At 50.4% G+C, this 41271-nt stretch carries 35 protein-coding genes and 1 pseudogene; 14 read left to right on the top strand and 22 right to left on the bottom strand.

The features are described from left to right. Positions 1-695: 695 nt before the first annotated feature. The 3 genes from BUA24_RS07240 to BUA24_RS07230 form a co-directional block, all read right to left on the bottom strand. The gene (locus BUA24_RS07240) at positions 696-1889 is read right to left on the bottom strand and encodes a phosphodiester glycosidase family protein (protein ID WP_178138746.1); all 1194 of its coding nucleotides are present in this window, start codon (positions 1887-1889) and stop codon (positions 696-698) included. A gap of 18 nt (positions 1890-1907) precedes the next feature. Beyond that, positions 1908-3392 (bottom strand): sensor histidine kinase, encoded by a 1485-nt coding sequence (locus tag BUA24_RS07235; protein WP_143146449.1) that lies wholly within the window; start codon positions 3390-3392, stop codon positions 1908-1910. 162 nt (positions 3393-3554) lie between these two features. Continuing rightward, positions 3555-4268, bottom strand: coding sequence for a response regulator transcription factor (locus BUA24_RS07230; protein WP_072790584.1), 714 nt, complete (start codon positions 4266-4268; stop codon positions 3555-3557). Positions 4269-4399: 131 nt separating this feature from the next. Here BUA24_RS07230 and BUA24_RS07225 point away from each other — a divergent pair, with 131 nt between their 5' ends. Together BUA24_RS07225 and BUA24_RS07220 are read left to right on the top strand one after the other, a co-directional pair. After that, positions 4400-4588: a ferredoxin gene (locus BUA24_RS07225; RefSeq protein ID WP_072790581.1), complete on the top strand. Its 189-nt coding sequence runs from the start codon at positions 4400-4402 to the stop codon at positions 4586-4588. Between the two features lie 13 nt (positions 4589-4601). Then, positions 4602-5771: an NAD(P)/FAD-dependent oxidoreductase gene (locus BUA24_RS07220; RefSeq protein ID WP_072790578.1), complete on the top strand. Its 1170-nt coding sequence runs from the start codon at positions 4602-4604 to the stop codon at positions 5769-5771. A gap of 275 nt (positions 5772-6046) precedes the next feature. Here the strand turns inward: BUA24_RS07220 and sufC are convergent, their stop codons facing one another. The 3 genes from sufC to BUA24_RS07205 are packed head-to-tail and all read right to left on the bottom strand — an operon-like array spanning position 6047 to position 8402. After that, positions 6047-6826, bottom strand: coding sequence for a Fe-S cluster assembly ATPase SufC (gene sufC, locus BUA24_RS07215; RefSeq protein ID WP_218587436.1), 780 nt, complete (start codon positions 6824-6826; stop codon positions 6047-6049). After that, the gene (locus BUA24_RS07210; protein WP_245790350.1) at positions 6823-7167 is read right to left on the bottom strand and encodes a non-heme iron oxygenase ferredoxin subunit; all 345 of its coding nucleotides are present in this window, start codon (positions 7165-7167) and stop codon (positions 6823-6825) included. Before BUA24_RS07210 ends, sufC begins: the two co-directional genes overlap by 4 nt. After that, positions 7161-8402, bottom strand: a complete 1242-nt coding sequence (locus BUA24_RS07205) for a SufB/SufD family protein (protein WP_072790576.1) — start codon at positions 8400-8402, stop codon at positions 7161-7163. The genes BUA24_RS07210 and BUA24_RS07205 overlap by 7 nt, the downstream gene beginning before the upstream one ends. Positions 8403-8592: 190 nt before the next feature. On the opposite strand from BUA24_RS07205, the gene BUA24_RS07200 reads away from it, so the two are divergent. Beyond that, complete coding sequence (locus BUA24_RS07200) at positions 8593-9093, top strand: DUF1003 domain-containing protein (protein WP_072790573.1); 501 nt, start codon at positions 8593-8595, stop codon at positions 9091-9093. Between the two features lie 85 nt (positions 9094-9178). Then, complete coding sequence (locus BUA24_RS07195) at positions 9179-9973, top strand: enoyl-CoA hydratase-related protein (RefSeq protein WP_072790571.1); 795 nt, start codon at positions 9179-9181, stop codon at positions 9971-9973. On the opposite strand, the gene BUA24_RS07190 is transcribed toward BUA24_RS07195, so the two are convergent. After that, positions 9970-10296 carry a hypothetical protein gene (locus BUA24_RS07190; protein WP_072790568.1) on the bottom strand — a complete coding sequence of 109 codons (327 nt, stop codon included), beginning with the start codon at positions 10294-10296 and terminating at the stop codon, positions 9970-9972. The two genes, BUA24_RS07195 and BUA24_RS07190, sit on opposite strands and share 4 nt — an antisense overlap. A gap of 537 nt (positions 10297-10833) precedes the next feature. Between BUA24_RS07190 and BUA24_RS07185 the strand changes: the two genes are divergently transcribed. The 3 genes from BUA24_RS07185 to BUA24_RS07175 are packed head-to-tail and all read left to right on the top strand — an operon-like array spanning position 10834 to position 14623. After that, the gene (locus tag BUA24_RS07185; RefSeq protein WP_084660299.1) at positions 10834-12303 is read left to right on the top strand and encodes a S1C family serine protease; all 1470 of its coding nucleotides are present in this window, start codon (positions 10834-10836) and stop codon (positions 12301-12303) included. A 36-nt stretch (positions 12304-12339) separates the two neighbouring features. Next, positions 12340-13074, top strand: a complete 735-nt coding sequence (locus tag BUA24_RS07180; RefSeq protein WP_072790566.1) for a response regulator transcription factor — start codon at positions 12340-12342, stop codon at positions 13072-13074. After that, positions 13046-14623 carry a sensor histidine kinase gene (locus tag BUA24_RS07175; protein ID WP_143146447.1) on the top strand — a complete coding sequence of 526 codons (1578 nt, stop codon included), beginning with the start codon at positions 13046-13048 and terminating at the stop codon, positions 14621-14623. Before BUA24_RS07180 ends, BUA24_RS07175 begins: the two co-directional genes overlap by 29 nt. Before the next feature lie 296 nt (positions 14624-14919). On the opposite strand, the gene sufB is transcribed toward BUA24_RS07175, so the two are convergent. Continuing rightward, on the bottom strand, positions 14920-16317 hold the full coding sequence (gene sufB, locus BUA24_RS07170; RefSeq protein WP_072790560.1) for a Fe-S cluster assembly protein SufB: 1398 nt from the start codon (positions 16315-16317) through the stop codon (positions 14920-14922). A gap of 133 nt (positions 16318-16450) precedes the next feature. Here sufB and BUA24_RS07165 point away from each other — a divergent pair, with 133 nt between their 5' ends. After that, positions 16451-18535, top strand: coding sequence for a S9 family peptidase (locus tag BUA24_RS07165; RefSeq protein WP_084660298.1), 2085 nt, complete (start codon positions 16451-16453; stop codon positions 18533-18535). Positions 18536-18754: 219 nt separating this feature from the next. On the opposite strand, the gene BUA24_RS07160 is transcribed toward BUA24_RS07165, so the two are convergent. The 7 genes from BUA24_RS07160 to BUA24_RS07130 form a co-directional block, all read right to left on the bottom strand. Then, positions 18755-19834, bottom strand: coding sequence for a DUF4115 domain-containing protein (locus BUA24_RS07160; RefSeq protein ID WP_072790558.1), 1080 nt, complete (start codon positions 19832-19834; stop codon positions 18755-18757). 156 nt (positions 19835-19990) lie between these two features. Continuing rightward, entirely contained in the window at positions 19991-21757 is a 1767-nt protein-coding gene (locus BUA24_RS07155) for an AAA family ATPase (protein WP_072790555.1), read from the bottom strand. Positions 21758-21826: 69 nt separating this feature from the next. Beyond that, positions 21827-22378, bottom strand: coding sequence for a dTDP-4-dehydrorhamnose 3,5-epimerase family protein (locus tag BUA24_RS07150; protein WP_072790552.1), 552 nt, complete (start codon positions 22376-22378; stop codon positions 21827-21829). A gap of 307 nt (positions 22379-22685) precedes the next feature. After that, positions 22686-23564 (bottom strand): MBL fold metallo-hydrolase, encoded by an 879-nt coding sequence (locus BUA24_RS07145; protein WP_178138745.1) that lies wholly within the window; start codon positions 23562-23564, stop codon positions 22686-22688. 65 nt (positions 23565-23629) lie between these two features. Next, entirely contained in the window at positions 23630-24721 is a 1092-nt protein-coding gene (locus BUA24_RS07140; RefSeq protein ID WP_245790348.1) for a type IV pilus twitching motility protein PilT, read from the bottom strand. 233 nt (positions 24722-24954) lie between these two features. After that, positions 24955-25464, bottom strand: coding sequence for a MaoC family dehydratase (locus BUA24_RS07135; RefSeq protein WP_072790542.1), 510 nt, complete (start codon positions 25462-25464; stop codon positions 24955-24957). Further along, a complete protein-coding gene (locus tag BUA24_RS07130) occupies positions 25461-25907 on the bottom strand; it encodes a DUF6941 family protein (protein ID WP_072790539.1) in 447 nt (148 codons plus the stop codon). Before BUA24_RS07130 ends, BUA24_RS07135 begins: the two co-directional genes overlap by 4 nt. A 24-nt stretch (positions 25908-25931) precedes the next feature. Between BUA24_RS07130 and BUA24_RS07125 the strand changes: the two genes are divergently transcribed. The 3 genes from BUA24_RS07125 to BUA24_RS07115 all read left to right on the top strand — a co-directional run bounded on the left by BUA24_RS07125 (position 25932) and on the right by BUA24_RS07115 (position 29154). Next, positions 25932-26591 (top strand): class I SAM-dependent methyltransferase, encoded by a 660-nt coding sequence (locus tag BUA24_RS07125; protein WP_072790536.1) that lies wholly within the window; start codon positions 25932-25934, stop codon positions 26589-26591. Positions 26592-26643: 52 nt separating this feature from the next. Continuing rightward, entirely contained in the window at positions 26644-28242 is a 1599-nt protein-coding gene (locus tag BUA24_RS07120) for an acyl-CoA dehydrogenase family protein (RefSeq protein WP_072790534.1), read from the top strand. A 117-nt stretch (positions 28243-28359) separates the two neighbouring features. Then, a complete protein-coding gene (locus BUA24_RS07115; protein WP_072790531.1) occupies positions 28360-29154 on the top strand; it encodes a hypothetical protein in 795 nt (264 codons plus the stop codon). Positions 29155-30092: 938 nt separating this feature from the next. Here BUA24_RS07115 and BUA24_RS07110 read toward each other — a convergent pair. The 5 genes from BUA24_RS07110 to BUA24_RS07090 all read right to left on the bottom strand — a co-directional run bounded on the left by BUA24_RS07110 (position 30093) and on the right by BUA24_RS07090 (position 35391). Next, positions 30093-31037: an HpcH/HpaI aldolase/citrate lyase family protein gene (locus BUA24_RS07110; protein ID WP_072790528.1), complete on the bottom strand. Its 945-nt coding sequence runs from the start codon at positions 31035-31037 to the stop codon at positions 30093-30095. A 137-nt stretch (positions 31038-31174) separates the two neighbouring features. After that, positions 31175-31852 (bottom strand): dienelactone hydrolase family protein, encoded by a 678-nt coding sequence (locus tag BUA24_RS07105; protein WP_072790525.1) that lies wholly within the window; start codon positions 31850-31852, stop codon positions 31175-31177. A 37-nt stretch (positions 31853-31889) separates the two neighbouring features. Beyond that, positions 31890-32354: a pyridoxamine 5'-phosphate oxidase family protein gene (locus BUA24_RS07100; protein ID WP_072790522.1), complete on the bottom strand. Its 465-nt coding sequence runs from the start codon at positions 32352-32354 to the stop codon at positions 31890-31892. 74 nt (positions 32355-32428) lie between these two features. Then, complete coding sequence (locus BUA24_RS07095) at positions 32429-33847, bottom strand: class II fumarate hydratase (RefSeq protein WP_084660300.1); 1419 nt, start codon at positions 33845-33847, stop codon at positions 32429-32431. A 164-nt stretch (positions 33848-34011) separates the two neighbouring features. Beyond that, positions 34012-35391, bottom strand: coding sequence for a cellulose binding domain-containing protein (locus tag BUA24_RS07090; RefSeq protein WP_218587434.1), 1380 nt, complete (start codon positions 35389-35391; stop codon positions 34012-34014). Between the two features lie 629 nt (positions 35392-36020). Between BUA24_RS07090 and BUA24_RS07080 the strand changes: the two genes are divergently transcribed. After that, entirely contained in the window at positions 36021-36980 is a 960-nt protein-coding gene (locus BUA24_RS07080) for a zinc-binding dehydrogenase (protein WP_084660296.1), read from the top strand. Between the two features lie 386 nt (positions 36981-37366). On the opposite strand, the gene BUA24_RS07075 is transcribed toward BUA24_RS07080, so the two are convergent. Further along, positions 37367-38152 (bottom strand): SDR family NAD(P)-dependent oxidoreductase, encoded by a 786-nt coding sequence (locus tag BUA24_RS07075; protein WP_072790514.1) that lies wholly within the window; start codon positions 38150-38152, stop codon positions 37367-37369. Positions 38153-38365: 213 nt separating this feature from the next. Here BUA24_RS07075 and BUA24_RS07070 point away from each other — a divergent pair, with 213 nt between their 5' ends. Together BUA24_RS07070 and BUA24_RS07065 are read left to right on the top strand one after the other, a co-directional pair. Next, positions 38366-39178, top strand: a complete 813-nt coding sequence (locus tag BUA24_RS07070; protein WP_072790512.1) for a prolipoprotein diacylglyceryl transferase — start codon at positions 38366-38368, stop codon at positions 39176-39178. Between the two features lie 52 nt (positions 39179-39230). Continuing rightward, positions 39231-40529: a nicotinate phosphoribosyltransferase gene (locus tag BUA24_RS07065; protein ID WP_272867294.1), complete on the top strand. Its 1299-nt coding sequence runs from the start codon at positions 39231-39233 to the stop codon at positions 40527-40529. A 523-nt stretch (positions 40530-41052) separates the two neighbouring features. Here the strand turns inward: BUA24_RS07065 and BUA24_RS07060 are convergent. Continuing rightward, positions 41053-41271 (bottom strand): annotated as a pseudogene (locus BUA24_RS07060) (hypothetical protein); the annotation flags it as partial.

Raw genomic sequence — 41271 nt, 5'->3', positions numbered from 1 at the left:
CCAGATCCCGAACAACGCCAGATCTATGACTCACTCGGGATTAGTGACCCCTTACCCAGGAGAGCCAAGGTAGTAGCCAGTTTGTAGTGCCCTATCCACTGGGACTAAGCCGCTGAGCTGGGAGTTGTTGGGTGGGGATCGAAAGTTGGGTTAGGTCATCTGCCAAGGTGGAGTCTTTGAGATATTTTACATTCGTTAGTTTTGAGGAAGGGGCAATAGCTTAGGAGATGATCATTGCTAGAGTTATGTTTTTCTCTTTGGAGCTATTACCCATTGAGCCTATGAGATGTGAACTCTTTGCCAAAGCGTAAAGAAGTGCAGAAGCACCGTGTCTTTAGTGGAGGTAATCCCAAAGTCGCTTCCAGCATCAATGACTGTTTTTCTTCGCAAGAGCTAAGGTAAGCGCTTCTGTAGACGAAAGGGAAAGCTTTGAGACGTTAGCCACCGTGTTGTGGTTTACCCTACCGCCTTCTCTGCAGCTACTATGTACAAGATAGCTATGGTACTCCTTCTCACCACGCCTGCTTGCTTGCTATGTGAGATACATGCATTGAAGCGTTCTTTGGATCCACATGGCTATACCAACACAGGACATCTCATATACCAAGTAAATTACTGGCTACAACTTATAACCAAAACAAATCATGATCACTACTCAAAGTAAGAGAGCATGGATTTAGGTGGAGTAAGTTCGCTTAGGAACCGCTAGCTAGTGACACGGCCTTCGGGCGGGCGAAAACCCCTACAAAGTCACGATCAGTCACCCCAAAGTAGCGACTTACTGGCCGTAGCATGCCCCCAACAAGCTGCGACCCATTCGCCGGAGATGCCAGGGTTCCCGGGGTTTGATTGAAGTAGAAGAAGTTTACCCAGTCAGTATTTATATCAAATTCCATAGCTCTCACCGCTCCCGCTTTAACTAGCAGGTTAGCGAGCGATGGAACAGAGAGACCCGGACCAGCCACGTAAACGATAGCACCGTCCTTCGTCACGCCCACTCCAGAGCGCCAAACCAGGACAGTATTACCGACCGTCTGACCCCAGATCGTGTAGTTATTGTCGTAAACCGCTGGGTTAATCTTTCCGTGGTCTACCAAAAGGGTCAGGTTTTGCCTGACTACGGCCACGTCGCTAGGGATCTTCTGACCGTCGTGCCACGCCACTACGTTGGCTGATCCATTCTTGTAGATCACAAAGGACGCTGCATTGTCGACCAGAGGCACAGCGAACTTTCCGTAGGCGTAGTATCCACCTTGGGCGTCTTGCATCCTAAAGCCTGAGTTGAATGCAGCAACAAGATTACTTTGCATGGACGCCGGTATTGGGGATTTATAAGGCCAGGGGCCACCAGATGGGGGCTGTTGATACCCTGCAAACTGAGTGAAGTTGACCAAGTGTGGATCCATCCAAGCGATCCCTGCTATTAGCGAGGTATGGATAGGATCTGGTCGAAGAAGTGTCACATATAGACTTGGATATCCATTGATTGTCAAACCCTCAGGAGTCCACTTACCTTCGTTTGGTAAAGAGGGAAAGGCCAAAGGAGTGATAGGCGTGGGTGGCGGAAGGTGAGGAGTCGTGGAGAGCTCCGTGCTTGCACTAACCTTTGCCTTACCCTTCGGAATAAACGCCCCTTTGGGAGGCCGACCACCCACCTTAGGAGCATTGAGGGTATACCACATGTTCTCAAGAGTTCTCACAAGAGAAGCTCCTCCATGGCCTCGAACCCACTCTACAGTTGTAACACCAAAGCCAGCACCTCCCGGCGCCGTCAGAGCATTGACATAGGAGTAACCCGTAATCAAAATGAGCAGTGAGAAAACCCCTACGGCGCTACGGCGAATCAAAAAAGTTCGTTTAGACGGCCGACGTCTTCTTCGTGTTCGCAAAATTTCTCCCGCATTAGTCTAATGTGAGTTGTTAACGTTCAAAGGAGGAAACGGCAACGCATCCGACTCCAACACACTACATGAATCCGCCTCAAAAACTGCTGTGAACTGTGCTCCGTGGCCACAGCGATCGTTGTCTGAAACCGAAATTGTGCCTCCATGGGCAATCACAATTGACTTGACTATTGCGAGTCCGAGACCCGATCCTCCCCGATCCCGGCTCCGGGACTCGTCAAGACGCGTAAATCTATCAAAGATCTTCTCCCTGTCTTGCTCCCGGACACCCTTACCATCGTCCGCCACCTGGAAAACAACGTGTGAGTCCACCGCCTTAAGCGAGACCCACACCTGCGACGACGCGTGCCTCACCGCATTCTCTAAAAGGTTCCTAACCACGGAACGAATTCTCTCTGAATCTCCTTGGATGCGACCGGCAGACATATCAGAGAGATCGAAGCGCACATCGGTAAGAGCCCTCAACCTTTGGCACTCCTCAACAGCCAGTTCATCGATATCGACGCTTTGAAATGTTCCAAGAAGCTGACCAGCATCGGCCTTTGCGAGAAGCAGAAGGTCCTCGATAATATGTTGCATCCTCTGGCTCTCAGCGATACCGGTTCTGGCTGTTGCGACCCAGTCAACCTCATCTGGATGGCGGATCGCTATCTCTAGTGACGCTCTTAGAGCAGACAAAGGACTCTTTAGTTCGTGCGAAGCGTCAGCAACGAAGCGCTTCCTCTCTTCAGTGGAGATCTCCAGACGTTCAAGCATTTGGTTCATTGTGTGGGCGAGCCGCGAGATCTCATCTCCTTGACTGGGCTCATACACTCTTCGAGAAAGGTTAGTCTCGGAGATCTCATCCACATCAACACGAATTCGTTCCACAGCTTCAAAAGCTTTCTTGGATGTTAGCCAAGTCGCCACTACAACGACGGTAATCAACAAGGGAAAGCCCGCCAGCAGTATTAGCAACAGTGTCCTCACCGACTGGTCAACAGACTGAAGCGACGCCCAGACGTAGACGTAGTAGTTACCCGGAGCAGTACTGCCAGAAAAGATGACGTTCTTCGACTGCTTCTTGGACTGAAATACCTCGTAGGTCTTAGCAGCCTGAGTCTCTACAGGCACCGCAACATCGACACGGTTGGCCACCAGTATGTAGTTATGGTCATGATCGCCTACTTGGGCAATCGCATTGTTTGACTGCCTTACAACGGTTTGAGACGTACCTTTCATCTGTGGAAACTGGTACTGTGGTCTTTCTCCTTCGAGGTTTTGAGTAAAGGCAATCACTTTTCCATCGGGAGCTATTACTTGGGCCGCAAGATCACCCCTTGGAATCGGTATCGGGTTGGGGAGTTCACCTCCTTGAACCAGCGATACGATGTTGACCGACTCGTTCTTTGCGGTCTCAATCACATTTGCAGTGAGCTCGCTTCGCAGGAGCTCAACCATGATGATAGAACCAAGTAGTAACGCACTGCTTACTACGAGGGAGGCCACGAGCGTGGTTCGAGCACGAACAGACCAGCGCTTCTTCGCTCCTCTATCACGAGCTCTACGAGCTTTTGACCAATCACGCGAACCGTAAGTCACCGTTTCAGGTAAGCCTCCACAGCAACTCCTCAGTGAGTCTTCAAAGGAGATAAAATCAATTTCAAATCCTTAGCTTACCTTGGATACGACCGGATCCTCACTGTTGGCACCACCTGACTCATCGAGGAGATAACCAACTCCTCTCACGGTCTTAATCGACTTGGTGCCAAAAGGCAGATCGATCTTACGCCGAAGGTAACCTATGTAGACCTCAACTATGTTCGAGTCGCCTTCAAAGTCGTAATCCCACACGTGCTCTATTATCTCTCGCTTGGTCAAAACGCGACCCTTAGACCTAAGTAGCAACTCGAGGAAAGAAAACTCGCGTGACGTTAGGTCGATCTCAACATCACCTCGCTTTACGATGTGGCTGGCGGGATCGAGACTTAGCTCGCCAGCTGAGAGAACGGGAGGACGACTCTCAACCCCCCTTCGCAATAAAGCCCTCATGCGCGCCAACAAAACCGTAAAAGAGAAGGGCTTTTTCAAGAAGTCGTCTGCTCCGGTATCAAGAGCTTCTGCTTCGTCGAGCTCCCCGTCCTTCGCAGTGAGCATGAGGATAGGAGTCCAGATCTCTTCTTTCCTCAAGGTATCAGTCAACTTAAAGCCGTTCATTCCCGGCAACATTATGTCAAGTACAATAATGTCATACGCAGTCTCTTTAGCCATCCGAAGACCTTCGAGACCGTCTTTCGCCAGATCTACAGCAAATCCTTCGGCGCTTAGACCACGCTTAAGCGCCTCTCCCAAACTAACTTCGTCGTCAACTAATAGTACCCTCACGTAAAGAAACTCCTTACTATCTGGCTATAGTGCAACGATAACCGATTTTCCTGAGATGTTTCATAGTTGAAACTATGAGCATCGTATGAACTACGATAAAGCTATAGGCTAAGTTCAAAAAGGGGAGTTTTATGAAAATCGAAGTTGACTTTGACAAGTGTCAATCGAACGCAGTTTGCATGCAGATAGCACCTTCAATATTTGAGGTGCGCGAAGATGGGTTTCTGTATATCTTGAACGAATCTCCCGACAACTCCATGAGATCCATCGTGGAAAAAGCGGTCGCTAGTTGCCCCACCCAAGCCATCAAGATCGTCTAAAACCCGAGGAACAATGACCCAAAGTTCGATAGAGCGTTGCGTTATAGTTGGTGCTTCACTTGCGGGATTTCGTAGCGCTCGCGAGCTTCGCCGTCTTGGGTTCAAAGGGGAGATAGTCCTAATTGGAGAGGAGCACCATCACCCCTATCAAAGACCTCCTTTATCGAAACAGATCTTGAAAGGCACGACCAGCAAAGAGCGAGTTTATCTGAGGGGAACCGTAGAGGAGCCCTTCTCCCTTCGGCTAGGGGTCACAGCGACATCTATCGATCAGAACAACCGGGTTGTATTCACCTCGGACCATGAGGATCTCAGTTACGACGCTCTCATAGTAGCCACAGGCGCTACTCCTATAACGCCTCCGGGTCTTGCACCGTCAACACGAGTCATGTACTTTCGCACACTGGATGACGCTGTAAAGCTACGGGCGAGCATCTCTTCTTCTATGCGCATAGGGATACTAGGCGCAGGTTTTATCGGGTCTGAGATCGCCTCATCCCTCGTAGGTCAAGTAAGTGATGTAGTCCTATTTGACGCATCTCCTACTCCAATGGCACAGGCGCTTGGAACCCACCTAGCAAAAAAGCTCTCCGACCTTCATCGAAAGATGGGTGTGAAGACGTGTTTTGGAGAGCCTATAGGGGTAGTTGAAACAGATGCGGGTTCTACACTCATCGCTAATGGCTCGTCGAAAAGTTATGAGCTCGATCTTTTGGTAGTGGGAGTCGGTGTAAGGCCTGCCACCAACTGGCTCGGTCAAGACTCCGGGTTCCAGCTGGGCAGGGAGGGCGCTCTCTTAGCCGACAGCTGCGGACGTATAGACGAAGAAGGTGTCCATTTCGCAGTGGGAGACGTGGCTAGTTGGTACTCGCCACATTACAAGAAGAACCTCCACATTGAGCACTTTGAGTCTGCTGTCAACCAAGCTCTAAACGTTGCTCGGTACATCACCAATGCAGAGCAGGTAGTCCACGAGCTTCCTTTTGCCTGGACTGAACAGCACGGCCACCTCATCCAAACCATCGGAGTTCGAACTGAAGGGTCCGAAGAAGAGGTGATTACCAAGGACGCACAAACCGTTGTATACTTCCACGACGGTTTGCGACTCACAGGAGCGGCTCTCTTTGACGGGAGCGAACATCTTCCAGAGATAAAATCAAGGATTACCAACTCCCTAGAGTAATCCTGACGTTCCTGTATGTGCCAAGATAATCCGCTCGCATAGTTTCAGTTCTCACAGTCCCAAGATCCGATATACCAATCCCAAATCATTAGAAGTCACCGACGACTCTAGACCACGACGGCACCTGAGAAAAAAATGATTGGGGACTGATTTCACTCAGTCCCCAAAAACCCGGCTGACTCTGCAGCCTCCCCTCCGAAACCTTGGGCCAAGGCCTGTTACTACTGTAGCATACAAGTGACCAAAGTCACAACTTTAATCCATGAATTCGGTAATTAGAAGGGGAAAATGTCTTCAGTGGGTGTCCCTTTACCTGTGTAGTCCCTGTACCCAGTAGTCTCCAGCTCTTCAGCTAGCTCTGGACCTCCTTCAGTTACAAAGAGGCCGTGAGCCAGAACTAGAACCCTAGAGACGGTTAGGGTCTTGAGAAGACGGGAGTAGTGAGTAATAGCAACCACGGCCATCGAGTTCGAAGAGCTAAGATCTTCAATTCTCTGAGATACCTGCCGCAGAGCATCGATATCAAGTCCTGAGTCGAGCTCATCAAGTACAGCGAGCCTGGCGGGCACAAGAGACAGAAGCAGTGTCTCCAACCTCTTCTTCTCGCCTCCGGAGAGATCAACGTTTACCCATCGCCCCAGAAGAGACTCGGAGAAGCCAATCTTCCTAGCTTCATTAGCGACACGACTCTCGACACCATCTAGGTCTAGCCCTCGCGCTGATAGAGCGGCACCTACGAGATCCTTCAGATCGACTCCTTCTACCTCCTGAGGATACTGCGACACAAGGGAAAGTCCAAGCTGGGCACGCTCATGTGTGCTAAGAGAGGATAGGTCTTGACCCATAAACCTAATCGATCCCTGATCGATACGATATCCCGGCTTACCTAGCAACACATTAGAGAGGGTCGTCTTTCCAGAACCGTTTGGTCCCATTATGGCTACCTTCTCACCTTCCCCAACGGTCAAAGATACGCCCCGCAGAATCTCTTTTTCACCTACCGAAACATGAAGATCGGTAATCTCCAGCACTGGAACCATGGACGCTTGGCTCATGATCTCTCCATCGTTACAAAGACGTCATCGCCTTCAATGGCAACGCCAAAGACAGGCACTGGTTTTGTTGCTGGGAGGCACTGGGGCTTTCCATCGATCAAAGAGAAGGTGCTACCGTGCTTCCAGCACTCGATCTCCCTCTCCTCTTTGTACACCTCTCCCTCTGATAGGTAGTACTTTGCGTGAGAGCAGATATCACCTATTGCATAGAAGTCGTCATCGATTCTGACTATGGCAATTTTTACTCCCTTTACCTGGAACTGACGAGCCTCACCGCTTTTCAGATCTTCTCGTTTGCAGACAAAGTGCATGCCCTTACTTCTTTCTTTTCTCTCTACCACTTTCGCTCCAGTGACTCAAGTACCAAACTTGACAGATCTAACCCTTGCACAGACTCCGTGAGATCCCGAAAAAACCCACTCACAATCATCTTTTCGGCCACTTCGGTCGTTATACCCTTTGTCTCAAGGTAGAAGCGTTGGTCCGCATCTACGGGGCCCACGGCAGAAGCGTGAGAGCACCGAACGTCACTCTCTTGGATATCGAGATTTGGCACAGAGTCAGCGCGAGCGCTCTCACTGAGGACGATGTTACGATTGGTCTGAAATGCATTAGATCCTCTGGCGCCTTTTTCTATCGCAATTAGCCCTGAATAGATGGAGTGTGAGCTACCCGCAACCGCTCCTTTGTACAAGAGGTCGGAATGAGTTGCCGGAGCTAGGTGTCTCTGGAAGGTTCGGAACTCCATAGTCTGCGTACCTCCTGCAACGTAGCCTGCCTTTAGATAGGCCTGTGCCCCCCTACCGTGCAGACTCGACACGCTCCTAAGTCTTGAGTAGTCGCCACCCAGCGAGACGGTAAGAGACTTTAGTGTTCCCCCCTGGTCGATCTGAGAGTCATAGTAACTTAGGTCCCAGGCTCCATCACTGAGATTTTGCAGAACCACAACACTCAACTCCGCGTCCCTTCCAACCTCGACTGAGATACTGTCGAGGAAGAGACTGTCTCTGCTACCGCCTTCCCTAACGAGCGCCAATACACCTTTGGTATAGTTGGGAACCTTTATGTGCAGGTCTCGCGCAAAGACCGCTCCGTCAACATCTGGAGCTAAGAGCCCCAAGAACACAGAAGAATTCTCACTCGAATCGCCAACTACGATAGAGGTCTTCTTAGTCGACAACAGCTTACTCAGGTAGTGAAACGGCTCCTGCTGATCTAAGACTGCTTCAGCAGATGAAGCATCATTCTCGTTGGCTGTAAGTACTGTATCACTCGCTACGCCCTGGCAAACGGATTCAAAGTCCTCGACAACGATCTCTACGCCGAACGCGTCAGATCCAAGCTCGTGCCACCTTGAGATCCACTCAGATACGTAGCCGTTTGAGCTTCGAATATGTGGATTTACCACCTTATATTTCGATAAATCAAGCTCATCAACTCGCCCATAGCGCCAGTCTTCTAGGGAAGTATTAGGTGCTTCCATATCCCCGAGCACTCTCTCGATGCTCTCCAAGATTGCACCCTTGTTCAGCTCCTCAGGGAGCGACCAAGATAGATCTTCTCTAAATAATCGCAACTAAATCCATCCCTAACGACTCGATACCCAAATTGAATCCCATAATTACACTACCGCAATGTGATAAATTCCCCGACTGATGCGGATGGAAAACTAACGAGCAGCAATCCAACACAACCCCTACTGCCTGCAAGTATCCATTAGCATATGCTATCTGCAACGTCCTACTGAATAAAATAAAGGAGTACCCGTGTCCAACGTCTCTGTCGCGGAAGAGTCAAAGAGGCAACATCATCCTTGGGTGGAGCTACACAAGTCAGAGAAGCCCGTAAAGGTCTTCGACCAACTGCCGCGAGACAACGCCGTAAGTAGGTTTAACGCATGGCTCGCCGTCAAGATAACCAAGGCTGTTGGCTCCATGTGGTGCGCCTATCTCTTCGCCGCATTTGACATGCTGTCACTTCCGGCGGCTATTAGATCGGGAATACAAGCAATTGTGTCATGGGTTGCCCAAACCTTCCTCCAACTTGTTCTTCTTTCAATCATCATGGTAGGCCAAGATGTACAGGCCAAGGCCGCTGACAAACGAGCCGACCAAACGTACCAAGATGCAGAGGCGCTTTTACACGAGACCCAGATCATCGACAATCACCTTGCCGAACAGGACAAGAAGATCGATGATCTTGAGACCAAGGTTCTGCAACATCTTGCCGAGTTACAGAAACTGGTCGCATCAGCAAAGCAGGAGTGAAAATAAAAGAGTTGTTCAATGCCAGCGGGAGACCAGACTTTTTGATTGCTCCCTGTTACCTTTATGAGATAGCAAAGGAGGAGAGATGTCAGCAGTAGCAGTCGAACATGTTGGCAATATAGCTGTCGTAAGGCTTAGCAGATCACACAAGCTGAACGCTATGGGCAAAGAGTACTTCGACGAGATGCCCAAGGTGCTCAAAGAGCTGGACTCCAACGACCACATCAGGGCTGTAGTCATAACAGCCGATGGCCAACATTTTAGCTCCGGATTAGATCTTTCGGAGATGAGCACACTCTCCGGTAACCACCAAGACGGCAAGACCAATCTTCATAGCCATATCAAGTCACTGCAAAGTACTACTGAGCTGCTAGCGAACCTTAGGCACCCAACCATCGCAGCCGTCTCTGGGTACTGCATTGGAGGCGGGATCGATCTAATCTCAGCCTGTTCGATCAGATTCTGCTCCGCAGATTCGGTCTTTTCAATTAGAGAAACCAAGATCGCAATCGTTGCAGATCTAGGGACCTTACAACTCCTACCCTCAATCATACCAAAAGGTTTACTGTACGAACTTGCCCTTACTGGCCGCGACTTTGATGCCACCGAAGCCCTTCGCATTAACCTCGTAAACGAGGTGCTACCGGATAAGGAACTATGTGAAAGGCGTGCCTTGAACCTCGCAGCCGAGATCGCCGAAAACTCTTTAGCTGCGGTGCGAGGTACCAAGAAGATACTAGACGGTATCTACAACGAGGATCTTGCCAAAAACCTTGAGTACGTTGCTCTTTGGAACACAGCGTTTTTGAATCGAGAGGACCTGAGAGAAGTAGCTAGAGCGTTTGCTGAAAAACGGCCTCCTAGGTTCTCTGAGCCCTAGCTCTTCCGTCCCCTCCACTTTGACATGATGCCTCTGGGCTTTTCTTGCGCAACCTCCTGAGCCTCTTCCTCAACGACTTTTTCCGCATCCTGCAGCACCGCCTGGACATCTTCGCTATCTATATCGTTGGGTTCCGGGCCCAAAGCCTTTGGAATCAGAGAGCCATGAACCCAAGCTACATCTGCCAAGCGGGGCGCAAAGGATGGGCAGTTATCGGGACATCTCCAAGGAGCCTCTGGAGCAAGATCCAAAACACAAAATCTCGATGCCTCGCCAGAGTCGTAGGTCCTGCTTTGAAAGTGCTTACACTCTTCACGCATCATTTTTCTATGTCTATCTCCTATCGGCTGTGCTACGCACGTCCCCAGAGGTAACTCCGCTGGCACGAGACGAATCAACCCTCCAAAACATTACCACGCTTACATCCAAGTCACCTGTAGATGCTCTGTATCCTCTTTAGGAGCTACTCACAGAGGCTGACTGAGAATCTGCCCCACAGCCAGTGAAGTCGATAGCTCCTCTTAGAAAACCTTAGGTTTGAGTTCAGCGATGGCGTTATTTCAGCCTAATCGGCGATGCAAAGGGACTACCAGAACAAGGTCTTCCAAGTTGTAGGAGCCAAAGTTCTAAGTCTATTTCCTGGATCTTCAATGTTCACGTTGCTTTATATTTTTTACATAAGGGCTGGACGATAGGTGAAACCTGTGTCACTCTACAACTTAGCATCCAAGTCCCCTACCCTATCTCTAAGATCAGGCTCAGCAGGAAAATGTCCTAAATCCGTCTTATTTAACTCCCAGCTAAAACATAGCAACCAGCAGTTGTATGTATATGGAAAGTTTATGAGCTAGGAGAGAGAAGTGACAAGCGAAGAAAACTTTAATAAGGACCCAGACTCAACGGAGCAGGACTTAGCGGTAAACTCGCAAGGTTCTACAGAGCCAGACGGGGAGGAGACGATGAAAGAGTTCAACATCTTTTCCCACCTCGACCAGACCAAGGGAGCGAATCAGGACGGCCCTAATGACGGAGTTACCAATGCCGCTACGACGTCCGAGCCCTTCGCAGCGACAGCGGCGTACGCTGCTGGGGCATACTCCTACAGTAAGACAAACGATGGTGGTCAGCCTCATGCAGTAAAGAACAAAAACGGCAGAGGACTAAAGACTCTCGCTGGCATCACGCTTGTATCGACGCTCGTAGCTAGTGCCGTAGGTGCAGGAGTTGGTTACGAGGTAGCGAAGAACTCCACGAACAGTCAGGCACCAGTGATCAAGCAGGTTACAGCTACACCACTGGCGAGTGCAACTAGCTCATCGGGGACCATCGACGTCCCTCAGCTGCTAAGCCAGGTTGAGCCAGCGGTCGTGGACATCAACACAACGGGCTATATATCAACACCTTCAAACGGCTTCTTTGGCGGATACACCTCTAGCCAGTTCCAGGCAGCTGGGACCGGTATGATCATATCTCCTAATGGATATGTGCTCACTAACAATCACGTGATCGCAAACGCCAGCTCCATAACCGTAACTCTTTACAACTCAAAGAAGACGTACAAAGCTCGGGTTATAGGAGCCAACCCCACACATGACGTGGCGTTGATTCAGATACAAGGTGCCTCCAATCTCCCAACGGTTACACTGGGCAACTCTAACACCGTCAAGGTCGGTGATCCTGTTGTGGCCATAGGTAACGCTCTCGCCCTCCAGGGTACTCCTACCGTAACAGAGGGTATTGTATCCGCTTTAGGCCGCACGGTACAGGCACAGAACGAGACCGGAGCAACGGAGACGCTCTACAACATGATTCAAACCGATGCACCTATCAATCCCGGGAACTCAGGAGGACCTCTTCTAAACGCACAAGGGTACGTCATCGGCATGAATACAGCGGCCGCCACCGGTGCTGGCGGCTCACAGTCCGCCCAGGGTATCGGATTTGCGGAGCCAATTAACTCGGTCTTAGCAATCGTAAAGCAGATAGAAGCGCACCCAAATACCAACACTAGTGTTGCCTCTCATGGCTTCCTCGGAGTAGGCGTTCAAAATCTAACGGCATCTCTAGCGTCGCAACTTGGATACCCATCTAGTACAGAGGGCGTGTTAGTAGACAACGTTGTAGCCAACTCCCCTGCCATGGCGGCTGGCATCCAGTCCGGAGACGTGATCCAGTCCGTTGGGAGCACTAAGGTCACTGACATCAACCAACTGGTCGCTGCGATCGATTCAAAGTCGGCGGGGAGCACTGTGACAGTTACCTGGTTGGACCCAAATACCGGTCAAAACTCTGCTACAGTCACGTTAGCAGCCGCTCCCGCTGGAGCCTAAGCTGAACCTGAGAGTAGTCGAAAGGCAGGAACAACGATGAAAAATATAGCATCTCCAACACAGGGGTCTCGAGTGGGGAAGGATCCCCTTGGGATCAAGGTATTGGTCATCGACGACGAACCGCCTATAACGGAACTACTCAACATGTCTCTAAGCTTCGAAGGCTACGAGGTAGCCTCCGCCAACTCAGGTCGGGAAGGTCTCGAAAAGGCTCGGTCTTTCCGACCTGATCTGATCGTACTGGACATCATGATGCCGGATCTAGACGGCTTTCAGGTACTAAAGCGCCTCCGGGAAGAAGGTAACAAGACCCCCGTGCTGTTCCTCACTGCAAAGGATGCGGTGGAGGATCGAGTTACGGGTCTCACAGCAGGTGCCGATGACTACCTACCAAAACCTTTCTCCTTGGCCGAGCTCTCAGCGAGAGTGGGGGCTATCTTGAGGCGGTCAGGCAACTCCCCAGAGCGCCAAGCCCGCTTGGTGTTTGGCGACTTAGTCCTTGACGAAGATACTCATGAGGTGCGCCGGGGAGATGAACTGATCGAACTCACTGCCACTGAGTTCAAACTACTGAGATTCCTCATGATTAACGCAAACAAGGTGGTCTCGAAGGCTCAGATTCTTGACCATGTTTGGGAGTACGACTTTGGCGGGGATGCCAACATAGTTGAAACTTATATCTCGTACCTTAGGAAAAAGATCGATACAAACCAGCCACCACTTATAAAGACGATAAGAGGCGTTGGCTACAGCCTGCGCCTTCCATCGTAGATTAGCCTACATGTCGCTTAGGGCAAAGCTTCTTAGCATCATACTGGGCCTCTTGGCTCTCACAACCCTGATCTTGGACCTGGCTCTGTACTCGTCTCTAAACTCCTTTCTCTATCAGCGATTAGACGAACAGCTAGTCAGCTCCATGAGTTCAGCATCACACGTCCTTGTAAACGGTGATCTAAATGGAGGTCTTGTTCCCCAAAGTGCTCTAGGTCAATGGCCCGTTGGAACCTACATCGAGTTCATTGATCGTTCAGGAGTTGGGCTGACTTTGCCGATCAAAGCTGCTAACAATACGATTGGTCCACCGCCCAACTTGATAAGGTCTGCCGGCAAGTCGGTATCGTATACCTTCCAGGTGGGTCAGGTTACAACCGTTAAAGCTGTAGGGGAAAGCCAAGATCTCTCTTATAGGGTTCTTGCCATAGATGAAAGTCTGCCCATAGGGAGTGGACTTGTGGTGGTAGCTCTACCTGAAACTCAAGTGGACGCAACCTTGCACAGGCTACTGGTCGTGGAGCTGTTAGTATCAGTTGGCGTCCTGCTTCTTCTTTCATCGATTGGGAGCGCGTCGTTACGGTTCGGACTCCGACCAATTCAAGCTATGACTGACACGGCGTCCGCTATCGCAGATGGACAGCTCGATAGACGAGTAGAGGCAAAAGGAACCGGAACAGAGGTCCTACGTCTCGCAAACGCTCTAAACAAGATGCTCGAACGCATCCAGAGCGCTCTCGACCGATCGAAAAACTCAGAGGAGAGGCTTAGGGTCTTCATAGCTGATGTCAGCCACGAACTCCGCACGCCCCTAACATCAATTCAGGGATACGCTGAACTCTACAAGGCAGGCGCACTACAGAACGAGGCAGATCTAAAGAGGAGTATTGAAAGGATCGAGTCAGAGGCCAAGCGAATGAGTGCTTTGGTTGAAGACTTACTCCTGTTAGCAAGGATGGATCAAAACCGTCCTCTCATCCTTGAACCTATCGATCTGTCTCACCTAGTTGAACTGGCGGTAACCGACGCCTCTGTAGTACAGCCCGAGCGCAAGTTCGATGTCAACTTAGCTCAAAACTTATGGGTTCTCGGCGATAAAAACCAGATCACACAGGTTGTTGCAAACCTTATGTCGAACGTAAGGAGTCACACGCCGCCAGACTCGCCGGTGTGGGTGTCCACCCACAGAATTTCAAAACTGGAGCCCATACCGCCTGGAGCAAAGTCTACTTCGAAAGATATCGGTGACCTATTTGGAAGCGTGGACCCAACAATCAAAGAACTGCTCTGGGAGAGCTACGCACGTCTAGAGGTGAGAGATAGTGGACCGGGTATTGAACCCGAAAATCTTTCAAAAGTATTTGAGCGCTTCTACCGTTCTGACGCATCGAGGTCAAGAGCGCAGGGAGGCGCCGGCCTAGGGCTTTCTTTGGTCGCTGCAATTGTACACGCACACGGTGGCCGAGCCTGGGTTTACAGCGCAGGCCTTGGCAAGGGGACGACCTTTGGTGTTGACTTACCCCTAATAGAGCCGGACAGCGTCGAATGATCAGACCAGCTAAGGGCACTTACAGAGTCGCACATCTTCTTGGACCCCTGCCCTAGCTAGATGATTCAGTCATGGAGCAAAGAACAATTTATCCACATGAAACCTAAAGTCGATATTAGAGTATGGCTCTTATTCTTGCCGCTCTAGAACAAGTTCCAAAACACCTTTGCAGAAGCTTCACGCATACCAAGTTGAGCCCTAATTACCAACACAAGTAAGAAGGTCGCGCACTAGGGACTATCCACGAGCGTATAGGCTACTCAACTCTAGTTCTTCGACGTACCACTAGAGCAACCTCAACCGATAGAACCATCCATTTGCAACTCGATTAGCCGTGACCACTCGACAGCGTACTCCATAGGTAGCGTTCTTGTAACTGGCTCGATAAAACCATTTACGATAAGACTCATCGCCTGGGGTTCGCTAAGTCCCCTAGTCATCAAATAAAACAACTGGTCTTCGCCGACCCTAGACACGGTCGCTTCATGACCGATTGATGCGTCTCTCTCACTTACCTCCATATAAGGCTTCGTCTCTGATATCGAGTGGTCGTCGAGCAACAGTGCATCGCAGCGTACGTAGCTCTTTGCGCCCTTGGCACCTTCGTCTACATGGACCAGTCCACGATAGGTCGAGATACCACCGTCTTTAGAGATGGACTTAGAAACGATCGTAGATGTTGTTTCAGGAGCTGCGTGCACCATCTTTGCTCCAGCATCTTGATGCTGGCCTGCTCCAGCATAGGCAACGGAGAGAACCTCACCTGACGCCTTTGGACCCACGAGATAAACTGCAGGGTATTTCATTGTCAGCCGGGAACCTATGTTTCCATCTATCCACTCCACCCTGGCTTCGGCTTCGGCTCTGGCACGCTTAGTGACAAGGTTGTAGACGTTCGTAGACCAATTTTGAATTGTGGTATACGTTATGCGGGCACCCGGCTTTGCTATCAGCTCAACAACCGCTGAGTGCAGCGAATCTGTAGTGTATACAGGAGCTGAACAACCTTCTATATAGTGGACCTGAGATCCTTCATCTGCAATTATCAGAGTCCTCTCGAATTGACCCATATTCTCAGCGTTTATCCGAAAGTAGGCCTGAAGAGGCATCTCTACCTTTACCCCTGGTGGAACATAGATAAACGAACCACCCGACCAGACAGCTGAGTTCAAAGCTGCAAACTTATTGTCGTTCGGGGGGATTACCGTACCGAAGTACTGCCGTACCAGATCGGGGTAGTCCCTGAGGGCTGAATCCATGTCGCAGAATAGAACCCCCTGGTCCTCGAGCTCTTTACGGTTTCGATGATACACAACCTCGGACTCGTACTGAGCTGTGACACCCGCTAGGTACTTCCGCTCTGCCTCCGGTATCCCAAGCTTTTCGTAGGTCGACTTGACTGAGTCTGGGAGCTGATCCCATGCATTCACCTGCTTGTCTGTAGGTTTTATGTAGTAGTAGATATCAGAGAAGTCCAGATCTGGCATGTTAACCGCAAACCAAGGTGCCATTGGTCGTTTGAAGAAGTTGGCCAACGCACGTAGCCTAAACTCGCGCATCCATGTCGGCTCCTTCTTCATGGCAGACATCTCTCTTACTATCTCTTCCGAGATCCCTTTTTTAGGCTTAAATACGTAATCCTCTACGTCTGCCCACCCAAGCTGGTACTTACCTAGATCTAAACTATTTGCCATTAGTGCCTCCTCACCGCTTCGGACCTACAGCACTCTGCGTTATAAACATTGTAGTCCTTATGCACCTAATTTGCACTATCGATATAGTACTAATGAAGATATAGTTTGGTCGTTTACCATTTAGGATCTAGTTGTGAAAAATAACAGTTTCCTAGACACTTTGGCTGGGCTAAACCCCCCACGTCCCCCAAAACGGATACCGACAGAACTCAAAGGTTTGGGCGGGGTAAGAGTAGACGACTTCTACTGGCTACGGGACAAGGACGACCCTGACACCAAGAACTATATCGAGGCCGAGAACACCTACTACCAGGCAGTCTCGGCTCAGTTACAGGGGCTCGCAGACGAGATATTCACTGAGATCCGATCGAAGGTTCTAGAAACCGATATGTCTGTGCCAGCCGCCAAGGGGCCATACGAGTACTACGGACGTACCGAAGAAGGAAAACAGTACGCAATTCACTGCCGCAGGTTGCGTAGCCAAGAAGACACGGAGCGAGTTCTCCTGGACGAGAACGTAATCGCAGAGGGCCACGACTACATGTCAATCGGAACGTCATCGATCTCGCCCGATCACAAGCTGATAGCTTACTCAGTTGACTTCGACGGCTCTGAGGTATTCCAGCTCAACGTAGCAGCTGCTGAAGACGCTTACAGACCCTTCGACGTACTTTCAGAGACCTACTACGGTATCGTCTGGTCGGCTGACTCTAAATTTATTTTCTACATCACGCCGGACGATACTATGCGTCCCTACCGAATCTACCGTCACCGTATTGGAAGCCCTCAAAGTCAGGACCAGCTGGTGTATGAAGAGCAAGACGAGAGATTTTTTCTAGATCTCGGCAAAACGTCGGACGAACGCTTCATAGTAATAGACAGCCAGTCCAAAACCACGACAGAACAACTACTCATTCCTTCGGAGTCGCCTCTGTCTCCCCCCAAAGTCTTCATGCCTCGTCGAGATGGGGTAGAGTACTCGATAGACACCCACGAGGAAGCAACCTTTATGGTAACTAATAGGGACCGGGTCGACTTCTCCGTGTTGATCAGCGATGAGCGTAACCCCTACGCCCCAGATAAAGATCTGACGTGGGAGAACTACATCGAACTTTCGGACCACGACAAGGTAGAAGGTATCGAGATATTCAAGACCCATGTTGCAGTCTTGCTTCGTAGCGACGCACACTTATCGATCAAGCTAGTTTCGGTAGCTGACAGGGCTGTGCACGAGATTCCGACCCCAGACCCTCTCGGAACACTCTGGCCAGGTGTCAATGCGGAGTACGACACCGAGTTTTTCCGTTACGGATTCACATCGTTCACCACACCGACATCGATATTTGAGATATCGCTCAAAGACTACTCCGTATCTCTCATAAAGGCTCAGCCCGTCTTAGGAGGGTTCTCCAGCGAGAACTATTCATCTGAAAGGCTATGGGCCACCAGCCACGACGGAGTACGGGTTCCCATCTCTCTTGTCCATAGAGTCGACCTCGACCTCTCTGAACCAAAACCTACCTTGCTATATGGATACGGATCATACGAACACTCCATAGATCCGACCTTCTCCGTATCAAGACTGTCTCTTTTGGACCGGGGCTTCATCTTTGCGGTTGCCCACGTACGTGGAGGTGGAGAGCTAGGACGCAAGTGGTACGAGGACGGCAAGCTTGAAAAGAAATCCAATACCTTCCACGACTTTGTCGCCTGCGCAACTCATCTAATCGCAGAAGGTTATACTGCACCAGATTGTCTCGTGGCAAGGGGCGGGAGCGCCGGGGGGCTACTGATGGGAGCTGTACTGAACCTTAGGCCGGATCTGTTCAAGGGAGTGATCGCAGAGGTACCTTTCGTGGATTGCCTGACCACAATCTCAGATCCCGACCTACCGCTTACAGTTACAGAGTGGGAGGAGTGGGGCAATCCACTTGAAAGTAGGGAGATCTACGAGACTATGTTGTCGTACTCACCTTACGACAACTACCGTGATCAGGGGGTCTACCCGTTTCTATACGTAAGTACGGGGCTCAATGACCCGCGTGTTTCGTACTGGGAACCCCTTAAGTGGGTCGCCAAGATACGTTCTGTAACTCCAAAAGCGCCCACCGTGCTCAAGGTCGAGATGGGAGCCGGTCACATGGGACCCACTGGAAGATACGATGCGTGGCGGGATGAAAGTTCCGTGCTGGCGTTTGTTGTTAGCATAACCAAGTGATTTTGGCGAACTCCTCCTCTTTCTTGTGATAAGAGGAGTTGAACCCATGCCCTACCATACTCTCACACCAAAGAGGCCGACCCACAGAGTTGTATCGGTCTCATCTGGGCAAAGAACACATAGGGTTAGCTGCTGAGAGTACACTTCGCCGAGTAGCAAGTTGATGAACCCGATCCCATCAGGACAGAGATAACGTTGGGGAAAGATCGCTCTTTGGAACTAACCTGCGTTGAAGGTAAAGTTATATGTTCCTGGGGGTGCAGAGATCACAACGGGCAAGTTGTTTATTTTGATGGAGAGCGCCTTTACGTTTCCGGTTCTTATCCAAATTGGTGCTGTGGATGTCAAAGTCTGAGTTTGACCCGCCGCCAACGTCTGGGCAAAAAACAGCTTTCCATACGGCGAGTTTGACTGTTCAACCCAGCAAGGGGCCGACGCAGTCAGTTGGATAGTTAGCGTGCCAGAGGGAACCTGATAGGTTGCGCCTAAGGAGTTCGACGATACTGGAGAGATCTGAGGAGAAGTTGTCGTCGTTGTCGACTTTACACGATGCTTTTTTTTCGTAGAAGAGCTGCTTACTTGCGACCGTGCCGTGGTGTTTTGAGTTTGAGTAGCTGATGATACGGTCGAATGCTTCTCAGTGGCGACCTTGAATACAACGGTCGACACCCCAATTACCCCTAAACCTACGGCCACTACAACCGAGCCGATTCTCACCTGTGAAGATCTTGAAGCGTGCTGAGGAACCGTCCCTTGTCTCATCTCTTCTAGATCAGGGATACGCTCATCGTCTATCACTATCGGAGAGGGTCCTCCACCTCCGTTATTGACATCGTGTTTTTGTTGTAACGCATCGGTAGCAGGCGACTCGGCCCCCACGAAAGCTTGCCTTGGTCTTTCCAAGTCGACTATAGGTATCTGAAGGGTCTTGGGATCCTCTTCAGCTTCCTCAACTACGAACCTGTCTCCATGCAACCCTATTAGTCGGCCGCGACCCTTTCGGATCCCAGCACCTGACAGCGACTCAGAAACTACGGAACTACCAACGGTTGGACTCTTACCATCCCTTACCGGCCTTACTGCTCTTACGTGTGATCTTGTACGGTCAGACCTCCTCGACACCTCCGGTTCATTAGATTCCTTTAAAATTGAGTTCGAAGATGCAAGGTCCTCCATAACACTGAGGATCTTTTTATGGGACTCGATAGACTTGCGCTCTTTGCCTAGCGCGGACATGGTCGCTCCAGAGACTGCCCCCACAAGCAGTACGATAATGGCAACAACTAAAATTGCCGTCACGAGTGACCCTCTCTTTCATAAACTGGTCTATCGATATCTTAGCGCCGCGGCGAAATCCGCTTAGAGTTGAAGTCTCTTAAGAAGAAAAGGATACAACACAGTTCTCAAAGTTTCTTGAGAAGTTACTAGCTGTCTAAAGATCGATGAGCGCGCCGCCTAGCTCTGGCTTCGCCTTGAGGACTCAAACTGCGATACATCTATCGAGCGAGCGCTATTTGGCCTTGGACCCAGTACCTCAGTGAGATCTCGAACATCCAACTCCTCAACCTCGCATAGCTTCATAGCTAGCCGCCACAACTCCTTCGAACATCTAGACAGCACTTCAAATGAGCGTTCTCTACCGGCTCGCAAAATCGACTCTATCTCGTCTCTAACGGGTCCTTCAGAGGTGAGAATTGCGGCCTCCGTCTGTGGACTTATTTCGCCAAGTGATATCAAGGATCGACCCATCGCCAAGTTCGTCGAGTATTTCATAGCCAAGGAGGTGGCCCTTTTAAGGTCCGAACTAGATCCTGAGGTCACATCCCCAAAGATCATCTCTTCCGCCACCATGCCCGCCATCAAGGCAGCTATCTCATCTAACATGTCGTCACGGGATAGCAGATAGGTATCTTGTTCTCCGTGAGACGCAGTCAAACCTAGCGCTTCTCCTCGCTTTAAAATCGACACGAGTGACACGTTTGGTTTGCCACCACCAAACCAGCGGTAGCAGCAGTGTCCACCTTCATGAACCGAGACAACCAGTTTCTCAAAGTCGTTATAGGGAACACCACTATTTCGCCCTAAGGCAACTTGCGCAAAAGCGTTCCATAGGTCTTGCTCCAAAAGAGGTCTTTTACCGTCATGAAAAGCTATAACTCCCGCCTCCTCCACCATACGATATAGTGATGCCTGAGAGAGTCCTCCTGACATGGACGCCACCCTATCTATCGTTGGCTGAAAAGACGCGGCGGTGGCTTGTCCTACTCGTTTTTCAACAAGTCCATAGACAATCTCTCTTCGGGACTGAACATTGGGCAGATCAAAGTGGATTGAGCGGTCAAACCTGCCTGGTCTGATGAGAGCAGGATCTAGCTCTGATGCACGGTTCGTCGCCGCAACAAGGAGAAACCTAGGTGATTTTCTCGAGGCTGACAAGATGCCGAATTTAACTGCGATTCTCTCTACAATCGTGTTGTGCTCAAAGGACTGTAGCTGCACAAGAAGTTCTGCCACTACTCCGGTCACGCCATCAGCGCCCTGGGAAACCCCCATGTTAGTTCTCGCCGAACCGATTGCGTCAAACTCTTCGATAAAGCCGATAGCGCCCCCATAGCGTCTCGTAAGCCTTCTTAGCTCCCTAAAGTAAGAACGCACCTTCCTACCACTTTGGCCATAGTACATAGCCTGGAAAGACGACCCCGAGACAAACAGGAACGGAACTCCCGCTCTCTTGGCTATCACCTTTGCTGCCATGGTCTTGCCCGTTCCTGGAGGCCCCTCAAAGAGCACCGCCCTCGGAGGCGTGGCCCCATAGCGGTCACTAAGTACCTGGAAGTTTCTGTACTCCTCCAGTAACTGTTCGATCATCTCTACGGTACTGGACGCTCCTAGCATATCGTCGGAGTCAACGTCGATCTCCGACGGACGAACTAGACGATGAGGCGATCTACCAAGTCCTAACATGGGACCTACAACAACCGCAAGCAGCACAAAGACCAAGACAATAGCTGGAATATATGGCGTAACGAACGTCGGGATGTGAATCGCAAAACTCAATCCCTCCCCAGAGATCTCACGGTAGACATCTCGCAGCACTAATAGGATTAGCATCGCAGACAGCAAAAACATCCAAATCAACTTTCGACCCGCCGAAGAAGTTCGGCGAGCCCGCTCAATATCGTCTGGTTCTAACTCATCTGAAAGTTGCGTACCCGTCTTCATGTAGATACTCCCTACGTTTACCACTTTGGGTGCTCAATGAAACTTCATTGTACCACATTAGGTAGTCGTTTAGGTGCGTAGACCATACCTGGGTCTTTGATAGTCTTTGATATCTGCGTAGAGCGGATTTGACAGGTCACGCTGCGAAACAACTGCAGTAGATATCGCCCACGAGACGCCCAATGACGGGTCGTCAAACCTGACACCAAGTTCGTCATTAGGATTGTAGTAGCCATCTACGAGGTAAGTTAGTACCATGTCCTCAACGACAGCAAAACCGTGTGCAACTCCAGGAGGAATATAAAGCCCCTTGAGGTTGTCGTCGCCCAACTCAACTAGGTATACCCCTAGTTCAGTCGGTGACCCTACTCGTATGTCCACTAGTGCGACCTGTGCTTTCCCAGATACGACATACCAGTAGTCCGCCTGATGTAGATGGTAGTGTAGACCAACCAAGGATCCCTTGACCTTATCGGACCTAGATCCTTGCACCATCTCTCGACCTTCGGGAAACCAGGAACGCCTATACGTTTCCGCAAAGACCCCCCTATCGTCCTCAAACCTCTGGGGGGTGACGATGTAAACACCTTCTATCTCACTTACAGCAGAGACTTCCGCCACTTGTTACACCTTTCATTACCTAACCGTCAACAAACTATCATCCAAGTGCTCTCCGCCGCCGTTAGCAGGTGTATTACGGAGGGACATTACGGTAAGATCATAACGGCCGACCAAATGCACAGCTTCGTTGTGACGGCTCACACATGTCAATGCCGGTCTAACCCAACGTTGAGGAGATGTATCGAATTATTGTCTTACTATGACTGTCGGGAAACTATGAACCTCAACTCCTGCTAACTATCCCCTAACGACACTCGGAGGATAAGTAAATGATCCTTGAAGGCCAAGGTAGATCGAGAGGCTCTTGTCACCCTTGAGTAATGGCTGATGTGGAGTTGAGCGCCTTTGCAAAAGACGGGCGGATCATATCTACGACGAGACCCTCTCTAGCTGCTGAGATACGAAAGTTACGGTCCGCCGCTTTCCAACCTTGCACGATCTCACTAAGTTCAACATCGCTTCGTTCTGGGTCGTGATGGAAGAAGATCAACTCCTTCACTTGCATCTTTTCCGCCACATCTACTGCAAATTCGTACGTAGAGTGACCCCAGTTGGATTTGGAGATGAACTCCGAGGAGGTGTACTGCGCATCGTGCACCAACAGATCGACACCTTTGCCCCACTGGATTAGATCGTCTGAGACGCAGTGAAAGTCTGACCCGCACTGGTGATCTGTTAGGTACACTAGCGATGCGTTCTCTGCGTTTATTCGATAGCCAAGAGCTGGATCGCTATGGGTTATAGGAAAGGGCACGACCTCAAGCCCCATACCCCTAAGCTCAAAGGCCTTAGAAACCTCTAGGTAATTCAATGTTGCGCTTCGCTGCTTAGGTGCTACGGGAAAGTATGGAGGTGACATCACAGGCGCTAATACATCCTCCAGTGGCGCATACTCTTTAGAGGCATAGACGATTACCTCGCACTCTAACGAGTCCAACATATTCATAAATGGGAGCCCTTGGATGTGATCTAAGTGCAAGTGGGAGAGAAGGACGTGTAGTTTCCTCACGCCCCTATCAAAGAGTTCTTTGGATGCACTGAATCCTCCGGTACCGGCGTCCAGCAGTACTGCTTCAGTGTTTTTAGATTCAGCGTCGTAGATCGCCACACAAGAGGTATTGCCGCCGTAAAAACTTGTACTGGAACCCGGGGAGGGGAAAGATCCACGAACTCCATAAAACTTCACAGACAACATCTCACCTAGAAGATAGCCAAGACCTATAACTAGATATCTAGATTGGGTGACTGCAGTCACAGAGGTGCCATTTCTTCAGTCTCCCCGATAGCGAGTTTCAGGTCGTGAGGGTTTGTTGCGTTCTCCATCGCATCTTCTAGCGATATGACACCACCCAGATACAGAGCTTTCAGCGACTGATCAAAGGACATCATGCCGTAGAAAGCACCCTCCTTGATAATCTCCCGAAGATCGTAGGTCTTTAGAGGATCAACTACGCACTGCATTGTGCGACCGTTCGCTACCATAACCTCGAGGGCTGGGACCCGAGACAGACCGTCTTTAGTTCGAACGAGACGTTGACATACTACACCCTTCAAGATACCTGCGAGAGAGACTCGGATTTGCTGTTGCAGATGAGGCGGAAAGAAGTCAACCACTCTTAGGATCGTCTCTGCCGCACCGGTGGTGTGGAGCGTAGAGAGCACCAAATGCCCGGTCTCGGCAGCCTGAATCGCTGCAGTAACGGTCTCCAGATCTCTCATCTCACCCACTAAGATCACGTCCGGGTCCTGTCGCATCGCAGCACGCATCGCTGTTGAATAGTCGTGGGTATCAAAGCCGATCTCACGTTGATTTACAATAGACATTTTGTCCTGGTGCAAGGTCTCTAGAGGATCTTCGATGGTTACGATGTGAGCACTCCTGGTTGCATTTATATGGTTCACCATCGCAGCTAAAGTGGAGGACTTGCCCGAACCGGTGGGACCTGTGACCAATATCAACCCTCTATGTTCATTAGCTAGAGTTCTTATTGACTCTGGAAGACCGAGCTCTTCGATCGTGGGTGGGTTGGTACTTACTGCCCGAAAGACCATCGAGACAGATCCCCTCTGTAAAAAGGCGTTGACGCGGAAGCGACCCAACCCTGACCTTCTGTAGGCATAGTCCGCTTCGTGTCTACGAACAAAACCTGCCCATAGCTCCTCACCCATGGAGTATCTGGCTATGGACATCGTCTCCTCTGGTGATACCGATTGGGTTCCCAACACCGAAAGATCTCCATTAACCCTTATCCTGGGGATAGCTTGAGCCTTTAGGTGGAGGTCCGATCCATGCCTTTCCAAAAGTTCAGCAAGCCAACAATCTAATTGTTCTAAAGGATTCACAATCTTACATCGACCGCCACGAGGTACTTACTTAAGTCGGAACTTACTTCAACGAGGTGGACCCTTTGCCCAACGGCGGTAATTTGAAATCCGGATGAAATGGCGCAAGGTCCGGGGGAGTCAAACCTGCGCCATCTTCAATCCGTTTGCGTAGGTTAGATCGTCTCAGTCGGCACAAACTTGAGACCTATCGCAAGAAATTCATAACGCAGTCCACTGAGTAGCTAACACTGCTACCATATGTCATCCTGGTAAGGACGTCTTCGAGGCGGAATGTATTCGCGTTTGTAGACCATTACCTTGCGTCGAAAGTAACATACCTCAAGACCGTCTTGATTGAAACCCTTCGTCTCGACAGTCACTACACCCCGGTCTTCCCTCGATTTTGACTCGACGACATCAAGCACCCGAGTCTCTGCGTAGATGGTGTCACCGTGGAAAACAGGGTTCTTGTGGATTAAAGACTCCACCTCCAAGTTGGCTATGGCCGATCCAGATACATCTGGAACACTCATCCCAAGTACTAGTGAATAGACCAGATTCCCTACCACGACGTTCCTTCCTTGGACGCTGTCGTGCTCCGCATAGTAGGAGTTGGTGTGCAAGGGGTGATGGTTCATGGTGATCATACAAAAGAGATGATCGTCATACTCGGTAATCGTCTTTCCAGGCCAGTGTCGATAGACATCGCCCACCACAAAGTCTTCTAGCGCTCGCCCAAAGCTCCTTTCGTAAGTCGTCATAGGATCCCTTGAGGCTGACCTTCTTCGGATGGCCTTGTCGAGAATGAGGCTTCCCACGATTCATTGGTCTCACCATCGACACTCAGCCTCCATGTGTACCGACCGTTTGGAGGAAGAGGCAATGGACCTAGGTTTACCGCTATGTTCACCGGGACATCCGCCCCTGGAGGAACGCCTTGGGGGCTACCGACCTGGAAATCACCTCTCACCTCGACTGGCTGCGGACCTTCGGGAGTGTCAAATACCACCGAGTTCCCATCTTGATCGACAAGGTAAAGCTCCCAGTGGTGCATATCCTGAGTCTCGCCCCATGCCACGTCTAACTTGAGAGCTATCGCCATCGGCGCCAGCCCCGGACCGGTCAAGGACCAGCCGCCACCAAGTATGAACAGTTTTCCTTCGGCTACTAGCGCCGAGTCACAAAGAAGTATGGTTGCTTTCACAATCCTCCAAGCTAGCGTGCATCTGTGGAGTTAACCGACTTATACGAGTTAAGAGATGATGTTTATCGAAGACCATTGTTTACAGCCTTACAACGCGTTGGTCTAGGTCCGGGGTGGAGGGTCGCAGATGTAGGAGCAGGAAACGGAGACGTCTCCGTGGCTCTGGCATCTCAGGTGGGCAGAGACGGTCGCGTCTACGCCGTTGACATCGACCCACGCCGACGAGACGAGATGGCCGCTCGTGCCAGTCTACTTTCTCAGGTAATCGCCATCACACAAGCAGCTGAAGAGCTGGCCTTGCCCGAGAAGGTAGACCTCGTGTTCGCCCGCTTCTTACTCCTCGGAGTGTCTAAGCCCAAAGACGCTCTCAAACAGATGGTAGCGGCCGTCAAACCCAGAGGTTGGATCGTTCTTCAGGAGCCAGTAACTACCGCCGGAAGGGTAGATGGACAGCCCATAGGTGCCGATACAGAAGCAATTCTTTGGCCTGACATCGGCGCTGATCTTCCACACCTCTTAGGAGATCTTGACGTCGATCTGAAAGATATGTGGGCCGAGGCCCCTGTTGGCTACCGACGAGGACCAGAGATCGAATACTTGTCTCATATGACAGATAGTGGCAAAGGTGAGATCACAACCGTGGTTCTTCCCCCTCTTGTAACGGTAGTAGCACAGCACCTCTAACACGGATGCGTACGACACTCTGTAGTTACCCTACCTGTGTTAAACTATGGAGATGGAAAAGTCAGAGTTGTCAGAGCTTGAAGACGTCGTATCTTCGTGCAACTACCACATTGAAAGAGTTTTAACTCGGTGTAGACAAGCTGCAGTAGATCCTGAATATGACCAGGTCTTAGCTTACGAGCTGGCGCACACCGCAGCGTCTGTTCAGGCTTCAAACAGCGCCCTAAACTATGCACGAAGAGGCTCGACGCAGCTCAAATTGGCTCAGGTGTTCGTTGCGGATGTGGTCGACACCATAATCTCGGGGGCGGTAAAGCACGAACACATATTTGATCTACCCTCTAACGAGTATGAGTACATGGTTGCCTTCAGGAGGAGGTACGGGAACCCCAACTTTACTTCTCAGCTGGCTGAGACTCAGGGTGACAGAGGGTTAGACGCTGAGTTTGAACTTTTACAAGACACCTTTAGAAGGTTCGCAGAACAGAAACTATTCCCAGTAGCAGACGAGATTCACCGCCGCAACCTAGACATTCCTGAGGAGATCATATCTGAACTTGGAGAGATGGGAGCGTTCGGCCTTTCAATACCTGAGGCTTACGGTGGCTTTGCAACTGGCGGGGGAAACGACTACTTGGCAATGGTAGTCGCTACGGAAGAGTTGTCAAGAGGTTCGCTTGGGGCAGGTGGATCCCTTATCACCAGACCTGAGATCCTAACTCGAGCGCTTTTACGCGGTGGGACTGAAGAACAGAAGCAGCGGTGGTTACCCAAGCTTGCATCCGGGGAGATCATGAACGCTGTCGCAGTAACTGAACCAGACTACGGCTCAGATGTAGCTAACATAAAAACTACAGCGACTCGCGATGGCGAGGGGTGGTTAATCAACGGCGTCAAGACCTGGTGTACCTTTGCGGGCAGAGCCGATGTCCTCATGCTATTAGCCAGAACCGATCCTGATCGCACGAAGGCTCACCGAGGACTATCTTTATTCATCATCGAAAAAGAGAGGTTCCCAGGTCATGCCTTTCGATTTACAAAGCCGCACCCAACTCGCGCTGATCTTATTGGAAAGATAGAGGGCCGTGCCATCGACACCCTCGGCTATCGAGGAATGCACTCTTACGAGCTCTCAATCGAGAACTGGTGGGTACCCAACGATAGTCTCGTCGGAGGCGAGCAAGGGCTGGGTAAAGGTTTCTACTTCCAAATGGAGGGGTTCGAAAACGGAAGAATTCAAACCGCAGCGCGTGCGATCGGTGTGATGCAGGCAGCCTACGAGCAGGCACTGAGATATGCGTCCGATCGAAAAGTCTTCGGCAAGAGTGTGTCAGAGTACCAGCTAACAAAAGTCAAGCTCGCAAAGATGGCAGCACACATTCAGGCAGCCCGCCAGTTCGCATACGATGTGTCAACCCTCATGGCAAAAGGGGAGGGAGTGCTTGAAGCGTCGATGATAAAGGCACACGTCTGCAACACCGCTGAGTGGATAACACGAGAGGCCATGCAGATACACGGAGGAATGGGCTACGCAGAGGAGTACAGCGTTAGTCGCCTATTCGTCGATGCTAGAGTTCTATCAATCTTCGAAGGAGCCGACGAAACCCTTTCCCTAAAGGTCATAGCAAAGAGGTTGTTGGATCCCAAGTAAACGCCCTAGGATAACTACAGTAGTGAAGTTTCTGCCAACACGCTAAGTATTGCACACTAAAGTGCCGATAGCGTAGTGGCAGTAGCCTACTCTTGGGCATATAACACTTGAGGAGCCATGCGTAAAACCTTAGGCAGCTTGATTCTAACTATCGGTCTACTGTTCGGGTGGGGTGCGACCTTCATACACCTCACACAGTTATCCTTCTTACAGCCAGGCAGATTGGGACAAGCGACTTCCCAACTTGTACAAAACAGTGCCGTTCGTTCCGCCATGGCAGGAGCACTAGGAACTGCACTGCTTCCTCTTTTCGGTGGCAATACAGTAATATCCCAGGCGCAGCTCGATCAAATTATCACCAAGGCTTTGGCCAATCCCCAAGTAGATGCAGAGTTTCAAAGTGCCATGAACACTGCCCAAGGACACCTGATCGGTGTGAACACAGGTCCGATCACCTTAGGTGGAGCCGCGTTCTCTCAAGAGATAGCGGCTCAAGTGGCACCGTATTCTCCGCAGGTCGCTCAGACAATCGCACAACAAGGTCTGGCGATCAATATTCCTGGATCTGCTCTCCCCAATCTAGGCGGATACGCAAAGGCAGCAGGCAAGCTAGAAAGATTATTTATCGCTCTAGCTGCACTTATGCTCATTCTCTCACTGATCATTCATCCCAGTCCAGGAGCAGTGCTCAGAAAGGTTGGCATGTGGCTTATAGGTACCTCAGCTATAGATGCAATAGTGTTTTGGTTTGTGCCAAGCTACATTCTTCCCCAAGTCGCCTTTAGCTGGGCGCAGATAACATCAGCCGTACTCCGCACCGCTGGTGGACCAGCTACTACGTTCTATGTGGCACTCTTTGCAGCTGGTGCGATAGTCTTAGTCCTTGGCGAAGGCGTGAAAAAGCTTTCATAGAAAGTCGAAAAGTCAAGTTCTTGCGTGGCTCGAGCAGTTTTTCTCAGAAGTTCCGTCAACTAAGTGAGGGATTCAACATGGATGAGTTCGTCTATTAGGTCTCTCCTGTACAGATCCAAATATCTCTCGACATATCGAGGCAAAATCGATCTTTGAACTTACTTGATCTCTAATTCTCCCCACTCCCATAAGCGAGCGATTCCCAAGAAAATAATGGGTACAAAGTTTTCTAAATCGAATGTGCCACTAAGGAGGGCCTTCGCCGGAGGTTCGACGCAGGTTACCTTCAACATGATTGAAGGGCTCTGTAATTTCACCAAAGACGACTGTCATTAGCAACATTGACCATTTACTGATTCCGGTCGTTAACTTACTTGAGTTCATCCAACCCCACGCCAACTTTGCTCGTTCGGGTAACTTCGACTAAGTGCTTGGCACCGAAAGGAAACAGCCCGGCGGAGGAGTCCTTGCTCCATAGGTGAGCTCGTCCAAACCGTCAAAGGACACTGTCGCTCATTAGTTGGGACCCTTTGACCTTTACACTATCACACTCGTGTCACAGCGGATAGCTTGAATCAGTCACACCATGATCCCATACATTGTGACTATAAGTACCAGAGGGCTATCAAAGAAATGCACAGTATCCACTGTCAAAACAAACGTCCAATATCTGGTCTTAGCAGCGAAAATAACGTCCGTGGGAGAGTGTCTGCCGTAATAAGTTAGATCGCTTCTAAGCTGTTCGTTCACGAAAAGTCAATGCATGTTGAGCTATTTCATCTTCGGATCAGAGTAAAGACGATACCGAATAGGTGACTTTATGTCGTAGACCTCGAACTCCGCGACTTCCAGTTCTTCTTTATATAGATCTCTGAGCTCGCTCACAAAGATAAGGGTTGTCCTAAATCGACGTACCTCACAGAACTCCAAAGCCGAAGCTAGCTCGATGAAGAGCTTCTCTTTCTCCCTGCACGCTCTCCTCTCGCAACAAATTTAGCTGCCATCTTCCGGCTCGCCTCATCGATCATCTCATCGCCAAACATGACTGCCCCCTTACCTTCTGACTCAGTTGCAGTTTTGTAAGCTTCTAAGATGTCCCAAGCACGATCGAAAAGCTCTTGAGTGGGAGAGTATACGGAGTTGATCACCTCAACCTGGTCAGGTGTCAGAGCCCACTTTCCGTCGTAGCCGAGAGTAGCTGTACGTTTGCAGTAGTCGATCAGACCATCCGTGTCTCTGACCTTGAGATAGGGTCCATCGATCACCTGCAGACCATTTGCACGTCCGGCCATGAGAATCTTCGAGAACACATAGTGAAAGTGATCTCCAGGGTAGGTAGGAATCTGGACGCCACCAGTAAGCACTGGCATCTCCATCGACGCAGCAAAGTCCGCTGGACCAAATATCACGGTCTCGAGCCTCTTAGATGAAGCACATATACTCTCGACTTCGATAAGCCCCCGAGTCGTCTCAATCTGGGCTTCTATGCCTATATGTCCAACAGGAAGTCCGACGTTCTTTTCGACCTGTGTCAAAAGAAGATCTAGTGCAACCACCTCAGATGCACTTTGAACCTTCGGCAGCATGACCTCGTCGAGACGCATACCGCTGTTGCCAACCACCTCGACGACGTCTTGATAGGTCCAAGGGGTATCCCAAGCATTGACCCTGACACAAAGTACACGATCGTCCCACGGCAGATCCCTAATAGCTTCCACCACCTTCTTGCGAGCAGCAGCTTTTTCGGAAGGCGCAACGGAGTCTTCAAGGTCTAAAAAGGACATATCAGCTGGAACAGAAACCGCCTTTTGCAAAAAACGATCGTTTGATCCAGGAGACGAGAGACACGAACGCCTAGGAAGGTTGCGAGATCTTTCTGACACTTTTGACTCTTCTTTCTTATCTACTTACTTCAGTCTTCATGAGTATGAGTACAGCGCAGAGTAAGCCATTTCAATACTCGGCGCCAGTACAAGGCGCATTTGGGGAGAGATCAAAGGATAACCTGGAGAGAAGATAGCTACCCCAGATGATCCTTCAGGAACTCAATTGTTCTGTCCCAGGCCTGTCGAGACGCTGTCGCATCGTATATCTCTGGCCTCGCATCGTTGAAGAACGCGTGCTGCGTTCCGGGATAGATGTAGAACTCTACAGTCTTCCCTAGCCCCTTCAAATTAGATTCAAGATCTCTAACGATCTCTGGTGAAGCAAAGTCGTCCTTTTCTGCGTAATGACCTTGAATGGCCGCCTCAATCTTTGAGTAGTCAGGTGTTGCATCAGGCCAAGGAATGACCCCGTAGAAGGGCACCAGCGCCTTTACGTGAGGGTTCTTAGAAGCCAGTACGTACGCAAGGCCCCCACCCATACAAAATCCGATTACTCCTACTCCATCCTTTCCTGTACGACGGATCAACTCTTCGACAGCACCAGACATGTCCTTTGATGCCTCGTCCATCTTCAAAGCCATCATCTCTTTGGCCGCCTCGTCGGGTTCACTGGAGACTCGACCCTTGTAAAGGTCGGGGGCCAAAGCAAAGAAACCCTGAGCCGCAAGACGGTCACACACATCTTTTATGTGATCGACCAACCCCCACCACTCTTGTATTACAACCACTCCGGGTCCTTCGCCCGACAGGGGTTCAGCAAGGTATCCTGGGGTCGTGGACCCATTAATTTTGTACTCTATCATGTTACCCATAGCTTGATCTTACCATCACAGTGACCAAGGCGTCACTTCAGTAAATTCCCTGTAACTTTGTGTGGTCCCAGCTAACCACTCTTGAAGGATGAAGCCTGAAGCCAAGCCTCTTGGGTGCTGAGGCTAGAAACTGCTCGCGCTGCAAAGACGATGCATCGTCACCCATGTAACGTCTGAAGAGAGCCGTACCTATTCTATCCACCTCGCCGAGCTCATCGAGAAGCTCACAAGTGCCGGCGATCTCAACTCCGCGTAGTTCAGAGTATGTCTCACCGCTCTCAATTAGAACAGTTGCCCTCGGATCCCTCCTAAGGTTGACGGCCTTTTGTGACTTTGCAAAGGTCCAAAACTCTAGCCGATTCTCGTTGACAATGAACCACATTGCAACTAGGTGCGGCTGACCAGAGGCAGAGATGGTAGCTAAAGACATAGTTCTAGCACCATGAAGAAACTGCAACACCTCTGACTCTGACATCTTTATCAGATCTCGGCGTGAAGGCATCCTAACATCAACTCCCTTCGTAAATCAGCTGGATAAAAGGGGCTACAAGGTTTAGAGACTTGGATCCAAAGCCTTTACTTTAGGATGCCACCTTGCGTCATCGCCATCACATTCAATATCCGATCCACCTCTGACTCTGACATGAGTCCCTCCTCTAGCACCAGCGACCTCAGATCAACCCCTTCCGCCAAAGAGCGCTTCACGATGCGAGCTACAGTCTCGTAACCTAGGTAAGGGTTTAGAGACGTCGCTATTGATGGAGAAGAGAGTGCGTAGTGTCGGCAACGTTCCTCATCGGCCGTTATCCCAAGGATGCATTTCGACGCCAAAGTAGTTGACACCGAAGCAAGTAGTTTTATCGACTCCACCAATGACAGAGCAATCACCGGCAGCATTACGTTGAGTTCAAGGGTGCCTGCTGCCCCTCCAAAACTCACCGTCGCATCGTTACCAACCACCTTTGCCACCACCTGACAAACAGCCTCTGGAACGACGGGGTTGACCTTTCCCGGCATGATCGAGGAACCGGGTTGGAGATCCGGTAGGTGGATCTCCCGCAAGCCACACATAGGGCCTGATGACATGAGACGAAGGTCGTTTGCAACTTTGTACATGGAGATAGCCACTGTCTTTAGCACTCCTGACAGCTCCACCAAAGAGTCTCTGGACCCATGAGCTTCGAAGTGGTTTCGCGCCTCTATCATCGGAAGTTCCGTCCGCCTGGCAAGTCCCTCTACTGTGAGTTCTGCAAAGCGACGCGGTGCGTTGAGTCCTGTTCCAACGGCAGTACCACCCAAAGGCACCTCACAGACTCTAGGCAACACGCCAAGCAGGCGTTCGATCCCGTACTCTACGGCAGCGGCATACCCAGAAAACTCTTGACCTAAAGTTATCGGAGTTGCATCCATTAGGTGGGTACGACCCGCCTTTACCACCTCGGAGAACTCAACGGATTTTTCTCGGAGAGCGTCTTCTAACTCCTCTAACGAGGGGATGAGCGACGTCTTGATCTCCCAGGCTGAGGCTAGGTGGATGGCGGTTGGAAATACATCGTTCGAGGACTGAGAGGCGTTGACATGGTCATTTGGAAGCACATCCCGCCCAAGCTGTGCCGATGCAAGGTGGGCAATAACTTCATTCATGTTCATATTTGACGACGTGCCCGATCCTGTCTGAAATACATCTACGGGAAAGTGGTTGTCATAACGACCTTCTGCTACCGCATCCGCCGTCTCACTGATCGCAACAGCAAGATCAGAATCGATAACACCGAGCTGTTGATTAGCTTTCGACGCCTCTGCCTTGATCGTTGCTAGAGCCCAGATCATTGATCTTGAGAGCCTGAGATTGGATATGGGGAAGTTATCTACAGCCCGTTGAGTCTGAGCCCCCCAAAGCGCTGAGGCTGGCACCTTTACATCTCCCATTGAGTCATGCTCTGTTCTAAAACTCATGGCAGCGTCACTATTGTCGATATTGTCATCTTTACTCATCGGGTCCAAAACTAGCTGATATTGAAGGACTATCCAACTCCTGAGGAGAAAGTCCAAATAGCTCACAAGCCCAACAGCAAAGAAACGCCTCATGAGAACCTTCCGGAACTCATGAGGCCATAGTCGCATCTGCGAGCGGAACTTACCTGAAACCAACTCACCTATTAGTTCAACACAACCGGTCCAATATTTGGCGCTACCTTGCTGTCCGACTTTACGACAAATCCAAACTTCACCGAGCCTCCTGGCTCAATCACCTGGTTCCACGAGGCCGGGGTAACTTGATAGCTACCTTGGTTTGGCTCAGAAACCACCCCATCCCAGAGATCCGCCACATTGGCTCCGTCTAAGGAGAACGATACCTTCCATCCTTGAACCTTAGAGGACGAGTTATTTGTAAGAGTGACGTAGTCACTGTACCCACCCCACCAGGTGCTATTCCTAGATACCGTCACCGACAAAGTTGCGTTCGATTCCTGCGCAACCGTTGTGGTCGTGGATGGCGGCTGCGTTGTGGTCGTGGATGGAGGCTGCGTTGTGGTCGTTGCGCCCATAAACAGCGACGCAAACTCGTAAGGGGACTGCACAACTCCAGAACAAGTATTTGAGTTGACGTCGGCACCACCACTACACTCGAAGTCTCTCTCAGCCGACCAATAGGAAAGCCTGCCAAGACCTTGAGAGACAGCAAAGTTATACACCTGAGACGCGTCTTGCGGGGTGAAGATCTCCCCCGAAAGATCGTTCTGGCCGATCATCGGAGTTAGACCCACCATAGACCAAAGCTCCGAAGAGCTCTTTTGAGGCCATATCTTCGCTAGCTGCGCCTCGGTAGCCTGTGCAGCCTGAACAGCCCAGTTGCCCATCTGATTTTGAGGATTAGGAAGACCGTAGTCCATCGCCATAACGTTGACAACCGAGACGTTCACGCCCGATGCTGCGGCGTTATTTAGGAGATACAAGGAGTTCGAAAGAAGTCCCCACGGCATTACTGGCAACGTATATGAGATAGTTATGTTGTGACCCATGGCCGCTTCATCTCTTTGCAGCATCGCCAGCGCTTCATTTCTCATCTGTATGGAGGCTTGATCATTCAGGGCAGTACCTTCGATGTCAAAGTCCAAACTGTAGACGTGGTAGTGATCGACGACGTATTGGTACTGCTGCTCTAGCGCTTGGGCCGAGGGGCAGACGAGAGCCATCTCTTGATTAGCTTCCCCTCCAAAGGAGATGATCGGATTTCCACCCATAGATTGGAAACCGCTGATGTTGCTCAGGAATGAGCCATTATTTTGACCCACAGGGTAGTAATTACCCCAAGACGGAGAACAAGTTCCCTTGTTTGAGACGATAAATGCTAAGGTTAGGCTTCGCAGTTGCGAGTCGGTAGCGATCTGAGATAGATTTCGCAACGGCCAAAGCGTCATGTCCACATAGGGGGCCACTTGAACGGAGGCCGATGATAGCTTTGCGCCAGATAGAGGAGAGGAGACCTGGAGACCAAGCACCCCTGCGGCGGTAAGGGCTGATGAGCCTATGGCCACAGCCTTTTTCCAAGAACTTTTTCTAAGAGGGAAAGATTTAGTCATGGTCTTGCTTCGACTAACGAGAAAATTTCCTTGAGCGCTTTACGGAACTTTTTTCACTCATTGTGATATTTATTGGGTAACTAAGTCATCATAAGTGGTTTTTTCGAACCATAAGCAAGTGTTTTACTACATACAGTCCCAATTATTAGATCAATACCTCCATGACCACTCGATGTAATAACAGAGCGCTATTGGCTAGTTCGTCCCAACTGGAGATAGCTTTGTGTGCTTTGGCTGCTCGAACCCTGTTTCCAGGCCACTTGATCGAACGAGAGATCAGAGATAGACATCTTCCAATACGTCTTACTCCACAACTTCGCAATGGATCTGACCCGAAATGACCAACACAGGTAAGTTCACGGTGGCAAACAAAGATTCTGACCAAAACATGTAACGTACAGAAGTCCCTTGGAGAACCATCAAGACCGAGGTGCTGGAGGTCGCTTGTGAAACGTTGTATCTTCGCCCCTAGAGTCAGGAGATTTTGCACGAGACCAAACCAACCTCCAAGATAACAAAGATAGGGTCGTAGGCTAAGGCGTTCGTAGTAATTTTAGAGAAGAGAAAGATAACGAGGAGGATCTGTGTCAGGTGCTGAGATGCTAGCGGTTACGTCTATCGGGGATGGAACGGTCGAGCTTAGGGAGGTTCCAAAGCCGACTCCAGTAGGCAACGAGGTGCTTGTAAAGGTGCTTTCATCAGGAATTAACGGAGCAGACCTGCTTCAGATTCGGGGACTATACCCGTCCCCATTGGGGTGGCCTCGAGACATCGTCGGTCTAGAGTTTGCTGGCGAGATAGTAGGGGTCGGAGAACGAGTCGACCAAGGGGTTCTTGGACGCAAAGTAATGGGCATCGTGGGCAGTGGTGGGCAGTGCCAATATCTATGCACCGACCTCTCAAACGTAATTGAAGTCCCCAAAAACGTACCCATAGAAGTAGCTGGAGGGATACCCGAAACCTTCCTTACCGCCTTCGATGCCCTATTTGACCAAGCAAATCTCTCTGTGGGTGATTGCGTGTGCATCCATGGAGGCGCTGGCGGCGTTGGAACGGCCGCAATACAGCTTGCCAAGTCAACAGGGGCTCACGTCACCGCCACCGTTCGCAACAAAGAACTCAGACCTAAGGTTGAGTCCCTAGGATGTGAAGTCTTGGCGGAAGAAGAGTTCCAAGGTTCTGGTCCCTACGACGTCATACTTGAACTCGTGGGAGCAAAAAACCTACAGAACAACTTGAAAGAACTAAACCTGCTCGGTCGCATAGTAGTAATCGGCGTCGGCGCCGGAGCAACAACCGACATCGACCTGCGAGCGCTTATGGCAACAAGAGGAACGATTCGCGGCTCTACCCTGCGTAACAGGTCTACTGCCGAGAAGGCAACTCTCTCTCGAGCCTTCTCCAAGAGATTCTCCCACCTTCTCGACTCCGGCACGATAGCACCCGTAGTAGATCGCACCTTTTCCTACAAAGACGTTTCGCTCGCCTACGAACACTTTAGGGTCGGTGGCAAGCTAGGGAAGGTGATCTTGACCTGGGACTAGGTACGAGATATCGCCTTTAGAGCTGCCCAGCGCAGCGACTAAGCCACCACAATTTCGTGCCTTTCACTAGCTTCGGCCAGGACGGAGCAGAGAAGTTCAACACCAAAATTTTAGGAGACCGATTCTAAGAATACCGAAACCTCACCCCTAGTGTTCTCTGCGGAAAGCCGCGCAAAACAGTTCAGTCTGTACCCACCTACAGCACACATCAGTTCTCTGCGGAAATCCGAGCAAAAGCCTACGTCTCCTCATAGTGGTGGTTGTCTAGCACTTGCAATCGACACGTCTTACAACGCAACGTTGGCATGACATGCTTCGAGCTATTGGTCATTTGGCATCAGATGGCAAAACGCACCTAAAGGGCCATGAGGGTCGATACCGTGAGATCAGAGGGTAGACCAACCGCCGTCAACGACTAAGGTCTGCCCGGTAACGTAACTGCTAGCTCTAGAGGCCAGATAAATAAACGCTCCGTCCAACTCCCCTGTATTCCCTGGGCGACCAAGTGGGGTTCTCTGCTGTATCCAGTGCATCGCACCATCGTCTTCAAACATTTCACTCGTCATCTCAGAGTGGAACCATCCCGGGGCAACAGCGTTAACTCTAATGCTGTGTCTCGCCCACTGAATCGCCAACTCACGAGTGAGGTTTACAACACCGGCCTTCGAAGCCGAATATGAGGCTAAAGGAACCTGTCCAGAGCCTACGATGCCGAAGATAGATGCAACGTTTACTATTACACCAGCCCTCTGTACAGCAACTAGACGCTGCGCAAACCTACGCGACATCGAAAACACGGCATTTAGGTTGACCTCGACGACAGCTCGAAACTCTTCGTCGGTCTCATCAAGAGCACTAGCAGCATGAGACACTCCAGCATTATTGACTAATCCAGTGACCAACCCAACCTCTGAGTCGCAAAACTTCCATAGTTTATCGATAGCCGCTGACTCGGAGAGGTCGCACGCATACGGCACCGAACCTGGCAGTTCTTCAGATAGGCGCTCTAACCTATCCTTTCTTCGGGCAACGAGCACTAACTTGGCTCCGAATCGGTGCAGTATCCTTGAAGCCTCTACACCTAGCCCAGAGGAGGCTCCGGTGACCATAAATGTCTCATCAGCAAGTGAAAAAAGGTTAAGTGTATGATCACGCAACGCTTCTTCTGGCATCTGCTCCCTCTCCATAGTAAGGTCAAAGTGGAATAATAGACAAAAATTAATGAAAGAAGACCTCACAAATCAACAAAGGGCGATGAGTCCACACGATTTCAACGCCAGATAAATAAACGCCTAGATGCCACTAGAGAGATTGCCAGCACACATAGGCCATTGCACGGAGTTGTCACGTATAATGGTCAATAGGTTAGCGAAGGGCAAAAGCAGATGAAACCCATTCCCGTGGAGTTCCACATCGGACCACTCTTGGTGCATACTTACGGCATTGGACTGGCTATTACCTCTTGGTTCGGCTATTCCTATCTGGTGAAGAGACTTAGGTCAAACGGTCAAAGCTCCGAGTGGTTGACCTCCGGATTTATCTGGATAATCGCGTCCGCAATTATCGGCGCTAGGGTCGTTCACGTAATCGCCAATATATCTTTTTACCTGCAGAATCCAGTCCAGGTTCCACTCATATGGCACGGAGGCCTATCTTCATTTGGCGGGATAGGAGGTGGACTTGTTGCCGCACTTTTCTTTATGCACCGGTATCGGACTACCACACCCTTACTACGAACAGCAGACATAGCTGCCCCTGTCATGATGGCCTCATGGTCCATGGGGCGTCTTCTTGGGCCACAGTTGATGTACCAAGGTGGCGGACACCCTACGAATGCTTGGTACGGCCTGCAATACGCAGGGCAGGTCGGATACCGCATACCGGTTCCCATATTCCAATCGATCGAAGACTTCACGGTATTTGTGATACTTCTACAGCTAGAAAAGGTATTTACAAGTAGGTGTTATCCGATTGGGTCCTTGGTCTTTTCGGGAATGGCGCTTTGGTCTATAGAACGATTCTTTGACGAATATCTTTGGCTTGCCGTGCCGAGGCTTTGGGATGCCGTCGAAGTCTTCTCCATCATTCTCTTTGTATTATCTGTCATGGGCTTTACCTACCTGCAAATACGGCGCAGATCGACTGGACACGCAATAAGTAGCGAGTCAGAACAGAGTTCCCAGGCCATAGCGGGCTAGCTTTCCTTACAGATGGAAGACCTAACGATAGACAGAGAGGAATTTAGCGACCATTTCAACAGCCCTTAATACCGATCTATACGAGCTAACTATGCTAGAAGCAGCGCTAAGATCTGGCGTTGCCCATAGAGCAAGTTGCTTCGAGGTTTACGCACGTACGTTGCCACCATCTAGAAGCTATGGAGTCGTTTCTGGCACCTTAGCTCTTCCAGCGGCGATCGAATCCTTCAAGTTCAAAGATGCGCAACTAAGATTCCTGGAATCCAATACACCTCTCACCAAAGATACGCTGGACTACTTAGCAAACTTTCGGTTCAGTGGATCTATCTGGGGTTATAGGGACGGCGAAGTGTACTTTCCAAACTCTCCCGTTCTTCGAGTCGAAGCTAAATTTGCAGAGGCTCTAATCCTAGAGACACTTATCCTTTCAACCCTTAACTTCGAAACTGCTGTTGCTTCTGCTGCCAGCAGAATGGTACAGGTGAGCAGAGGGAAGTCACTCATCGAGATGGGAAGTAGGCGCACTGCAGTGGAGAGCGCCGTTCTCGCAGCTAGAGCCGCCTACATAAGTGGCTTCGACGCTACATCCAACCTTGAAGCTGGCCGTCGCTACGGCATTCCCACCCAAGGTACCGTGGGACACGCTCTGATACTGGCGCACGACAATGAATTAGAGGCTTTTAGAGCGCAACAAAGAGTTTACGGCGCCGAGACAACCGTCCTTGTAGATACATACGACATATATCAAGGTATTGAAAATGCAGTCTCAATCTTTGGTCCTGGTCTTAGAGCAATCCGCATAGACTCTGGCGATCTAAAGTATGAGGCAGAACGAGCAAAGCAGCGCCTGGTCTCCTTGGGAGCCAAGAATACAAAGATCGTGCTCTCGGGAGATCTTGACGAGTACGCTCTCTCTGATCTTTCAGGAACGTGCGCTGACGCCTTTGGCGTGGGAACACGTCTTGTGAGTGGATCGGGATATCCAAGCGCTAACTTTGTTTATAAATTGGTAGCTATCGACGGAGGGTCGGGATATCGGGCAGTTGCAAAGACCTCCCCGTCAAAGAGTTCCAAAGGCGGAGTCAAGGATGCTATAAGACGCTACGACGATAACGGAATTTTGCGAGGTGAGTTCATCATAGATCCACACCAAAGAGGACCCAGGGGCTGGAGTCCTGCGGATCAAGTACAAATACCCATCATAACTGAGGGCAAAGACGCCGTGAGGCCAACCCCTGTTAGCCGGCTTCGCCAGCGACATCTTGAGCTGATAAATATGCTACCAGAACAAGTTCGGACCGAGCTACAGCCTGAAGGTCCCTACACAACCGCAGTAGCACTTCAAAACTAGGTCCTCACAACGAGATCACTTTACAAGGACATGAGAGTAAAGACGAGGATTTCAGGGAAGCAGGGAGTTACAGGAACATCTCTAATCGAGAGATCCCAGCGATCTCCGATTCAGACGCTGACAGTGCCTGACAACTTATAGTTAGCTCTTTAGTCAATAAGGTACGCCCTAGGCGATCGGTGGTTGCTCCATTGGAGATCCTCGAACTCGGGACTAAGTCCCTAACTCACGATAGCGAGCCGAGGGACCTTGGGATAGTTATTTTGTAAAGCCTAAATATAGAAGTTCTTAGGATGACACTCGCCAGGACAGGCTGTACCCAACCTTCAGCGCAGGAAGTACATCTGGACACTATCTTGCTGATTAGCAAAACATCGAAAGACGTTATAAAAAGGGTTTGGCAGAAATTACCACCTTGCACTACCAGGCCTTTCCGTTCATGAGTCCACGGAAACATGTAAGGGATGACGGAAGGTCTCTACAGAAAGTGCACGAAGTAGTTATCAATTTAATATCCAAAACGTTAACTTCCGGCCAGGGAAGGACTCTCTTTCATCTCCTCGTCATTTGGTCGGTTGATCCAGACCTCGGTGTTGAGGGTGGGTGGGGTCGGAACCTTGTTTACAAAGCGCTCGGGGTGGTTTTGATAGGCGCCATTTAGAACCTCGTCTCGTTTTTCGGTGATGGCTTCGGCGTATCCCTCATGGACATCAGCTGGAGTCATGAGTGCAATGCCTAAATG

The organism is Ferrithrix thermotolerans DSM 19514 (genome assembly GCF_900128965.1).
GTDB classification, from domain to species: domain Bacteria; phylum Actinomycetota; class Acidimicrobiia; order Acidimicrobiales; family Acidimicrobiaceae; genus Ferrithrix; species Ferrithrix thermotolerans.
This window is presented reverse-complemented; position numbering and strand designations above follow the sequence as displayed.

What these genes read in the sequence shown, in the direction of transcription:
- BUA24_RS07095 (WP_084660300.1), bottom strand. Translation starts at nt 33,847, where the DNA reads ATGAGTAAAGATGACAATATCGACAATAGTGACGCTGCCATGAGTTTT.
- sufB (WP_072790560.1), bottom strand. Translation starts at nt 16,317, where the DNA reads ATGGCAAATAGTTTAGATCTAGGTAAGTACCAGCTTGGGTGGGCAGAC.
- BUA24_RS07115 (WP_072790531.1), top strand. Translation starts at nt 28,360, where the DNA reads ATGCGTAAAACCTTAGGCAGCTTGATTCTAACTATCGGTCTACTGTTC.
- BUA24_RS07120 (WP_072790534.1), top strand. Translation starts at nt 26,644, where the DNA reads ATGGAAAAGTCAGAGTTGTCAGAGCTTGAAGACGTCGTATCTTCGTGC.
- BUA24_RS07180 (WP_072790566.1), top strand. Translation starts at nt 12,340, where the DNA reads ATGAAAAATATAGCATCTCCAACACAGGGGTCTCGAGTGGGGAAGGAT.
- BUA24_RS07105 (WP_072790525.1), bottom strand. Translation starts at nt 31,852, where the DNA reads ATGGGTAACATGATAGAGTACAAAATTAATGGGTCCACGACCCCAGGA.
- BUA24_RS07225 (WP_072790581.1), top strand. Translation starts at nt 4,400, where the DNA reads ATGAAAATCGAAGTTGACTTTGACAAGTGTCAATCGAACGCAGTTTGC.
- BUA24_RS07155 (WP_072790555.1), bottom strand. Translation starts at nt 21,757, where the DNA reads ATGAAGACGGGTACGCAACTTTCAGATGAGTTAGAACCAGACGATATT.
- BUA24_RS07070 (WP_072790512.1), top strand. Translation starts at nt 38,366, where the DNA reads ATGAAACCCATTCCCGTGGAGTTCCACATCGGACCACTCTTGGTGCAT.
- BUA24_RS07190 (WP_072790568.1), bottom strand. Translation starts at nt 10,296, where the DNA reads ATGATGCGTGAAGAGTGTAAGCACTTTCAAAGCAGGACCTACGACTCT.
- sufC (WP_218587436.1), bottom strand. Translation starts at nt 6,826, where the DNA reads ATGAGCCAAGCGTCCATGGTTCCAGTGCTGGAGATTACCGATCTTCAT.
- BUA24_RS07135 (WP_072790542.1), bottom strand. Translation starts at nt 25,464, where the DNA reads ATGACGACTTACGAAAGGAGCTTTGGGCGAGCGCTAGAAGACTTTGTG.
- BUA24_RS07100 (WP_072790522.1), bottom strand. Translation starts at nt 32,354, where the DNA reads ATGCCTTCACGCCGAGATCTGATAAAGATGTCAGAGTCAGAGGTGTTG.
- BUA24_RS07075 (WP_072790514.1), bottom strand. Translation starts at nt 38,152, where the DNA reads ATGCCAGAAGAAGCGTTGCGTGATCATACACTTAACCTTTTTTCACTT.
- BUA24_RS07220 (WP_072790578.1), top strand. Translation starts at nt 4,602, where the DNA reads ATGACCCAAAGTTCGATAGAGCGTTGCGTTATAGTTGGTGCTTCACTT.
- BUA24_RS07195 (WP_072790571.1), top strand. Translation starts at nt 9,179, where the DNA reads ATGTCAGCAGTAGCAGTCGAACATGTTGGCAATATAGCTGTCGTAAGG.